This is a genomic window from Streptococcus sp. 1001283B150225_161107_H12 (genome assembly GCF_015552665.1).
In the GTDB taxonomy this organism is placed as follows: domain Bacteria; phylum Bacillota; class Bacilli; order Lactobacillales; family Streptococcaceae; genus Streptococcus.
Map to the genome: position 1 here is coordinate 1 of NZ_JADNFC010000001.1, position 57,671 is coordinate 57,671.

The 57,671-nt window shown below is 43.7% G+C and carries 49 protein-coding genes (1 of these 49 running past the window's edge); 33 read left to right on the forward strand and 16 right to left on the reverse strand.

Annotation, left to right across the window (positions count from 1 at the left end; all coding sequences use genetic code 11):
* Window positions 1-599: 599 nt before the first annotated feature.
* A complete protein-coding gene (locus I2C87_RS00005; RefSeq protein ID WP_129822474.1) occupies window positions 600-803 on the reverse strand; it encodes a CsbD family protein in 204 nt (67 codons plus the stop codon).
* 458 nt (window positions 804-1,261) lie between these two features.
* Between I2C87_RS00005 and I2C87_RS00010 the strand changes: the two genes are divergently transcribed.
* The 12 genes from I2C87_RS00010 to dnaJ all read left to right on the forward strand — a co-directional run bounded on the left by I2C87_RS00010 (window position 1,262) and on the right by dnaJ (window position 13,583).
* Window positions 1,262-1,972: a CPBP family intramembrane glutamic endopeptidase gene (locus tag I2C87_RS00010; RefSeq protein WP_195323592.1), complete on the forward strand. Its 711-nt coding sequence runs from the start codon at window positions 1,262-1,264 to the stop codon at window positions 1,970-1,972.
* 177 nt (window positions 1,973-2,149) lie between these two features.
* The gene (locus I2C87_RS00015; RefSeq protein ID WP_195323593.1) at window positions 2,150-3,271 is read left to right on the forward strand and encodes a VanZ family protein; all 1,122 of its coding nucleotides are present in this window, start codon (window positions 2,150-2,152) and stop codon (window positions 3,269-3,271) included.
* Between the two features lie 284 nt (window positions 3,272-3,555).
* A complete protein-coding gene (locus tag I2C87_RS00020) occupies window positions 3,556-3,822 on the forward strand; it encodes an ACT domain-containing protein (RefSeq protein ID WP_003004214.1) in 267 nt (88 codons plus the stop codon).
* Window positions 3,823-3,840: 18 nt separating this feature from the next.
* A complete protein-coding gene (locus tag I2C87_RS00025) occupies window positions 3,841-5,178 on the forward strand; it encodes a PFL family protein (RefSeq protein ID WP_195323594.1) in 1,338 nt (445 codons plus the stop codon).
* A gap of 133 nt (window positions 5,179-5,311) precedes the next feature.
* A complete protein-coding gene (locus I2C87_RS00030; RefSeq protein ID WP_195323595.1) occupies window positions 5,312-6,043 on the forward strand; it encodes a histidine phosphatase family protein in 732 nt (243 codons plus the stop codon).
* Window positions 6,044-6,070: 27 nt separating this feature from the next.
* Window positions 6,071-6,769, forward strand: a complete 699-nt coding sequence (locus I2C87_RS00035; RefSeq protein WP_154853757.1) for a histidine phosphatase family protein — start codon at window positions 6,071-6,073, stop codon at window positions 6,767-6,769.
* Window positions 6,762-7,535 (forward strand): M15 family metallopeptidase, encoded by a 774-nt coding sequence (locus I2C87_RS00040; RefSeq protein WP_195323596.1) that lies wholly within the window; start codon window positions 6,762-6,764, stop codon window positions 7,533-7,535. Before I2C87_RS00035 ends, I2C87_RS00040 begins: the two co-directional genes overlap by 8 nt.
* A 166-nt stretch (window positions 7,536-7,701) precedes the next feature.
* Complete coding sequence (gene hrcA, locus I2C87_RS00045) at window positions 7,702-8,736, forward strand: heat-inducible transcriptional repressor HrcA (protein WP_195323597.1); 1,035 nt, start codon at window positions 7,702-7,704, stop codon at window positions 8,734-8,736.
* A 24-nt stretch (window positions 8,737-8,760) separates the two neighbouring features.
* Window positions 8,761-9,285 carry a nucleotide exchange factor GrpE gene (gene grpE, locus I2C87_RS00050; RefSeq protein ID WP_324250025.1) on the forward strand — a complete coding sequence of 175 codons (525 nt, stop codon included), beginning with the start codon at window positions 8,761-8,763 and terminating at the stop codon, window positions 9,283-9,285.
* Between the two features lie 239 nt (window positions 9,286-9,524).
* Window positions 9,525-11,348, forward strand: a complete 1,824-nt coding sequence (dnaK, locus tag I2C87_RS00055; protein WP_195323599.1) for a molecular chaperone DnaK — start codon at window positions 9,525-9,527, stop codon at window positions 11,346-11,348.
* 237 nt (window positions 11,349-11,585) lie between these two features.
* Window positions 11,586-12,218, forward strand: a complete 633-nt coding sequence (locus I2C87_RS00060; protein WP_195323600.1) for a DJ-1/PfpI family protein — start codon at window positions 11,586-11,588, stop codon at window positions 12,216-12,218.
* A gap of 222 nt (window positions 12,219-12,440) precedes the next feature.
* Complete coding sequence (dnaJ, locus tag I2C87_RS00065; RefSeq protein WP_195323601.1) at window positions 12,441-13,583, forward strand: molecular chaperone DnaJ; 1,143 nt, start codon at window positions 12,441-12,443, stop codon at window positions 13,581-13,583.
* A gap of 94 nt (window positions 13,584-13,677) precedes the next feature.
* On the opposite strand, the gene gdhA is transcribed toward dnaJ, so the two are convergent.
* On the reverse strand, window positions 13,678-15,024 hold the full coding sequence (gene gdhA, locus I2C87_RS00070) for an NADP-specific glutamate dehydrogenase (RefSeq protein ID WP_195323602.1): 1,347 nt from the start codon (window positions 15,022-15,024) through the stop codon (window positions 13,678-13,680).
* Between the two features lie 377 nt (window positions 15,025-15,401).
* On the opposite strand from gdhA, the gene I2C87_RS00075 reads away from it, so the two are divergent.
* From I2C87_RS00075 to I2C87_RS00100, 6 genes are all read left to right on the forward strand, one after another.
* Window positions 15,402-16,337, forward strand: coding sequence for a dihydroorotate oxidase (locus I2C87_RS00075; protein WP_061564332.1), 936 nt, complete (start codon window positions 15,402-15,404; stop codon window positions 16,335-16,337).
* A 123-nt stretch (window positions 16,338-16,460) separates the two neighbouring features.
* The gene (locus tag I2C87_RS00080; protein ID WP_129822463.1) at window positions 16,461-16,817 is read left to right on the forward strand and encodes a helicase BlpT; all 357 of its coding nucleotides are present in this window, start codon (window positions 16,461-16,463) and stop codon (window positions 16,815-16,817) included.
* Window positions 16,818-17,100: 283 nt separating this feature from the next.
* A complete protein-coding gene (msrB, locus tag I2C87_RS00085) occupies window positions 17,101-18,036 on the forward strand; it encodes a peptide-methionine (R)-S-oxide reductase MsrB (RefSeq protein ID WP_195323603.1) in 936 nt (311 codons plus the stop codon).
* 37 nt (window positions 18,037-18,073) lie between these two features.
* The gene (locus I2C87_RS00090; RefSeq protein ID WP_129822461.1) at window positions 18,074-18,274 is read left to right on the forward strand and encodes a hypothetical protein; all 201 of its coding nucleotides are present in this window, start codon (window positions 18,074-18,076) and stop codon (window positions 18,272-18,274) included.
* Between the two features lie 352 nt (window positions 18,275-18,626).
* A complete protein-coding gene (locus I2C87_RS00095) occupies window positions 18,627-19,904 on the forward strand; it encodes a CapA family protein (RefSeq protein ID WP_229046124.1) in 1,278 nt (425 codons plus the stop codon).
* A 17-nt stretch (window positions 19,905-19,921) separates the two neighbouring features.
* The gene (locus I2C87_RS00100; RefSeq protein WP_195323605.1) at window positions 19,922-21,604 is read left to right on the forward strand and encodes a MutS-related protein; all 1,683 of its coding nucleotides are present in this window, start codon (window positions 19,922-19,924) and stop codon (window positions 21,602-21,604) included.
* A 92-nt stretch (window positions 21,605-21,696) separates the two neighbouring features.
* Here I2C87_RS00100 and I2C87_RS00105 read toward each other — a convergent pair whose 3' ends face one another.
* Window positions 21,697-22,572 carry an AraC family transcriptional regulator gene (locus tag I2C87_RS00105; protein ID WP_048688652.1) on the reverse strand — a complete coding sequence of 292 codons (876 nt, stop codon included), beginning with the start codon at window positions 22,570-22,572 and terminating at the stop codon, window positions 21,697-21,699.
* A 249-nt stretch (window positions 22,573-22,821) separates the two neighbouring features.
* Between I2C87_RS00105 and I2C87_RS00110 the strand changes: the two genes are divergently transcribed.
* The 8 genes from I2C87_RS00110 (at window position 22,822) to I2C87_RS00145 (ending at window position 31,949) form a co-directional block, all read left to right on the forward strand.
* Window positions 22,822-23,655 carry a Cof-type HAD-IIB family hydrolase gene (locus I2C87_RS00110; RefSeq protein WP_048688654.1) on the forward strand — a complete coding sequence of 278 codons (834 nt, stop codon included), beginning with the start codon at window positions 22,822-22,824 and terminating at the stop codon, window positions 23,653-23,655.
* A 52-nt stretch (window positions 23,656-23,707) separates the two neighbouring features.
* Window positions 23,708-24,340, forward strand: coding sequence for an SGNH/GDSL hydrolase family protein (locus I2C87_RS00115; RefSeq protein ID WP_195323606.1), 633 nt, complete (start codon window positions 23,708-23,710; stop codon window positions 24,338-24,340).
* A gap of 148 nt (window positions 24,341-24,488) precedes the next feature.
* Window positions 24,489-24,884: a CopY/TcrY family copper transport repressor gene (locus I2C87_RS00120; RefSeq protein WP_145516855.1), complete on the forward strand. Its 396-nt coding sequence runs from the start codon at window positions 24,489-24,491 to the stop codon at window positions 24,882-24,884.
* Between the two features lie 18 nt (window positions 24,885-24,902).
* Window positions 24,903-25,274, forward strand: coding sequence for a cupredoxin domain-containing protein (locus I2C87_RS00125; RefSeq protein ID WP_195323607.1), 372 nt, complete (start codon window positions 24,903-24,905; stop codon window positions 25,272-25,274).
* A 10-nt stretch (window positions 25,275-25,284) separates the two neighbouring features.
* Window positions 25,285-27,507, forward strand: a complete 2,223-nt coding sequence (locus I2C87_RS00130; RefSeq protein WP_229046070.1) for a heavy metal translocating P-type ATPase — start codon at window positions 25,285-25,287, stop codon at window positions 27,505-27,507.
* 610 nt (window positions 27,508-28,117) lie between these two features.
* Window positions 28,118-29,893, forward strand: a complete 1,776-nt coding sequence (spxB, locus tag I2C87_RS00135) for a pyruvate oxidase (RefSeq protein WP_195323609.1) — start codon at window positions 28,118-28,120, stop codon at window positions 29,891-29,893.
* 59 nt (window positions 29,894-29,952) lie between these two features.
* A complete protein-coding gene (locus tag I2C87_RS00140; protein WP_195323610.1) occupies window positions 29,953-30,300 on the forward strand; it encodes a VOC family protein in 348 nt (115 codons plus the stop codon).
* 209 nt (window positions 30,301-30,509) lie between these two features.
* Window positions 30,510-31,949 (forward strand): 6-phospho-beta-glucosidase, encoded by a 1,440-nt coding sequence (locus I2C87_RS00145; protein ID WP_195323611.1) that lies wholly within the window; start codon window positions 30,510-30,512, stop codon window positions 31,947-31,949.
* 126 nt (window positions 31,950-32,075) lie between these two features.
* On the opposite strand, the gene I2C87_RS00150 is transcribed toward I2C87_RS00145, so the two are convergent.
* On the reverse strand, window positions 32,076-32,609 hold the full coding sequence (locus I2C87_RS00150) for a hypothetical protein (RefSeq protein ID WP_195323612.1): 534 nt from the start codon (window positions 32,607-32,609) through the stop codon (window positions 32,076-32,078).
* Between the two features lie 203 nt (window positions 32,610-32,812).
* Here I2C87_RS00150 and I2C87_RS00155 point away from each other — a divergent pair, with 203 nt between their 5' ends.
* Together I2C87_RS00155 and I2C87_RS00160 are read left to right on the forward strand one after the other, a co-directional pair.
* Window positions 32,813-33,502: a response regulator transcription factor gene (locus I2C87_RS00155; protein WP_195323933.1), complete on the forward strand. Its 690-nt coding sequence runs from the start codon at window positions 32,813-32,815 to the stop codon at window positions 33,500-33,502.
* Window positions 33,502-34,389: a sensor histidine kinase gene (locus I2C87_RS00160; RefSeq protein WP_195323613.1), complete on the forward strand. Its 888-nt coding sequence runs from the start codon at window positions 33,502-33,504 to the stop codon at window positions 34,387-34,389. Before I2C87_RS00155 ends, I2C87_RS00160 begins: the two co-directional genes overlap by 1 nt.
* 20 nt (window positions 34,390-34,409) lie before the next feature.
* On the opposite strand, the gene I2C87_RS00165 is transcribed toward I2C87_RS00160, so the two are convergent.
* The 4 genes from I2C87_RS00165 to pabB form a co-directional block, all read right to left on the reverse strand.
* Window positions 34,410-35,162: an ABC transporter permease gene (locus I2C87_RS00165; protein ID WP_195323614.1), complete on the reverse strand. Its 753-nt coding sequence runs from the start codon at window positions 35,160-35,162 to the stop codon at window positions 34,410-34,412.
* 54 nt (window positions 35,163-35,216) lie between these two features.
* A complete protein-coding gene (locus I2C87_RS00170) occupies window positions 35,217-36,125 on the reverse strand; it encodes an ABC transporter ATP-binding protein (protein ID WP_195323615.1) in 909 nt (302 codons plus the stop codon).
* A 407-nt stretch (window positions 36,126-36,532) separates the two neighbouring features.
* The gene (locus I2C87_RS00175; RefSeq protein WP_195323616.1) at window positions 36,533-37,147 is read right to left on the reverse strand and encodes an alpha/beta fold hydrolase; all 615 of its coding nucleotides are present in this window, start codon (window positions 37,145-37,147) and stop codon (window positions 36,533-36,535) included.
* Window positions 37,144-38,874: an aminodeoxychorismate synthase component I gene (pabB, locus tag I2C87_RS00180; protein WP_195323617.1), complete on the reverse strand. Its 1,731-nt coding sequence runs from the start codon at window positions 38,872-38,874 to the stop codon at window positions 37,144-37,146. Before pabB ends, I2C87_RS00175 begins: the two co-directional genes overlap by 4 nt.
* A gap of 120 nt (window positions 38,875-38,994) precedes the next feature.
* Here pabB and I2C87_RS00185 point away from each other — a divergent pair, with 120 nt between their 5' ends.
* The 5 genes from I2C87_RS00185 (at window position 38,995) to I2C87_RS00205 (ending at window position 48,730) form a co-directional block, all read left to right on the forward strand.
* Entirely contained in the window at window positions 38,995-40,035 is a 1,041-nt protein-coding gene (locus I2C87_RS00185; protein WP_195323618.1) for an acyltransferase family protein, read from the forward strand.
* Window positions 40,036-40,149: 114 nt separating this feature from the next.
* Complete coding sequence (locus tag I2C87_RS00190) at window positions 40,150-41,757, forward strand: glycoside hydrolase family 13 protein (protein WP_195323619.1); 1,608 nt, start codon at window positions 40,150-40,152, stop codon at window positions 41,755-41,757.
* A 707-nt stretch (window positions 41,758-42,464) separates the two neighbouring features.
* The gene (metE, locus tag I2C87_RS00195) at window positions 42,465-44,714 is read left to right on the forward strand and encodes a 5-methyltetrahydropteroyltriglutamate--homocysteine S-methyltransferase (protein ID WP_195323620.1); all 2,250 of its coding nucleotides are present in this window, start codon (window positions 42,465-42,467) and stop codon (window positions 44,712-44,714) included.
* Window positions 44,715-44,785: 71 nt separating this feature from the next.
* A complete protein-coding gene (gene metF / locus I2C87_RS00200) occupies window positions 44,786-45,661 on the forward strand; it encodes a methylenetetrahydrofolate reductase [NAD(P)H] (RefSeq protein ID WP_195323621.1) in 876 nt (291 codons plus the stop codon).
* 132 nt (window positions 45,662-45,793) lie between these two features.
* A complete protein-coding gene (locus tag I2C87_RS00205; protein ID WP_195323622.1) occupies window positions 45,794-48,730 on the forward strand; it encodes an AAA family ATPase in 2,937 nt (978 codons plus the stop codon).
* 102 nt (window positions 48,731-48,832) lie between these two features.
* On the opposite strand, the gene hutG is transcribed toward I2C87_RS00205, so the two are convergent.
* The 8 genes from hutG to I2C87_RS00245 all read right to left on the reverse strand — a co-directional run.
* A complete protein-coding gene (hutG, locus tag I2C87_RS00210) occupies window positions 48,833-49,819 on the reverse strand; it encodes a formimidoylglutamase (RefSeq protein WP_195323623.1) in 987 nt (328 codons plus the stop codon).
* A gap of 87 nt (window positions 49,820-49,906) precedes the next feature.
* Window positions 49,907-51,448: a histidine ammonia-lyase gene (hutH, locus tag I2C87_RS00215; protein ID WP_195323624.1), complete on the reverse strand. Its 1,542-nt coding sequence runs from the start codon at window positions 51,446-51,448 to the stop codon at window positions 49,907-49,909.
* Between the two features lie 228 nt (window positions 51,449-51,676).
* The gene (locus I2C87_RS00220) at window positions 51,677-53,005 is read right to left on the reverse strand and encodes an APC family permease (RefSeq protein ID WP_125374496.1); all 1,329 of its coding nucleotides are present in this window, start codon (window positions 53,003-53,005) and stop codon (window positions 51,677-51,679) included.
* Window positions 53,006-53,025: 20 nt separating this feature from the next.
* On the reverse strand, window positions 53,026-53,604 hold the full coding sequence (locus tag I2C87_RS00225) for a HutD family protein (protein ID WP_195323625.1): 579 nt from the start codon (window positions 53,602-53,604) through the stop codon (window positions 53,026-53,028).
* A gap of 15 nt (window positions 53,605-53,619) precedes the next feature.
* Window positions 53,620-55,293 (reverse strand): formate--tetrahydrofolate ligase, encoded by a 1,674-nt coding sequence (locus tag I2C87_RS00230; RefSeq protein ID WP_195323626.1) that lies wholly within the window; start codon window positions 55,291-55,293, stop codon window positions 53,620-53,622.
* 52 nt (window positions 55,294-55,345) lie between these two features.
* Entirely contained in the window at window positions 55,346-55,975 is a 630-nt protein-coding gene (locus tag I2C87_RS00235; RefSeq protein ID WP_195323627.1) for a cyclodeaminase/cyclohydrolase family protein, read from the reverse strand.
* Window positions 55,976-55,987: 12 nt separating this feature from the next.
* The gene (ftcD, locus tag I2C87_RS00240) at window positions 55,988-56,887 is read right to left on the reverse strand and encodes a glutamate formimidoyltransferase (RefSeq protein WP_023027213.1); all 900 of its coding nucleotides are present in this window, start codon (window positions 56,885-56,887) and stop codon (window positions 55,988-55,990) included.
* Window positions 56,888-56,969: 82 nt separating this feature from the next.
* A protein-coding gene (locus I2C87_RS00245) for a urocanate hydratase (RefSeq protein WP_195323628.1) crosses the window boundary here: on the reverse strand, window positions 56,970-57,671 show its final stretch. It continues 1,329 nt past the right edge of the window; 702 of the gene's 2,031 nt are visible here — the last part of the coding sequence; its start codon lies beyond the right edge, outside the window; the stop codon is at window positions 56,970-56,972.

Below are 57,671 nucleotides of genomic sequence, written 5' to 3' on the forward strand. Positions count from 1 at the left end.
ACTTTAAAAACACTATCTGAAAAAAGAGTGAATAACTAAAAAATGGTGATCAAAGTTAGGTGTATTATTTTAATGCTTACAGACCTAAACTATTCCCCTATTTATAATCTATTGATTCATATTTTATGAAATTAATCAGTAGATATCGTTCTGAAAAGCCTTGATAATACGCTGTTTTTAGTCCAACTGAAACCCATACTTTCCAAACCAGGTCTTAAGAAAGCTCGTAAAGCTAGCCAGTTCTCTAAACGTTAATTCGTTACTGGAATACAGAATACAAACGAAAACACTTTGCATCTTGCAAGGTGTTTTTTGTATCAGAACTGGCGGTGCGCAATTAGGATAGCTCTAGCGACTTTAGTCGCGTAGAGATATGCTATGCACAGTTGCCCCAAGAAAACAAGCGTAGCGATGTTTGATTGGATGGCAACCACTGCACTCTAAACGTTCATTCAAAAGAATTACAATACATACAAAGAGCACCTTTCGGGGTGTTCTTTTTCTTATGCCCAAACTAAATCAAAGATAAACAAAAACCACCCCATCTCCCTCAGTCAAATAGGACTGCAGAAAATAGGGTGGTTTTAGCACGTTAACGATTAGTTTTCGTCTTTGTGAAGGATGTTTTTCACACCGTTGATAGCTCCTTCAACAGCTTCTTTTGCGTCTTCAGCAACTTCTTTTGCTTTTGAAGCAACTTTTTCAGCAACGCCTTCAGCTTCTGTTTTTGTGTCGCCGGTTATTTTACCGAGACCTTCCTTAACAGAACCTTTAACTTGGTTTAATTTATCTTCTAATGACATAGCGCCACCTCCGTTAAGTAAATAGTTTTTTAATCTGAGTTCAAGACAGTTCATTTAAAAAATTAAAACTATTTAGTTCAGATTAATATAAGTATATACCCTCTGAAATGGAAAGTCAAATATTCGCTACGGTATTCTGAAAGTTGGAGTGAGTCCTTACGATATCGTGAAAAAGAGGGATGAATAGGTCGCCGCTTTGTTTTCTATTTGAAGAAACATCGGTCTTCAGCTATTTCAAAACAAAATCCTCCAGATGATTAAGGGATAATACATTGTAGAATCGTCAGGCTAGAAAATCTAAACGGTTGTTTTCTCCTATCAAAGCGGAGTAAATAACAAAAGAAGATGACACTTTCTGTTCAAGAAGGTACAATTAAGGGCTTCCTTGCTTACAAGTTTTTCTATGTGCTATACTTGTACATAATTGAATGGAAGAATGATATTGGAGAAAAGATGATATGAAATATGCCAAATATGGAGTCGCTTTACTGTTCCTGTTATATCTATTTGTTTTTGGGATTGAAGGCCTTGGTATCTACCTAACTGGAGTTTTCAATGGTGATGTAAGTTTTCTTTATTTCATCTATTTGATTCTCTACTCTTTGCTTCTCATCGGCATTCTATTTTGGTTCAAAAGACAGAAGATAGTCGTCCGTTCAAATATACAGAAATGGAAGTGGCACTATCTGGGGTATTTTGCTCTGGTGCTCTTGTGGTTCTTTGTTGAAAGATGGGTGTTGCAAACTTTTCAGGATTTGCTGGTTCCTGTCGTTCATCAAACCAAATTGCCATCCTCCATTTATCTAAATGGCCCGGGTATTTCGGGTACTTTGTTTTTTGTCCTAGCAACTGTTACATCTCCTATGATAGAAGAATTTATTTTTAGAGTCTATCTGATGAATGTCTTCTTTAAAGAAAGTAAGTTTCATTTAGATGTTTTGCTTTCGGGTTTTCTCTTTGCGGCCTTTCATCTGATCCATCAATATCGGGATCCTGTAACCTTTTCTCTTTATTTCTGTTCAGGACTCTTCTTCGCAGCTGTCTATAAGAAAACTAAAGATATCCGGTTGCCCATCTTCTTGCATGCCTTTAGCAATTTTCTCACTTTTTGGAAACCGATCTGGATTTTCATCTTCAATTATATCTACTGGCATTTTCTTGTTAAATAACCTTGTCTCTGTGGCCGGGCGTGAAATGGGAGTTAGAGGAGCCAACTATTGAGCGAGGTTTTCATCATACTTCCTTGACTCTTCCTCTACTAGGCCGTATAATATTCTATATCAATGAAGAAATCACCTTTTGTCATTGTGCAAAAGGTGATTTTATAACGGTAAATGGGAGACACAATGGGATACATTTCTACAATCAAAACAGCTGTTCAGATCTTTCCTTTCCTGGCCTTTTTGCTGACCTTGCCCTACATGATTTTGAATTATCGAAAATATGGTTCGGTCAATAAATTGCGGGTGCTGATTTTCTATTCTTTTATGCTTTACTTGATGACGGTCTATCTCTTGGTGGTCTTGCCTCTGCCAGATCCGAGTAAGATCCATACTAGCTACTTGGAAATGGTCAATCTCCATCCCTTTGCTTTTGTGGTAGATTTTTTCAAGGAGAGTCCTTTTGATCTAGCGCAGACAAGCACTTGGCTTCAGGCCATCAAGCATCCAACTTTTTATGTACCCGCTTTTAATGTCCTAATGTTGATTCCCTTTGGGATGTACTTACGCTATTATTTCAAGTGTGGTTTTAAGAAAACGATTCTCCTAACAGCCCTATTTAGTCTCTTTTTGGAGCTGACCCAGTTGTCAGGTCTCTACTTTCTGTATCCGGGTCCTTACCGCCTAGCAGATGTCGATGATATTATTCAAAATACCACTGGTGGAGGAGTGGGCTATCTGCTCGGTTGGTTCCTGGTTTGGTTATTGCCAACACGAGATGAGATTGACGAGCATTCTTTCCGAGTAGGGACGAAAGTATCTGGTTTCCGGATTGGTCTTGCTTTCTTGATTGACTTTGTGATGCTATCTCTTCTCTACGCGGTAATCGAGCGTTTAGAGATGATTCCTTATGTAGCGGTTTTGGTGCTTTACTTTAGTTTGCTTCCCTTGTGGCGGGGCAAAACCTTGGGAATGGCTTTACTGAAATTCCGCTTGCGTTTTGACAAGAAAAAATGGCTTCGCACCATCTGGCGAGGAATCCTAGTGGTAGGCTATTTCTACTGGATTCCTCAAGGACTGTTCTATTTAATCTCGCTTTTGAATCAGGATTTGACGGACAATTCCCTTTTGACTCTATCTATGATTTTATTGCTCTTCTTTGTACTCTTATTGTACCTGATCCTCACCCTTGCCATCATCTTGCTCAGTCGTCGCTTTCCGTTTGACCGTCTAGCTGGAGCCGAGTATGAGAGTACCGTGCGCGTGAAGGAAGAGCTCTTAAAGGGTGAAACTGAATCGTCAAAATAGAGAGAGTGGGACAGAAATCGGTAATTCGTTAGAATTCGATTTCGTCGTCTCACCTCCGCACAGTTGAGTAGGGCTGTAAAAGCTGATGAAATCAGCGTAGTAGAGCCCACTCAACCACTGCGTCTTGCTCGACAATCCAAAAACAATAAAGAGGCTAGGACTTTTGTCCCAGCCTCTTTATTGTTTTATACACGCGGAAAATATCCGAACGTTCCCAGTTGAGAACGGCGATTTTAAGGGGATTGTGCTACAATGGAAGCAAATAGATAGAATGGAGCAGTGAAATGAAAGCAATTATTACAGTCGTTGGTAAAGACCAAAAAGGAATCGTAGCGGGTGTTGCAACGAAAGTGGCAGAATTAGGACTCAATATCGATGATATCTCTCAAACGGTATTGGATGAGTACTTCACCATGATGGCGGTCGTATCATCCGATGAGAAAAAAGATTTCACCCAGCTTCGTTCAGAGTTAGAAGAATTCGGTCAGTCTCTTCATGTGAAAATCAATATCCAAAGCGCAGCGATTTTTGATGCCATGCACAATTTGTAAGATAGGGGTTGAGAATTTATGGACATTAAACAGGTAACAGAAACCATTGCCATGATTGAGGAGCAGAACTTCGATGTTCGGACTATCACCATGGGGATTTCTCTTCTAGATTGTATTGATCCGGATATCGATAAGGCAGCGGAAAAAGTCTACAAGAAGATTGTGACAAAGGCCAAGGACTTAGTGGCTGTTGGGGATGAGATTGCGGCGGAACTTGGGATCCCTATCGTCAATAAACGGGTTTCGGTAACGCCTATTTCCATTATCGGAGCAGCAACCAATGCAACAGACTATGTACCCTTTGCCAAGGCGCTGGATCGTGCAGCGAAGGAAGTTGGGGTTAACTTTATCGGTGGCTTCTCAGCCCTGGTTCAAAAAGGCTACCAAAAAGGGGATGAAATCCTTATTAATTCCATTCCTCGCGCCCTTGCAGAGACAGATTTTGTCTGCTCTTCAGTCAATATCGGATCGACCAAGACGGGGATTAATATGACCGCTGTCCGAGATATGGGTCGTATCATTAAAGAAGCTTCCCAAGCAGATCCAATGGGACCAGGTAAACTCGTTGTCTTTGCTAATGCGGTAGAAGATAATCCCTTTATGGCGGGAGCCTTCCACGGTGTCGGTGAAGCGGATGTTGTCATCAACGTTGGGGTTTCAGGACCTGGTGTCGTCCAACGGGCCATCGAAAAAGTTCCCGGAGCAAGCTTTGATGTATTGGCGGAAACAGTCAAGAAGACAGCCTTCAAGATTACCCGTGTCGGCCAATTGGTAGGTCAAATGGCTAGTGAACGTCTCGGTGTTGAGTTTGGGATTGTGGACTTGTCTCTCGCACCAACGCCAGCTGTTGGGGATTCGGTTGCCCGTGTCCTTGAAGCCATGGGGCTTGAAGTGGTCGGAACTCATGGAACTACCGCAGCCCTTGCCCTGCTTAATGACCAAGTGAAAAAAGGTGGCATCATGGCTTGTAACCAAGTCGGTGGTTTGTCAGGTGCCTTCATTCCGGTTTCAGAGGATGAGGGGATGATTGCGGCGGTTCAATCAGGTCATATCAATTTGGAAAAATTGGAAGCCATGACAGCTATCTGTTCCGTCGGTTTGGATATGATTGCCATCCCAGCTGATACTCCAGATTCGACCATTGCGGCCATGATTGCCGACGAAGCAGCTATCGGCGTTATCAACCAAAAGACAACAGCGGTTCGGATCATTCCTTATGGAAAAGAAGGTGATATGTTAGAGCTCGGAGGGCTTCTTGGGTCTGCTCCGGTAATGAAGGTCAACAAGGCTTCATCAGCTGACTTTATTGCCCGTGGTGGTCAAATTCCGGCCCCAGTTCATAGTTTTAAAAATTAAAAAATGGCCCTGGAGCAGGATTTTTGCTCAGGGCTTTTAATGTTGGCTGAGGAAGTGAAAGTGAATCGAGAGGTCATCGTTGCCAGTTTCCTTATAAAAAATGATATAATAGAAGGACGTAAAAGGAGATCACATGGCGAAAACAAGATTATTTATTATTCGGCATGGAAAAACCATGTTTAATACGATAGGTCGTGCCCAAGGTTGGTCGGATACGCCTTTAACTGCTCAAGGAGAAGAAGGCATTCGTGAATTGGGGGTTGGTTTAAGAGAATCTGGTTTGGACTTTGTCCGTGCTGTTTCCAGCGATTCAGGTCGTGCCATTCAAACCATGGGAATTGTTTTAGACGAGCTTGGGCTCACAGATCAGATTCCTTATACTTTCAACAAAAAGATCCGGGAATGGTGTTTTGGAAGTTTTGATGGTGCCTACGGAGGGGAACTTTTCCGTGGAGTCGTTCCTCGGGTTCTAGATATTGAAGATTATAAGAAACTTACCCTGGAAGAACTGGCGAATGGAATCTACCAAGTAGATACAGCCGGTTGGGCTGAACCATGGGATGTGTTGAAAAAACGGATTGTAGATGGCTTTGAGGAGATTGCCAAGGAAGTTGAAGCCAAGGGTGGTGGAAATGCCTTGGTTGTTAGTCACAGCATGACCATCGGTTCCTTTGTGTGTATTTTGAATCCAGAGATTGAGTTGGATCCAAGGGTTGAAAATGGTAGTGTCACCTTGGTAGAATACGAAAATGGACACTTCTCAATCCAGACCATCGGAGATGAGTCTTATCGCAAGCTGGGTGCTAACTGGTTAGCAGCCCACTCAGAAGAACTTGATGTAAAAAAAATAAGAAACCTTATATAAGAAGAAAACAATTGCAGGAGGATAAAAATGGCAAAGACAAAATTGTATATTGCCCGTCATGGAAAAACCATGTTTAATACCATTGGTCGCGCCCAAGGTTGGTCTGATAGTCCCTTGACAGAAGCTGGCGAACGAGGGATTCATGAATTGGGGATTGGTCTACGTGAAGCTGGGATTCAGTTCCAACAAGCCGTGTCCAGCGACTCTGGTCGAACCATTCAAACCATGGGGATTGTGTTAGAAGAATTAGGGTTAACGGGTAAGATTCCATACCGTTATGATAAGCGCATCCGCGAATGGTGCTTTGGAAGTTTTGATGGAGCCTATGACGGGGAACTCTTTTTGGGCGTTTTGCCACGTGTCTTTCGGGTTGATGACTTCCATCATTTGAGCTTGATGGAGTTGGCCGAAGGGATTGTAGAAGTGGACACAGCCGGCTGGGCAGAGTCCTGGGAAACCCTTCGTGATCGCATCTTGGATGGCTTTACGACGATTGCCAAGGATGTCGAGTCTCAAGGTGGCGGGAATGCTATCGTGGTCAGTCATGGGATGACCATCAGTACCTTGATTTACCTGATTGATCCAAAAGCCTTTAAAGAATTGGTCTTGGACAATGGTAGTGTGACTATTATTGAGTATGAAGATGGCCAATTTAAACTAGAAGCAGTTGGAGATCTGTCATACCGCCAGGTTGGAGCGAAATGGTTAGAGGGAGATCATGACTAAATATAAACTTGCCAAGAAAAGAGAAAAGAAAGTTAGCTGGATCGTGCTCTGCTGTATAGGCCTCTGTCTAATCGGAGCAGGAGTGGGTATTTTCTATTTGAAACCTCAATGGCTTCATATGGGCTCTGTTGAAGATAAAAAAGTAGAAACAAGCATTCCAAAAAAGGTTGAGAAAAAGGAAGAAAAACCTAAAACAGACCTTCCACAAGTTTCTAGCAAGGATTGGAACCTAGTCCTGGTCAACCGGGACAACAAGTTGGCTGAGCTGAATCCTCAGTTAGTCGACGTTGAAGAAATTAAGGTGGATAGTCGAATCGCAGAACAAACTAAGCAATTTTTAGCGGCGGCAAGAGCCATTGCTCCAGAAGAATCCTTGATTTCCGGTTATCGAAGTGTAGAGGAGCAAACGGAAATTTACAATGAGCGGGTGGCTCAATTAGAAGCTACCGGGCTTTCTCATGAAGAGGCAGAACGTCAAGCACAAACACAAGTACAGGTCCCAGGGGCTAGTGAGCACCAGACAGGCCTTGCGATTGATATGAGTGCCCCAAATGGGCTGTCCGAAGAGGTGGTGCAACAAATTATTGCCTTGGCGCCACAATATGGGTTTGTTCTCCGTTATCCAGAAGGGAAAAATGCGATTACAGGTGTGGACTATGAAAACTGGCATTTCCGCTACGTCAGTGTAGAAAATGCCCAGTATATGGTCAAGCACCAACTGGTCTTAGAAGAATATATTCAAAAGCTGAAAGAAGCAGGTTTATAGTTTTTTTAGCCTAGTATCGGTCTTAAGAATGATTTTTAGCACTCTTGAAAAAAGAGTGCTAATTTTTTGGTTTTTTTTCTTGACTTTCTTTTGAGAGGGTGTATAATAGAATCATAGTTTAGCACTTGAGTGTTTAGAGTGCTAAAAATGAAAGAGAGGTGAGGTCATGGTTACAGAACGTCAAAATGAGATTTTAAATCTTGTCGTCGATATCTTTACCAAGACCCACGAACCGGTCGGTTCAAAAGCACTACAAGATGTCATTCAATCCAGTAGTGCGACCATCCGAAACGACATGGCTGCTCTCGAAAAGCAAGGCTTATTAGAAAAGGCCCATACTTCGAGTGGTCGAATGCCTAGCCGAGCTGGTTTCCAATATTTTGTTCAGAACTCGCTTGATCTAGAGTTGATTGATGAGCAGGATGTTTACCAGGTGGTAAAAGCCTTCGATTTCGAAGCCTTTAAGTTAGATGATATCTTGGATGCTACGGCTAAGTTATTAGCCCAGATGACGGGCTACACCGCAGTGATTCAGGATGTGGAGCCGACACGGCAGCGCTTGACGGGTTTTGAGATTGTCCCATTATCCAACCACGATGCCTTAGCAGTTCTGACCTTGGATGAATCAAAGCCTGTCACCGTACAATTTGCCATTCCAAAGAATTTCTTAACCAGTGACTTGGAAATCTTCCATCAGCTAGTTCAAGAACGTTTCATTGGAAATACGGTCTTGGATATCCACTACCGCCTGCGGACGGAGATTCCACAGATTGTACAGCGCTATTTCAAGACGACAGACAACGTTTTGGATCTATTCGATTACGTCTTCTCGCAACTGTTTCAAGAACTGGTCTTTGTAGAAGGAAAGGTTTCATCTTTGGGTTATGCCGATCTTCAGACCTATCAGTTCTTAGATAATCCCCAACATGTGGCCTTGGAGTTACGAGGGGGAATGCCAGAAGACCAAATGACCCAGATCCTGGTTGCGGAATCCCAAGAGAAGGCCTTGAAAAATGTGACGGTCATTAGTCACAAGTTCCTGGTTCCTTATCGTGGGATGGCCCTCATGAATGTGATCGGTCCTGTAGAGATGGATTACAGGCGTGTGATTAGCCTGGTCAATGTCATCGGCCGAGTACTGGTCATGAAGTTGACGGATTACTACCGTTACCTCAACAGCAACCATTATGAAGTAAATTAAGACCAAATGAAAGGGGTGTATGCCTTGACAGAAGATATCAAAAAAGAAGACGTGAAAGAAGAGGAAGTTGCCCAAACAACTGAAGAAGTTGTGGAGGAAAGCAACCAACCTTCTGAGTTAGAAGAAGCACAAGCGCGTGCCGAGGAATTTGAAAATAAATACCTTCGTGCTCATGCAGAAATGCAAAACATTCAGCGCCGTGCTAATGAAGAACGTCAACAATTACAAAAATACCGTAGCCAAGATTTGGCAAAAGCGATCTTACCATCACTGGACAATCTCGAACGCGCCCTTGCCGTCGAAGGATTGACAGATGATGTGAAGAAGGGCTTGGAAATGGTCCAAGAAAGCTTGGTACATGCTCTGAAAGAAGAAGGAATCGAAGAAATCGCAGCGGACGGCGAATTTGACCATAACTACCACATGGCCATTCAAACAGTCCCAGCGGATGACGAGCATCCGGCTGATACCATCGCACAAGTCTTCCAAAAAGGCTACAAACTCCATGACCGCATCCTGCGCCCAGCTATGGTAGTGGTTTATAACTAGGATATCTTGTCCGAAACGACACTAAACTATGAAAGAAAGATAAGATGCAAGCCGGAGGCTTGCAAGGAAGATATTTCCCGCTGTGGTGAAAGTTTCAGTAGCTCATGCTACTGAAACAGGGGATTTTTGAGACAGTAGGCTCAAAAATAAGTGATGAAATCCCGAAGGGAGTTGCTCACGTCCCCACCACTTAAGGGAAATATCAAAAAAAGAAGAAAAATCAACAAGGAGAAAAACATATGTCTAAAATTATCGGTATTGACTTAGGTACAACAAACTCAGCAGTAGCAGTTCTTGAAGGAACTGAAAGCAAAATCATCGCAAACCCAGAAGGAAACCGTACAACTCCATCTGTAGTGTCATTCAAAAACGGTGAAATCATCGTTGGTGACGCTGCAAAACGTCAAGCAGTTACAAACCCAGATACAGTGATCTCTATCAAATCTAAGATGGGTACTTCTGAAAAAGTTTCTGCAAACGGTAAAGAATACACTCCACAAGAAATCTCAGCGATGATCCTTCAATACTTGAAAGGCTACGCTGAAGAATACCTTGGTGAAAAAGTAACCAAGGCTGTTATCACCGTTCCTGCATACTTCAACGATGCTCAACGTCAAGCAACTAAAGATGCTGGTAAAATCGCTGGTCTTGAAGTAGAACGTATCGTCAACGAACCAACTGCAGCAGCTCTTGCTTACGGTTTGGATAAGACTGACAAAGAAGAAAAAATCTTGGTATTTGACCTTGGTGGTGGTACATTTGACGTATCTATCCTTGAACTCGGTGATGGTGTCTTCGATGTATTGGCAACTGCAGGAGACAACAAACTCGGTGGTGACGACTTTGACCAAAAAATCATCGACCACATGGTTGCAGAATTCAAGAAAGAAAACGGCATTGACTTGTCAACAGACAAGATGGCTCTTCAACGTTTGAAAGACGCGGCTGAAAAAGCTAAGAAAGACCTTTCTGGTGTAACTTCAACACAAATCAGCTTGCCATTCATCACTGCTGGTGAGGCTGGACCTCTTCACTTGGAAATGACTTTGACTCGTGCCAAATTTGACGATTTGACTCGTGACCTTGTAGAACGTACAAAAGTTCCAGTTCGCCAAGCCCTTTCAGATGCAGGTTTGAGCTTGTCAGAAATCGACGAAGTAATCCTTGTCGGTGGTTCAACTCGTATTCCTGCCGTTGTTGAAGCTGTTAAGGCTGAAACTGGTAAAGAACCAAACAAATCAGTGAACCCTGATGAAGTTGTTGCCATGGGTGCGGCCATCCAAGGTGGTGTGATCACTGGTGATGTGAAAGACGTTGTCCTTCTTGACGTAACACCATTGTCACTTGGTATCGAAACAATGGGTGGAGTCTTCACAAAACTCATCGACCGCAACACAACTATTCCAACATCTAAATCACAAGTCTTCTCAACTGCAGCAGACAACCAACCAGCCGTTGATATCCACGTTCTTCAAGGTGAACGCCCAATGGCAGCAGATAACAAGACTCTTGGACGCTTCCAATTGACTGATATCCCAGCTGCACCTCGTGGTATCCCACAAATCGAAGTAACATTCGACATCGATAAGAACGGTATCGTATCTGTTAAAGCGAAAGATCTTGGAACTCAAAAAGAACAAACAATTGTTATCCAATCAAACTCAGGTTTGACAGACGAAGAAATCGACCGCATGATGAAAGATGCAGAAGCTAACGCTGAAGCAGATAAGAAACGTAAAGAAGAAGTTGACCTTCGTAACGAAGTAGACCAAGCTATCTTTGCGACTGAAAAGACAATCAAAGAAACTGAAGGCAAAGGCTTCGATGCAGAACGTGATGCTGCACAAGCTGCCCTTGATGAGCTTAAGAAGGCCCAAGAAGATAACAACTTGGACAAAATGAAAGCAAAACTTGAAGCCTTGAACGAAAAAGCTCAAGGACTTGCTGTGAAACTCTACGAACAAGCCGCAGCAGCACAACAAGCTCAAGCAGGAGCAGAAGGCGCACAAGCAACAGGAAACGCAGGCGATGATGTCGTAGACGGAGAGTTTACGGAGAAATAAAATAGTCCAGTGGACTATTTTATCCCGAGCTTGAAAATTTGGGAGCGAGGCGTTAAGAATGACTAATCACTAAAGTGATTGCCATTCTACGGCAATCGCTATGGCGACTTGCCTAAACGCCTTACTAGTTCAAAAACATAGTATAATCAACTTTGTTTTTAAACGTCGTAATGATAGTAAGAAATCCAGAGGTTGCAACCCAGCCTCTGTTTTTCGGTAAAATAGAGGATGTTGCGTATGAAAAAAGTACTTTGTATCATTTATCCTAATTTTTCTCTTTATGAGATAACCGCTTTAACGAGTACTTTAGCTCTGTCTTTTGATATTACGATTGATTATGCCGCTTCAGATCATTCGATAGTGGTCTCTGAGGATGGCTTGCCCTGTCAACCAACGAAAACACTAGATCAAATCTGTATAGAAGAGTATTCTTGTGTGATTTTGCCAGGAATGGTAAACATAGGACCTGCTCTACAGGATGAGAAATTGATTTCGTTTTTGAGGGACCTTGGTGAGCAAGATATCCTAATTGCATCCATTTCTTCAGCGCCTCTTTTATTAGCGAAAGCAGGTTTGCTGAACGATACGAAATTTACAGGTGGAATTTGGCAAAACTTCTTTGATTATTTTGAATTTCTTCCACGTGAAAATTTCCAACCGAAAGTCCTTGTGCAAGATAAACAAATCATTACGGCTATCGGTTTTGCCCATCAAGAGTTTGCAAGAAAAGTGATTCTAAGCTTAGGATTGGCAGAGAATACGGACAACTATTTTAAAGAAAAGAACGAGTGTGCAGCAGAGGATTTGATATTTACTCTATCAGACCAAGAGTTTGATCAAGTGAAGCAAAGTATAGAAAACATCCTCTAAAGATGTACATGAAAATTATAGAAAGGAACAAAGAGTGTTCGGGGAATTGAACCCGAGCTCTGAAGTTTCTTACTCAATATAAAAAGAAAGGAACAAAGGTGTTCGCAACTGAACACGGGCTACGGACGGTGCCAAAAAGATAGTTTTTTCTAGGACGCAAGCGTCCGTCGTCAAAACTCCTATTTTGGCTGTGTCCGTTTGACGCCCTTTGTATCTTGAATTATGAACAATACTGAATTTTATGACCGTTTGGGCGTTTCAAAGAATGCGTCTCAGGATGAGATCAAGAAAGCCTATCGGAAATTATCTAAAAAATATCACCCAGATATCAACAAGGAGCCTGGTGCTGAGGAAAAGTACAAGGAAGTTCAAGAAGCTTATGAGACTTTGAGCGACGAACAAAAACGGGCGGCTTATGATCAATACGGTGCTGCAGGTGCCAATGGTGGTTTCGGCGGCTTCGGTGGCGGAGCTGGTGGTTTCGGTGGTTTTGATGGCAGTGGCTTTGGTGGCTTTGAAGATATCTTCTCTAGCTTCTTTGGTGGCGGTGCAAGCCGCAATCCTAATGCTCCACGTCAGGGAGATGATCTTCAGTACCGCGTAAACCTCAAGTTTGAAGAAGCCATCTTTGGAACTGAGAAGGAAGTGAAGTACCATCGGGAAGCCAGCTGTCGGACATGTGATGGAACTGGTGCTAAGCCAGGAACAAGTCCAGTAACTTGTGGACGCTGTCATGGTTCTGGGGTTATCAATGTGGATACGCAAACCCCACTTGGGATGATGCGCCGTCAAATCACCTGTGATGTCTGTCATGGACGCGGTAAAGAAATTAAAGATCCTTGTACAACCTGTCATGGGACTGGTCACGAGAAGCAAGCCCACAGTGTCAATGTGAAAATCCCTGCTGGGGTTGAAACAGGTCAACAAATCCGCCTCTCTGGTCAAGGAGAAGCTGGATTTAATGGAGGGCCATACGGAGATCTCTATGTGGTGGTCAACGTTGAGCCGAGCGACAAATTTGAGCGTGATGGATCAACCATCTACTATAAATTGAACTTGAACGTTGTTCAGGCTGCTCTTGGGGATACGGTCCATGTACCAACGGTTCACGGCGATGTTGACTTGGTCATCCCTGAAGGAACCCAGACAGGTAAGAAATTCCGCCTCCGCGGTAAAGGAGCACCAAGCTTGCGTGGAGGCTCTGTAGGAGATCAATATGTATCTGTTAATGTGGTGACACCAACAGGTCTAAATGACAAGCAAAAAGAAGCCCTTCGTGCATTTGCGGAAGCAAGTGATTTGAAGGTCAACCCAAAGAAAAAAGGCTTCTTTGATAAGGTTAAAGATGCCTTGGATGATCTATAAAATAAAAGAAGATTTGGTTTTTCCAATCTTCTTTTTTTATCAAGAAAAACACCTCCGAAACCAAAGGCTTCAGAGGTGTGGCAAAAGAATCAAATTAAACAAGACCTTGGGCAATCATCGCATTTGCGACATTTTCAAAGGCTGCGATGTTGGCACCAGCAAGGTAATCTTTACCAAGACCGTAGGTTTCTGCAGTTGTTTTAGCAGTGTTGAAGATGTTGGTCATGATATCTTTCAAACGACCATCCACTTCTTCTCGTGTCCATGAAAGACGGAGGCTGTTTTGGCTCATTTCAAGAGCAGATACAGCAACCCCACCAGCATTGGCGGCTTTGGCAGGTCCGTAAAGGATGCCATTTTCTTTGTAGACTTTGATGGCTTCAAGGTCGCTTGGCATATTAGCTCCTTCAGAAACAACTTTAACACCTTGAGCAACTAAGCGTTTAGCTGCTTCACCGTTAATCTCATTTTGAGTCGCACATGGAAGAGCGATGTCATAGTTGCCAGCATAAGTCCATACAGAACCTTCGTAGTAGGTAGCAGTTGACTTTTCTGCAGCGTATTCTGTCAAGCGAGCACGGCGTTTTTCTTTGACGTCTGTAAGAAGGTCAAAATCAATACCGTTTTCGTCGATGACATAGCCGTTTGAGTCAGAGACTGAGATGACAGTTGCACCAAGTTCAGTTGCTTTTTGAAGAGCGTATTGGGCTACGTTACCAGAACCTGAGATCACGACTTTCTTACCAGCAAAGCTGTCCCCGTTAGCCTTCAGCATTTCTTCAGTGTAGTAGACCAAACCGTAACCAGTTGCTTCTGGACGGATCAAGCTACCACCGAAACCAAGAGGTTTACCTGTCAAGACACCGGCATCGAATTGGTTAAGGCGTTTGTATTGGCCGTAAAGGTAACCGATCTCACGTCCACCAACCCCGATATCACCAGCTGGGACATCAAGAGATGGTCCGATGTATTTTTGCAATTCTGTCATGAAGCTTTGGCAGAAACGCATCACTTCAGCATCAGTTTTGCCTTTCGGATCGAAGTCAGATCCACCTTTACCTCCACCGATTGGAAGTCCAGTCAAGACGTTTTTAAAGATTTGTTCGAAGCCGAGGAATTTCAAGATACCTTGATTTACAGTTGGGTGGAAACGAAGTCCGCCTTTGTATGGGCCTACAGCTGAGTTAAATTGGACACGGTAACCACGGTTCACTTGAACCTTTCCATCACGGTCAACCCAAGGAACACGGAAAGAAATTACGCGCTCAGGCTCAGTGATACGTGCCAAGATGTTTTCTTCGATGTATTCTGGATGTTTTTCAAATACAGGTTCCAAAGTGCTGAGGAATTCTTCAACAGCTTGAAGGAATTCCGCTTCATGGCCGTTGCGAGCTTTTACGGTTTCGAAAGTGCTTTGGATATATTCTTTTGCAGTTGTCATCATGTTTCTCCTTTTTTCATTGAAACGAATTCCAGCAGGTTGGCGAACTTACTGGTATATGGAGGCACTGCTGAAAGCAATGTCATGTTTTATTACGTCGATAATTATAGCAGACTTTTTTTGACTTGTAAAGAAAAAAGTTGAATTTTCTGAAAATTTTCACAACTGATGGAGGATGGTAAAAAAGATACCTAGCTTGGACTTACTCCGGTTGAAATGATGATACGATTTTTAGCTTTCCTTTGAGCGGAAATCCACTCCTTCTTGAGTAATTTCTTGCTATTTCCGGACGATCCTTGTCCTTTTTTAGTTTTCTAGTCATGAATCCTCCTTTTCGTGCTATAATGGCTGTAAGAATTCATTTCAAGGAGAAGAAGATGGTATCGACAAAGACGCAAATTGCTGGTTTTGAATTTGACAACTGCCTGATGAATGCGGCAGGTGTGGCCTGTATGACCACTGAGGAATTAGAAGAAGTGAAGAATTCGGCTGCTGGGACCTTTGTGACCAAGACAGCTACCTTGGAGTTCCGTTCTGGAAATCCAGAGCCACGCTACCAAGATGTCCCACTGGGCTCAATCAATTCGATGGGGCTACCTAACCAAGGCTTGGACTATTATTTGAATTACTTATTGGAGTTGCAAGAAACAGATCCCGATCGGACTTTCTTCCTATCTCTTGTCGGCATGTCTCCTGAGGAAACCCATACCATCTTGAAAAAGGTGCAAGAAAGTGATTTTAAAGGTTTGACTGAATTGAACCTTTCCTGCCCCAATGTCCCAGGGAAACCTCAGATCGCCTATGATTTTGAGACGACAGATCGGATCTTGTCAGAGGTCTTTGCCTATTTCACCAAACCTCTTGGCATCAAGTTGCCACCTTATTTTGATATCGTTCATTTTGACCAAGCAGCAGCAATCTTTAACAAATATCCGCTCAAGTTTGTCAACTGTGTCAACTCAATCGGTAATGGACTTTACATCGAGGATGAATCCGTGGTGATCCGTCCTAAGAACGGATTTGGTGGGATTGGTGGCGAATACATCAAACCAACGGCTCTGGCCAATGTCCATGCCTTTTACCAACGGTTAAATCCAGAAATTCAGATTGTGGGGACTGGGGGCGTCTTGACTGGTCGCGATGCCTTTGAACATATCCTTTGTGGCGCTAGTATGGTACAAATCGGAACCACGCTTCATAAAGAAGGAGTGGGGGCTTTTGAACGCATTACTGCGGAGCTTAAAGCTATCATGGAAGAAAAAGGCTACCAAAGTCTAGAAGATTTCCGTGGAAAATTGCACTACATTGACTAATTTTTTGAAAAGAACTTCCTCGAGTGGAAACTTGGGGATTTTTTCATGGATTCTTGTCAATGGAGGACATTCTGTTCCTAGTTTTAGAGATTTCCCATTTTTATAGAGAGAAAAAGGTGTACAATGGAGGTGAAAAGGAAGGTGATTTCGATGGGAGAAAGGGATGTGATTCAAGAGGCGAGGACGACGGTCAGCCTTCTTCAAACAGCCTTTTCTAAAGGATGCACCCCCAGTCCAGATGCCCTTCGATTTAAAGAAAATCTAGATCAGATGTTGAAAGTTTTATTGAAGGCTCAAAGGATAGACAATCGCCTGTTGATGGAGTTGGAAAAGTTTTATCAGACCGCTAGTCTATTGATTGGTCTGAGCGGGTTGCGTTTAAATAAAGAAACCTTTCAAGTTTGGCGAGCTTATGATCACTGGCATTACGAGGTTGTGAAGCCTCAGTTACAGGTCTACGGACCGACGGTGGTTCTTTAATCTTGGTAACGATGTTTAGGAACATCAGATGATTGAGAGGAGGTGTGGGACATGTCTCTCATGCATGATTTTTTCCATCAGTTTTTAGTGTCTCTACGGAATATTGGTTACTCGCTCTTTTTCTTATTTGAAAAATAAGTGGGAGTGCCTTTATCCCTTTTACTAGTATAGTAGAAGGGATTTTTGATGCAGAATCCTTGAAAATCTGAGGCTCTTGGATTATGATGGAGCTAATAGATGTCAAGCGTTCCTCTTAGGGAATGCAGGAAGCGAGGAAAAAAAGATGGCAGAGATTTATCTAGCAGGTGGCTGTTTTTGGGGCTTAGAGGAGTATTTCTCTCGGATCCCCGGTGTAGAACAAACGACGGTGGGCTATGCCAATGGCCAGGTAGAGACGACCAATTATCAACTGATCAAAGAAACGGATCATGCAGAGACTGTACAAGTTATCTACGATCCAGACAAGATCACTTTACGCGCAATTTTGCTCTACTATTTCCGGGTGATCGATCCCTTGTCCGTTAACAAGCAGGGAAATGATCGAGGCCGCCAATATCGGACCGGTGTCTATTACCTAGACGAGGCGGATCGTGAGGTGATTGCCCAAGTGTTTGCGGAAGAAGAGAAGCGACTGGGCCGCAAGATCGCGGTGGAGCTAGAGCCCTTGCGTCACTACATCCTGGCTGAGGACTACCACCAAGACTACCTCAAGAAGAATCCTGGGGGTTATTGCCATATCGATGTGACGGATGCTGCCCAACCCTTGATTGATCCGGCAGCCTATCAGAAGCCAGATCAAGAAACCTTAAAAGCGAAACTGACAGCAGAGCAGTACCAAGTCACCCAAGAAAGCGCGACGGAACGCCCTTTCCACAATGTCTATGATCAGACCTTTGAAGAGGGCATCTATGTGGATATTACGACTGGGGAACCTCTTTTCTTTGGAAAGGATAAGTTTGCTTCTGGCTGTGGCTGGCCAAGTTTCTCTCGTCCCATTGCCAAAGATGTCGTCCACTATTACCAGGACCAAAGCCATGGGATGGAGCGGATTGAAGTTCGTTCCCGCTCGGGTAATGCCCATCTCGGCCATGTCTTCACCGATGGACCCAAAGACCAAGGTGGCCTTCGCTATTGCATCAATTCGGCCTCACTGCGCTTTATTCCAAAAGAGGAAATGGAGCAAGAAGGTTATGGTTATTTGTTAAATGCTTTGAAATAAGAGGGCCTTTCTATTAAATCGAAAAACGGAGTTTATGATGAAAAATAGAAATTTGTGGGTAACAATTTTTTCACTTTCGGCTATGGTAACTCTGATTGGATTAGGATTTACTGCCTATAATCATTTTGTGTTCCATCAACCTTTTATGAATCGGACGACAAAAGGGTTGCTTTCGGCCTTTTTCCTAAGTCTTGTCATGGTTGCGATTAGCTTGTCCAAATCAAACGATAAGAAGTGATGAACGATCATTTACATGAATTAATCAACTGTGCAGGAGCAGGACGATGAAGCGTTTCTAAACAATGGCGCTTCTGTCCTGCTCTCTTTTTTCTCTTCTTAAAATTTGTGATACAATGAAGAGAAAGCATTTCAATGAATACTAGGTTTGATGTGAGTTTAGTGGCTCATTGTATAAACCTGAGATGAGAAAGTTGGAATGTTAGAGAAGTGTGAGAATGTAAAAGGTAGCATCAAGATGCTAGGGAGAGGCCTTTGAGAAGTGCAAGAGAATTGAATAGGAAGAGAAGATGATGAAGAATTGGAAGGATCTCTTAAAGAGATGGAGCGAGCTTGGGAAAGATATCCTCAGGATGCTCAACGACTGGCTTGATATTGGCTTGGGAAAGGTGACCGCTTTTCGCCTGACCAACGAACAGTTTGTCTATGGTTTGCTGATTACAGTATTTGCGGCAGCAAATCTGGTCTTGTGGGTTCAAAAATGGAATGGTTTTCCCATTACAGCGCTAGAAATGCCGGAAGTTGTTGAAAAGCAAGAAGAAATTCATCCGGATCAGTTACCGCATACGGCTCGGATTATGGCAAATGGAGATCAACTCTATCATGACTTGATTTATATGAGCGCCGCCAAGGAAGATGGAAGCTATGATTTTTCTGAGAATTATCACTATGCTCAGGAATGGTTAAAGCAAGGGAATTTGGTCTTGGGGGATTTTGAAGGGACCATTAATCCGGATTATGGGCTTTCGGGCTATCCGATTTTCAATGCCCCTGGGGAGGTAGTTGCTTCGATTAAGGAGGCAGGCTATCAGGTGATGGATCTGGGACATAACCATATCCTCGATTCTGGCTTGGAAGGGCTGTTTTCGACTGCCAAGGCATTTGAAGACGTGGGGATCCAAACGGTTGGTGTCTACCCACATGAGACGAGAGATCAAGCCCCTATCCTGATCAAGGAGGTAAATGGAATCAAGATTGCAATTTTGGCCTACTCCTACGGATTTAATGGGATGGAATATAATCTAGAACAAGAGGACTATGATAATCGTCTATCGGACCTCAATGAGGAGCGGATGCGTCAAGAAATCCAAAAAGCTGAGATGGAAGCAGACATGACCATTGTCATGCCTCAGATGGGGAATGAATATGAGTTAGAACCGACAGAGGAACAAAAGGAGCTATACCATAAGATGATTTCTTGGGGAGCGGATATCGTCTTGGGTGGTCATCCTCATGTCGTCCAGCCTGCTGAGATTGTGGATAAGGATGGTCAACAGAAATTGATCATTTATTCTATGGGGAATTTCCTTTCCAATCAGCGGATGGAAACCATGGAAGGGATAGACAATGCGCAATGGACCGAACGGGGTGTCCTGATGGATATCACCATTGAGAAGGTAGGGCGCAAGACACGGATCAAAACGGCCACAGCTCATCCTACTTGGGTCAACCGGACGCCCAAGGACAGTTATTCTCCTGAAGGCTATGAACTCTATCATTTCCATACCTATATCTTGGAGGACTGGATTGAAGGCGGCAAGTACCGGGATCAATTGGATGATGAAACAAAGGCGCGTGTTGATACAGCCTACCAGGAAGTGAAGGAACATGTGAATCTGAATTGGCAATAGGAAGGGAGGATTAAGGAATGGACAAACTGGAGTGGTTACCAATTGGATTTGTTGGACTGATTATCATTATGGTTCTAACAAATCGGATATCAACGATTCGTCTGAGAAAAAATTTAGCCAAGGCTTGGGAGGGGAAACCTTTTTTTATAAAAAATGATAGTGAAGAGAGTTTAGTGGAAACGATGCTTTTAGCATCTACATTCCAGCCAACGGATAGTCAAGTAGATGGTCAAACTTGGCATGATTTAGACATGCATAGAGTCTTTGATCAGCTGAACCATACACAGTCTAGTATTGGGGCAGAGGCCTTGTATCAGAAGATGCGTTTGATAAACTTTCAACCAGATGCATCTTTGCAGGAGTTAGAAGATTTCTTTGAACATCACACGGATCTTCGTCTGAAGGTTCAGGTTGTTATGAACCAGTTAGGAAAAAAGAACCACAATATGGCTAGAAGTATTGTGGCGAATCCAGGGAAGCAAGATTCGAGGATTTATCTTTCTCTCTATATTTTTTTAGCGTGTTTGCCAGTCCTCTCTCTTTTCTTTCTTCCGTTTTTTCAAATTCAAGCCATGTCAGTCTTGATAGCGAGTGTGACGTTTAATATCATTTTTTCGAGCATTCGGAATTGGTCGAATAAACTGCGCTTGGATCAAGTTAGTTACTTGGTTCGTATCTTTGCTTCAGCGGAAAAGCTGAGCCGTCTAGCGCTACCAAAACAAGAAGCCTTCAAACAGGCTGTCCAACCATTTAAGAAGACGAAAGTCATTTCCAGCATCTTACAAAGTCCAACAGGAAGCTCCGAGATGGAAATTATCCTGATTTACCTTAATTTTCTTTTCTTAATTCCGCAGATTGCCCAAATCTATATCTACCAGCAAGTGAGGACTCATCAGAAAGAAGCGCAGGAAACAATCAATCTTTTGGGCGAATTGGAAGTAGCTATCAGCCTTCTACGCCATAAGCGTGATGGTAATTTGGTTTGTCATCCCAATTTTAAGGAAGAAGCTGGGATTAAAGGAAAGGGGATCTACCATCCTTTACTAGCGGATCCGGTTGCTAATGACGTCACTTTTGAAAAAAATATGGTGATCAGTGGAGATAATGCCTCCGGAAAATCCACTTATTTGAAAATGGTAGCCATTAACTGTATTTTAGCGCAGGGCTTGGGCTTCGCTTATGGTGACAGTTTGGAGCTTTCTTATGGACATGTCATGACCTCTATGGATGTCAGCGATGATATCGAGGTTGGAGATAGTTATTTTATTACAGAGAGTAAAACAATTCTCCGAATGATTGAGAGTCTGGAAAAGTCAGGTTTTCATTATTTCTTTATTGATGAACTCTTTAAGGGAACCAATACCATTGAGCGAATTGGGTCTGGCTTAGGGATTGTCCGCTGGCTATCGAGACACGATTGCCTGTATATGATTTCGAGTCATGATATTGAGCTAGTTGCGGCATCTGGTGCAGTCAATGATAATTATCATTTTGACAGTCGCTATGTTGACGGGAAAATTGTCTTTGATTATCAGATAAAGCAGGGGGCTGCAGTGACGAAGAATGCGGTCAATACATTAAAAAGCCTTCATTTTCCTTCAGAAATTACTCAAACTTCCCAAGAATTAATTGGACAATATGAAAAGACAGGGAAATGGTCTTTGAATAGAATGTTGAGTGATAAAGAGGAAGGTTGCTAGGCTTTATCAGACCTTCTGTTGTAAAAAATTAAAAGCACATAAAACGCAAACTTTACTTGTGTTTTATGTGCTTTTATTGTTTGATCTATTGGTTATAGACAAGCTTTTCGGTATTGGCTTGGAGTAACCTGATAGTATTTCTTGAACTGGCGATTAAAGTTTGAGAGGTTGTTGAAGCCGGATTGGCTCGCGATATCAATGATTGCCTGATCGGAATGCTGGAGGAGATGGGCTGCTTTTTTCAGTCGATATTGAATGATATACTCCATGCAAGAGAGCCCTAATTGTTTCTTAAAGAAATTCATGAAGTGGGTCGGGCTAAAATGGCACAGCTCTGCCAAATGCTCGATCATGAGCTCCTCTTGGTAATGGTTTGAAATATGGTCGAGGACCAAACGGATTTTTTCTTCTCTCCGGTAAGCGTCCGTTGAGAACTTCTTCTCGACGATATAGTTATGGGAGAAGAGGAGATAGAGGAGTTCATTGAGCTGGGATTTAAGTCGGAGTTCATAGAAGGGGCCTTGTTCTCTTCCGTTTGCCATACAGGTTAAGAGGCTCTGTTTGATTTCTTCGTAACCGGGTGATTGGGCTTGAATGCGTCGGACGAATTCAAAATCCCCATTGTAGAGGGGTTGTAAATATTTTAGAGTGGCGATATTTTTATGGGTAATCCCAATCAGGTCCAGATTAAAATGCAGGACATCCATAGTATGAGAAGAACTCTGGATGGGGTGGATGGAGTGGAGGGCATTGGGGCGGATCAAAATAATATCACCAGGCTGACTATTAAAATATTCATAGTCGATATGGAACTGAGCAGTCCCTTCATTGACATAAATAATCTCAATATCGGTGTGCCAGTGAAATAAGATATCTGGCTGTCCATTTTGGGTGCTAATCTGTTTGATTGAAAAAGGGAAATCGCTATTGGTAAAGGATGTTTGGCGGTATAAAGTCTTTGTGTTCATGCCTACCTCTTAGATCTTTTTCGGGAGTAGCAGACGTTTTTACCAGGTGTGTGAAAGGGTCTGCTAGTTACTTCATACAGGGAAAATCTACTATCTATATTATAATAAAATTGGACCAAAAATTAAAGAGGATTCGATGGAATTTCTTAAATTTTAAGGAAGGAGGAGAGGGGCGATTTAAGGGAGAGAAGTCTCCAAAATGATGAGGGAATGGTGTATAATAGGGGAAAGATGGAAAGAGGTGGCAGTATGCTACAAATGATTGCGACAGATATGGATGGCACTCTGATGGACGAGCAAGGAGAAGTAGACCATGAGCGCTTGAGCCGTATTTTGGATCAGCTAGACCAAAGAGGGATTCCCTTTGTCATTGCGACAGGGAACGGCTATAGCCGTATGGCTCATGTATTGGGAGACTTGAAAGATCGCGTCACCTTGGTGCTGGCCAATGGGGCACGGATATTAGAGAAGGGAAAGCTCATCCGAGAGTGTAGCTGGCCGGAAGAGCTGGTGCAGGAGGTCTTGCAGTATCTAGAAGGCCGAGAAGAAGAACTCCATCTGGTCGTTAGTAGCTTATCGGGAGGCTATGCTAAGAAAGGAACAGAGTTTCCTCTTTTAGAGCAATTGATGACGCCTGAGTTAGCGGCTGCTTTTTACAAACGGATGCGCTTTGTGGATGATTTGGCCCATGAACATGGAGAGCAAGTTTTGAAACTAAGTGTCGTCACGGAGACTGAAAAAGTCGAAGCCTTTGTACAAGAGTTGAGAGAAAAGTTTGGAGAGCGCCTGCTTCCTGCAGCTAGTGGCTATGGGGCCATTGATATTCTGCAACCGGGTGTCAATAAGGCTACGGCCATTCAATTCTTAGAAGAACGCTGGGGCGTGGATGGTGGACACTTGATGGCATTTGGGGATAGCCAAAACGATGTCGAGATGCTTGAGTTAGCGACCTATTCCTATGCAATGGAAAATGCGGATCCCCATGCGCGACAAGCAGCCCGCTATACGGCACCTTCTCATCAGAATCATGGAGTCTACGAAGTCATCGAAGCTTATTTGGATGGAAGGCTCAGCTTCGACTAGGATCTTATCCTACCTTGCACAGTTTCTACTATACGAATCGAAAGGAGCCTTTATGGCTGTACAATTATTAGAAACCTGGCTGTTGAAAGAACAGGCAAAAATACAGAAGAATTACCGAGAACTGAATCAAAATCCTTTGAAGGAACCCGATATTCTTTTTATAGGAGACTCTATCGTCGAATACTATCCCCTTCAAGAGTTGCTGTTGACGGATCAATATATGGTGAACCGGGGGATTAGAGGCTACAAGACAGACCTCTTAAGAGAGCATCTAGATGCCCATATTTTCGGTCAAGCAGTGGATAAGGTTTTTTTGCTGATTGGAACTAATGACATTGGTAAGGAAATGCCCCTGTCGGAAACCATTGAAAACATGAGCATCATCTTGCAGGAGATGGTGCGACTCTTGCCCTTAGCGCAAATCAAACTCGTTTCGGTTCTTCCTGTGAATGAGGGAGAGCCCTACAAGGGGACAGTCTATATCCGGACCAATCAGAAGATTCAGACCTTGAACCAGGCCTACCACGAATTGGCCCAAGGGATGATAAATGTTGAATTTATCAATGTTTTTGATCATTTGCTTGGAGAAGATGGTCAGCTCAAACCGGCTTATACAACAGATGGACTTCATCTAAGTGTGGCCGGGTATCGCATCCTAGCTCAAGCTTTGCAGGAGATATTATAGAGATAAAAATAGGGAGTGAAAAAAGCCCAACTAGACAAATCTTCAAAGGAAGATTTGTTTTTTTTAAAACTTTTTGTTGACAAATGTAAATCTTAGGTGTAAAATAGCATCATAAGATTTACAAATGTAGATTTAGAAAGGAGAAGCCATGCAAATTTCCAATGCGGAATGGCGCATCATGAAGATTATCTGGATGGAAGGCAAGCAAACCAGCACGGATTTGATCGCCGTCTTGTCCGAGCGCTTTGACTGGTCGAAGTCGACGATTAAGACTCTCTTGACCCGCTTGGTGGAGAAAGGATGTTTGACTAGAGAAAAATCAGGCAAAGCCTTTGTTTACTCGGCTTTGTTGAAGCAGGACCAGGGTTTAGACTTGGTGGTTGAGGATGTGAAAGACAAGGTTTGCTCAAAAAGAATTGTCCAGGTGCTTGAAAACTTGATTCAGGAGAGTGACTTTACGCTTGTAGATCTTAATCAGCTGCAGCAGGTCCTCGAAGAAAAGAAAGCAGAGGCTGTCGAAACAGTCCCTTGCAATTGTATGTAATAGAAAGAAGGAAATTCCATGTTTGGATTGTTGATTAGTATTGTTTGTTTACTTTTGGTTGCTTTTATTGCTTGGTGGTTCTTTGCAGAGCATGAAAAGGTAAGCGGCCACGCTCGTCAGAAATCAGGTTATCAAGAAATTGAAGTCGAAGTCATGGGGGGGTATTCGCCTGAAACCATTGTCCTGAAAAAGAATGTTCCAGCCCGGATCATCTTTCATCGCAAGGATCCATCTTCATGTCTGGCTCAAGTGATCTTTCCAGATTTTGGCGTTCATGAAGATTTGCCTTTAGGTGAAAAACATGTCATTGAAATTACGCCAGAAAAAGCGGGCGAATATGGGTATTCATGTGGAATGAACATGATGCATGGTCAAATGATTGTGGAATAAAGGAGTAGGTATGGTAGAAAAACAAAAAGCAGTTGTGGAAAACGGAGTGCAAAAGATCCGTATTACAGCAGAAAAGGGCTATAGTCCCAAAGAATTTCAACTTCAAAAAGGGATTCCTGCTGAAATCACCTTCCATCGGGTCAATCCTTCCGGCTGTTATAAGGAAATTTTGTTTGAAGATCAGGGGATTTTAGATCCTTTGGAAGTCGGTGTGGATAAGGTGATATCCTTTACCCCGACAGAAACAGGGGACTTCGAGTTTTCATGTGGAATGAAGATGCAAAAGGGTTCCTACACGGTTGTGGAAAAACGCCGTCGTGTCTTAAGTTTACGGGATCGCTTTTGGATTACTAGTATCTTTACCCTTCCTTTATTGATCTTGATGATCGGGATGTGGGCAGGACTTGTATCCCATCCAGTCAATCGCTGGGGGACTTTTCTAGCGACAACGCCGATCATGTTGGTAGCAGGAGTACCTTTTATCAAGAGTGCCTGGGCCTCATTTAAGAAGCACCATTCCAATATGGATACCTTGGTAGCTCTTGGAACCCTGGTAGCCTATGTCTATAGTGTATTTGCCCTTTTTACTGGTCAGCCAGTATACTTTGAGGCTGCGGGTTTTATCATCTTCTTTATCCTCTTAGGGCAAATCTTTGAAGAACGGATGCGTAACAATGCCTCCGAGGCTGTGGAAAAGTTGTTGGATTTGCAGGCAAAAACGGCTCAAGTTCTCCGTGATGGGAACTATGTCGAGGTGGCGGCAGAAGATATCCAAATTGATGACTTGATTCGGGTCCGTCCTGGGGAAAAGATTGCGGTTGATGGGACGATTGTAGAAGGAAGTACGACCATTGATGAGTCGATGGTGACAGGTGAAAGCTTGCCTGTGGAAAAATCAGTTGGTGATGCAGTTATCGGCTCCACTATCAACAGCAATGGGACCATTCTCTTTAAGGCTGAAAAAGTCGGTAGTGAGACCCTCTTATCTCAAATTGTGGACTTTGTCAAAATGGCCCAATCCAGTCGTGCTCCCATTCAAGATTTGACGGATAAGATTTCAGGTATCTTTGTTCCAGTGGTGACAATTTTGGCCATTGCGACTTTCTGGGTTTGGTCCGTGCTTCTGGGCGCGTCGCTTCAAGAGGCCATGCTCTATGCAGTCTCTGTCCTCATTATTGCCTGTCCTTGTGCCCTTGGTTTAGCAACCCCAACAGCCCTGATGGTCGGAACCGGCCGTAGTGCCAAGATGGGGGTTCTGATTAAAAATGGAACAGTTCTTCAAGAAGTGCAAAAGATTCAAACCGTTGTGTTTGATAAGACAGGGACTATTACCATTGGCCAACCACTTGTAACCGATGTTGTAGGAGATGAAGCGCGGGTCTTGACACTGGCTGCTAGTCTTGAAACTTTTTCAGAACATCCACTAGCCCAAGCAGTGTTATCACAAGCAGAAGAAAAAGGTTTGGTGTTATCCCCTGTGGAAAACTTCCAAGCGATTGAAGGAAAAGGGGTCCAAGGTCAGATCGACCAGCAGTTGGTGACCTTGGGAAATGGCAAACTTCATGACGGGACAGCGATGGATCCGGAGCTTGAAAAACGGATGGTAGAGTTGCAAGAGCAGGCCAAAACAGTGATCAATTTGGCTGTGGATGGGCAAGTGATTGGCTTGATTGCCATTCAAGATGCTCCGAAGGCCAGCTCAAAAGAAGCGATCAAAAAGCTCAAAGAACGGGGCTTGAAAACGGTCATGTTAACGGGGGATAATGAACGGGTGGCCCAAGCTATTGCTAAGCAAGTGGGAATTGACACCGTCATTGCTGATGTCCTTCCTCAAGAAAAAGCAAGCGCCATCCAAAAACTGCAAGAAGCTAGCAAGGTCGCGTTTGTTGGAGATGGGATCAATGATGCTCCAGCTCTCTCGATCGCGGATGTAGGGATCGCTATGGGATCTGGAACGGATATTGCGATCGAGTCCGGTGGCATCGTGCTCACGCAAAATGATTTGCTTGGCGTTGTGCGCGCCTTTGACATGAGTCAAAAGACCTTCCGCAGGATTTTACTCAATCTCTTCTGGGCCTCTATCTACAATCTCCTTGGGCTTCCAATTGCTGCTGGAGTCTTTGTAGGACTGGGATTGACCCTCAATCCAGAACTAGCAGGTCTTGCCATGGCCCTTAGTTCTTTGTCTGTTTTGGCTAGCTCTCTGCTTCTCAATGTTGAGAAAATTGATTAATGGGAATAAAAAGTGATACACATATCACGTAGAGTGAAGATAAAATCTTTCCTGAGATTTTCCTTAGGTGAGTACGGACGTCAGCGAACTTCTACGAGGTTCCAAAACTCCCGAGCGCTAGAAACACAGTTGTTTCTAGCGCTTTTCTCACGGCGGAAATTCTCAGGATATATTTAAATAATGAAAACAATAGGGAAGTACTTTTATTTTTACAGAGTTTTTCTTATTTTATATTATTTTATATAAAAAATCATTTTTATACGTTCGGAGTGCTACAGTATGCTGTAGCACTTTTTTATCTTTCCTTACAGCTCTAAGGGAAAAGAGGGTATTAAATTATAGTAAAATACCCTATTGTAGGATAGTTTGTGAAAATTTCTCAAAAAGAGCATCTGTTATGGAATAGGGATTGAGCATCTCTGAGCAGATTCTTATACATGTGAATCTCTTTGTGATAAATTAATACTGTAATCGTTTTGTAAATCGTTTTCATGAGAAATGTCAGAAAAAACTCATTTTCAAATTCAAAACGAAACCTGATCGCAAAGATGAAGTAGAAGCGCTATGCTGCATTTTTAAAGGATCAAAATAGATTTAAAGGAGAGTTAGAATGACTCAAGGGAAAATTACTGCATCTGCAGCAATGCTCAACGTATTGAAAACATGGGGCGTAGATACTATCTACGGTATCCCATCAGGAACACTCAGCTCATTGATGGACGCTTTGGCTGAAGACAAAGATATCCGTTTCTTGCAAGTTCGCCATGAAGAAACAGGTGCTCTTGCAGCGGTTATGCAAGCTAAATTTGGCGGATCTATCGGTGTTGCAGTTGGTTCAGGTGGACCTGGTGCAACTCACTTGATCAACGGTGTTTACGATGCAGCTATGGATAACACTCCATTCCTTGCTATCCTTGGATCACGTCCAGTTAACGAATTGAACATGGATGCCTTCCAAGAATTGAACCAAAACCCAATGTACAACGGTATCGCTGTTTACAACAAACGTGTAGCTTACGCAGAGCAATTGCCAAAAGTGATTGACGAAGCTTGCCGTGCTGCCGTTTCTAAAAAAGGTCCAGCTGTCGTTGAAATTCCAGTAAACTTTGGTTTCCAAGAAATCGACGAAAACTCATACTACGGTTCAGGTTCTTACGAGCGTTCATTCATCGCTCCTGCTTTGAACGAAGTTGAAATCGACAAAGCGGTTGAAATTTTGAACAACGCTGAACGTCCAGTAATCTATGCTGGTTACGGTGGTGTTAAAGCTGGTGAAGTAATCACTGAATTGTCACGTAAAATCAAAGCACCAATCATCACAACTGGTAAAAACTTCGAAGCTTTCGAATGGAACTACGAAGGTTTGACAGGTTCTGCTTACCGTGTTGGTTGGAAGCCAGCCAACGAAGTGGTCTTTGAAGCAGACACAGTTCTTTTCCTTGGTTCAAACTTCCCATTTGCTGAAGTATACGAAGCATTCAAAAACACTGAAAAATTCATCCAAGTGGATATCGACCCATACAAACTTGGTAAACGTCACGCTCTTGACGCTTCTATCCTTGGTGATGCAGGTCAAGCAGCTAAAGCTATCCTTGATAAAGTAAACCCAGTTGAGTCTACTCCATGGTGGCGTGCAAACGTGAAGAACAACCAAAACTGGCGTGATTACATGAACAAACTCGAAGGTAAAACTGAGGGTGAATTGCAATTGTACCAAGTCTACAATGCAATCAACAAACATGCTGATCAAGACGCTATCTACTCAATCGACGTAGGTGACACTACTCAAACATCTACTCGTCACCTTCACATGACACCTAAGAACATGTGGCGTACATCTCCACTCTTTGCGACAATGGGTATTGCCCTTCCTGGTGGTATCGCTGCTAAGAAAGACAATCCAGATCGCCAAGTATGGAACATCATGGGTGACGGTGCATTCAACATGTGCTACCCAGACGTTATCACAAACGTTCAATACGACCTTCCAGTTATCAACGTTGTCTTCTCAAATGGTAAATATGCCTTCATCAAGGACAAATACGAAGACACAAACAAACACTTGTTTGGTTGTGACTTCCCTAATGCTGACTATGCGAAAATCTCTGAAGCGCAAGGTGCTGTAGGATTTACAGTTGACCGTATCGAAGACATCGATGCAGTTGTTGCAGAAGCTGTTAAATTGAACAAAGAAGGTAAAACTGTTGTTATCGATGCTCACATCACTCCACATCGTCCACTTCCAGTAGAAGTACTTGAGTTGGATCCAAAACAACACTCAGAAGAAGCTATTAAAGCCTTCAAGGAAAAATACGAAGCAGAAGAGCTTGTACCATTCCGCCTCTTCTTAGAAGAAGAAGGATTGCAATCACGCGCAATTAAATAATTCCTAACGTGGGACTTAAAAAGATCGGAGTAATCCGGTCTTTTTGTGGAGGACAGTAAATGAATTTAAATCAATTAGATATTATCGTGTCAGATGTTCCCCAAGTTTGTGCTGAATTAGAGAGTATCTTGGATAAAAAGGCGGACTATGTAGATAACAGTTTTGCTCAGTTCACGATTGGCAGTCACTGTCTCATGTTATCCCAAAATCATTTGATTCCTTTGGAAAATTTTCAGTCAGGAATCATTCTACACATTGAGGTTGAGGATGTCGACCAGAACCAAAAGCGGTTAAAAGAGATTGGTGTCGAGATTTTACACGGTCCTTGTGAAACGGATTGGGGAACAGAGTCCTTATTAGTTAAAGGCCCTGCTGGTCTAGTAATTGATTTTTATAGAATGAAATAAGGGTGCTTAGTCATTTGAAGTTAACCTTAATGATTCTTAAAACAGAATGTGAGAATATGAACTATTGAAAGATCGGAGCAATCCGGTCTTTTTGTGTTGCGAGTGAACAGCAGTATTCATAGAATAGTATCAGTTTTCCCTAGGATGTTGTAAGACTTTCGGGTTAAAGAAGGATATAATAGACCTATCAAATCAAGTGAGGTAGAGAAATGACCGACAAACTTCAATTTCCAGATGGTTTCCTTTGGGGTGGGGCGACGGCTGCTAACCAGTGTGAGGGAGCTTATAATGAAGATGGCCGTGGCTTGGCCAATGTGGATGTGGTACCGATTGGGCCTGATCGTCATGCGATTATTACGGGTCAGAAAAAGATGTTCGACTTTGAAGAGGGCTATTTTTACCCGGCTAAAGATGGCATTGATATGTACCATCGCTACAAGGAAGATATTGCTCTATTTGGGGAAATGGGCTTTAAAACCTATCGCTTGTCCATTGCCTGGTCTCGGATCTTCCCGAAAGGGGATGAACTGGAGCCGAATGAAGCGGGTCTACAGTTCTATGAAGACCTCTTTAAGGAGTGCCACAAGTATGGCATTGAGCCCTTGGTGACCATTACCCACTTTGACTGCCCCATGCATTTGATTACAGAGTATGGAGGGTGGCGTAGTCGCAAGATGTTGGAATACTACGAACGCCTCTGCCGAACGCTCTTCACTCGTTACAAAGGCTTGGTCAACTACTGGCTGACCTTTAATGAGATCAATATGATCCTTCACGCCCCCTTTATGGGAGCGGGGCTCTGCTTTGAAGAAGGGGAGAATGAGGAGCAAGTCAAATACCAGGCGGCTCACCATGAATTGGTCGCTTCAGCCATTGCCACTAAGATAGCCCATGAGATTGATCCGAACAACAAGGTGGGCTGTATGTTGGCAGCAGGACCAAACTATCCGCATACCTCTGCTCCGCGAGATGTCTGGGCTGGTCTAGAAGAAGACCGCAAGAACTATTTCTTCATCGATGTGCAGGCGCGTGGGGAATACCCAAACTATGCTAAGAAAGAGTGGGAGCGTCAGGGAATCACGGTTGAGATGACCGAGCAGGACCTTCAATTATTGAAAGAGCATACGGTGGACTTTATTTCCTTCTCCTACTATGCTAGTCGCGTCGCTTCAGGGGATCCAGCTGAAAGGGAGAAAACAGCGGGCAATATCTTTGCCTCTCTGAAGAACCCCTACCTAGAAAGCTCGGAATGGGGTTGGCAAATTGATCCTCTTGGTCTCCGCATTACCCTCAATACCATCTGGGATCGTTATCAAAAGCCGATGTTTATCGTGGAAAATGGTCTTGGTGCAGTAGATACTCCAGATGAAAATGGCTATGTAGCTGATGATTACCGGATTGACTACCTGGCTGCCCATGTCAAGGCCATGCGAGATGCCATTAACGAAGATGGTGTTGTCCTCTGGGGATATACGACTTGGGGCTGTATTGACCTGGTCTCTGCCGGGACTGGAGAAATGAAGAAGCGCTATGGCTTTATCTATGTCGATCGGGACAACGAAGGGAAAGGAACCCTAGCCCGTTCGCGCAAGAAATCCTCCTATTGGTATAAAGAAGTCATTGCGACCAATGGAGCTTCTGTTAAATAAAAGTCTCCTCTAGATCTAAACCATCTTCTGGATGACTCTCTGGCAGCAAACTAAAAAGCTTAGAATTCCAACCACAAGTTGGGGTCCTAAGCTTTTTGTATGTCGTTTAGCCGAGTCCTTACTGATTTACTGGTCGTAGTCTAAGACATTGTTCTCGATGACAAACTTAGATTCAGCGGAAATGTTGGCTTCTCCTAGTTGTAACTGCGAACTTCCGTCTGGCTTCATGATATGCCACTGACCGTCCTTATGGGCAAAAATGGCCTGAAATGTGACGTTATCACTCTTGTTTCGAATGGGTAGAACAAATGCTTGATCAGTATTCTCTAAGAGAATCTCTTCTTTTTTTTCAAAGTTATAGATATAAAATTGCCCAGTTCTTTGTCCCAAACCATGAAGTTCGTCGACCTTTTGCCAATTTTCAAAATTTTTCTGAACTAGGGATTCATTAAAAACCTTGTTGAAGGTTTCGTTGCGTTTCTTCGTTTCTTCCTCGTCTAGTGTTTTCTGAAACTCTGCAACCTTTTTAGTCGTTTGGATGGTTTGCTTTTGTTGCTCTCTAATTTGGTGTCGGTGGATGACTCGCATCATTTTTCCAGCAACGCCCAGGATAATGAGGATGGATACAAGGCTGATTTTAGTTTTGGCATTTTTTTTCATAGATGATTCTCCCTATTCTGTCATTGGTCCTATTATACCCTTTGAAAGAAAGGATAGTCAAGTTCATCCTGTGATGACCTAACATGCAGATCTACCTGGGTACTATAGAATTTTCTCATATTTTCATTGACGAAGGAGCTTTTATTTGATAGGCTAGGGGAATAGAAATGATTTGGAGTTCAAAGGAAAAAGGAGCGAGGCAAGTGGCACGGATTTTATTAATCGAGGATAATAATGATATCCAAGAAATTTTATGCAGTCTCTTAAGTGAAGACTATGAGGTCCTTCAGGCTTTTTCAGGTACAGAAGGGCTGCGGCTCTTCCAGCAAGAAGCTATTGATTTGGTCCTTCTGGATATCATGCTTCCTGGGAAAAATGGCGATCAGGTCCTGGAGGAGATCCGTTTGCAGAGTCAAGCGCCGGTCATCATGATGACCGCTCTTGGGGATAAACACCTCATTAGCCAGTACCTCCTTGCCGGTGCCAATGATTATATTGTCAAGCCCTTTAATCTGGACGAAGTGGCGGCTCGGGTGACGGTGCAGCTGCGAAATCAACCGACGGTAGCACAGGAAGCTCAAGCGTCGCAAAAGCTCTCCTTTAAAAATCTGATCCTGAATCCAGAAACCTTTGAACTGGAGTCTGGCGAACAGACGCTTCGCTTGGGCAAAAAAGAATTTCAAATTTTTGAGACCTTGCTAGCACATCCAAAGAAGATTTTCACCAAGGAAGAATTGTATGAGGCGGTCTGGGAAGAAGTTTATCTGCCTGGAGACAATACCCTCAATGCCCAATTGAGCAATCTCCGAAAGAAAATTGCCCAACTCGATCCGAATGAGGAATACATTGAAACCGTCTGGGGCTTGGGTGTTCGCTTGAAAGGAGACAAGTAATGTGGGGATTGGTTCTAATTCTAGTCGTCCTTGTCCTTCTCTTGGGACTTGGCTACCTTCGCCTACTCTCTGCTCTCAAAGATTTGCAGGAGCAGATTCAACAGAAGCTCCAAAATGGGAGTGGAGTGCGGTTAACGTCACGTGTTTCAAAAAAAGAAATGGTCGCCTTGACCAAGCAGGTCAGTGATCTCTTTGATCAGATCGAGCGGACCAATCGGATTGCCTTTCAAGAGAAAAAGACCTTGGATATGGCCATCAGTAATATTGCTCACGATATTCGGACACCTTTGACCATTGCGTCGGGCTATACCCAACAAATCATTAAGGGTGGGACGCAGGAAGAGGAGAAGCTGAAGAAAATTGCTTCCAATCTTCAAGTCGTCTCAAAACGCTTGGAATCTCTCTTGGAATACAGACGCTTGATGGAGGGAGCTATTCAGCCTCGGATTTCAAACGTTAATCTCAGTCAAGTCTTAACCCAGCAGTTGTTCCAGTATTATGATAGCTTGTCTGAGGCGGGGATTGCCTTAGAAGTGGAGATAGAGGAGCATCTTCATTATGCTACGGATCCTGAGCTTTGGGAGCGCCTCTTGCAAAATATGCTCAGCAATGTCCTCAAGCATGGAAAGGATCAGGCTCGCTTGACCTTGGTGTCAGATGCGGACACGATTCGGGTTGAGCTGCGCAATATTGTGCAACAACCGATCCAGCATTTAGACCAATTGGCTAGTCGCTTCTACTCTGAAAATCTGTCGGATACAGAAGAGTCTTCTGGCTTGGGTCTCTACATTATTCAAAATTTTGTAGAGATCTTGGGGGGCGACTTGCAACTGGCAACGGAGGCAGATTGGTTTGTTTTGACTATTACACTAAGAAAAAAGGCTTGAGCACCGCTCAAGCTTTTTTGTTATAAATCTTTGTGTTTGAAAGTTGCGAGTCCTAGGAAGCCGAAAACAAGGATGAAGCCAAGGGCAATCGAGAGGGTGTTGTTCGTTGCTGTGGTGCTTTGGACCATGGAATATTGGAATTCCAAGTTTAGATAGTGGAGAATGTCAATCTCTTTAAAGAAGAGCGCAGGCAGGCTTAAGAGGATATTTCCAATGAAGTAGCCAACGAAAGCCAAGGTGATGGATTGGCTAGCGTAAAGGAGGAAGGAAATGATGCTGACCCAAGCCAGGGTGGAAAGGAACTGAATCAGCACGGTCAGTCCAAAATGAGCAAGGAAGTGCTCAGGCATGGTGCCAAGTCCATTGTAGAGGGTCGCGATCAAGAAGACAAGACCATAAGAAACGAGAAATTGGAAGAGAGCGATGGTCAGGACAACGGCGCTTTTGGCAAAGTAGTAACTGGTGCGCGAAACGCCGTAGGTCAGGCTATTTTTGTATAAGTTTTGTGTTAAGTCTGTTCCCAGGACCAAGGTGATGACAATAATGGTAAAGAGGATGGTCACACTGATGCTGGAAGAGTAGTTGGTCAAGGCTTTAAAGCCTGTCCAAACTTCGGTCGCTTGGGGTAATTTGGATTCCGTATTGACGCCGACGTGGCCAGTGGCTCCAAAGATGACTCCAGACAGGATGTTGAGAACGAGAATGGCTTCTGTAATCCAAAAACCTTTAGAGCGAAAAAGTCTATAAAAATCTGCTTGAATGGTATGCAACATGATAAATCTCCTAAATGAAATATGTGGGATAAGTAAAACAAGACGATGGGTTGACTAGTCTACCAAGTCCGTAAAGAATTTTTCCAGATCTTGACGGGCATAGTAGATTTCGTCCACGTCAATATCCGCTTGAACGAGGACTTTGACAATGACTTTAATATCGTGAGTCTGTCCGAAGATATGGATTTCTCCATCCTTATCGATGACCTTGATACGGTGATGGAGTTGATCCTGGATCAGTTGACTGGCAAGAGCTAGTTGGCTAGTTTTGAGGATGATGTAATCTTCTCCCTGTTCTTCGAATTCAGCCTTGCTAATTTCTTTGATCAGGCGTCCTTGGTCGACAATACCAAAACGATTGGCCACCAGATAAAGTTCGGACAGGATATGACTGGAAATGAGGATGGTCATGCCGAGTTCATCGTTGAGGCGCTTGATCATCTGACGGAATTCCTTGATTCCGACTGGATCGAGACCATTGATGGGTTCATCCAAAATGAGGAAGTCGGGCTTGGCAATGAGCGCAATCGCAATTCCCAACCGTTGTTTCATCCCGAGTGAAAAATCACGGAATTTCTTCTTACCCGTATTATTCAGGCCAACATAGTTCAAGGTTTCTTTGATGACCTGGTCGGGATTGGGGATATGGCGAGCCTTGCAATAATAGACCAGATTTTGATAAGCGGTCATATGCTTGTGGGCCACGGGACTCTCGATGACGGATCCAACCCGTTTCAAGGCTTGTGTCCACTGAGAGCGATTCGTGGAAGCGAAGAGGGAGACGCTTCCATCAGTTTCCTGAATTAGTTGGGTGATGACCTTGATGAGGGTGGTTTTCCCTGCGCCATTTTTACCGATCAGGCCGTAGACGTCGCCTTTGCGAATGGTGAGATTCACATCATTTAAGGCGTATTGATGACCAAATTTTTTACTCAAATGGGAAATTTCTAATACTTTTTCCATGGTTTTCTCCTTCGTCCAAATGACTAGTTGTTTTCTTTACACTCTTAGTTTACAGCTTGCTTTTCAAATAACTATCAAGCAATTCTAAAATATTTCTAAAAAAAAGACTAACCTTTTAAAAGTTAGCCGTGACTTTAAGAATAAATTTTCTTAGAGGCTTTCCTTAGGTGAGTATGGACGTCAGCGAACTTCGAAGAAGTTCCATGACTTAGTTTTGGACCTAAGGTTCCAAAACTCCCGAGTGCCTGAAACAATTGTGTTTCAGGCACTTTTCTCACGGCGGAAAGCCTCTAGATATTCATGCATAACTTAAAAATATAAACATTTCTTGATTTTTAAGTTATGTAACATGAAAAAATACGTTATCTACATTAAGAGGAACTGTTTTTTAAGCTAGCCTCCTCATTTTAAAACCTAGCGACAAACTCTTTGATAGCTTCTGCCAGTTCATGGGGTTTCTGAGTATTGAGTAGATGACCTCCGTCTGCGATTTCTAGATAGCGACCTTTTGGCAGAAGATTTGCCAACTTTTTAGAAGAAGCCTGATTGGCCCCATCTTTGCTGCCACAGATCACTAAGCTAGGAAGGGGGCAGGTTTTAGCAGTATCGGTTAGATTGAGACTTTTTAATTCGGTAAAGATTTGTAGCATGTGCTGTTTATTGGCACCCTGCTTTTCAAAGACACGCTTGGGAATCATACGAAATAGGAGAATTTGGAGCCTATAGAGGAGATTGGTGCTGAGTTTGTATTGCGTCCCTGAAAGCACCAAGCCCTTGAGTTGTGGCAAGTCTTGGCTGGAGAGTTCGAGAGCGAGAACGCCTCCCAGTGAGAGTCCGACCAGAATAAAGGGTTCGCTTTCTTGTTGGAGGTACTCCGTCAATCTTTCTTTAGCCTCCTGGTAGCTTTCGCTTGTATGTGAGAAAATAGCGAAAGATTCAGATTGCAAGGGGGAAAGTGCATCTTGGACCCCTTTCCAAGAGTGGGCATCCTGGCCTAGGCCATGTAAAAAAATAAGTTTCATTCTGACTCCTCTCTAGTGAAATCGAGTGGATAGAGGCCACGCAGGGCATTACAGGCATAGACTTGGTCAGCGACTCCTAAATCCTTCAGCGTTAACAGTTTTTCTTCTACTTGTCCAGTTTCTAAGAGATGGCGGCGGTAAATCCCGTCGAGGATAGGGAGGTGAGCTGGTGGGGTATAGAGATTACCTTTGATTTCAAGGATGAGATTGCCAATTGTCGTTTCTAACAAGCTGCCATCAGGAAGATAGAAGATCTGCTCGTGATCTTTAGCTACTAGATGGGCTCGCTGGCTAGTCTTAAAATAAGTAAATGGCTTTGCTAAATCAAGCTTTTGCTCGGTCAGTTGAGCCTGCAGATAGCTAGCTGGCAAGTCCTTCAGTTCGGTGATAGCCAGCTGGAAGGACCCGTTTTTTTGCAAGGCAATCCGACAACGATAGTCAAGGTTGGAATCACAACGAGCAAGCTCTTCTTGAAGTTCTTTCAGGAGTTTTGGCTCATCATAAGGGTAGGCAAAGTAGCGGCTGGCCTCTCTCAAACGGGTCAGGTGTTGCTCCAGGAAGGTCAGTTTTCCTTGGTGGATGCGGCCGGTCGTCAGGAGCTCAAAGCGAGGCTCTTGTCGGTAGAGGACTGCTGATTTTTGCTTGGTCTCTCGGTATTCACTTTCCCATTTGCTGTCCCAAGTGATGCCTCCACCTACGCCATAGATGGCTTGATGCCCTTGCATTTGGAGGGTTCGGATGGCCACATTAAAAATTCGTTTACCTTTTGGAAGAAGGATACCGATCGTTCCACAGTAGACGCCACGAGGAGCAACCTCTGTCTGTTGAATAATTTCCATAGTAGAAATCTTCGGTGCCCCTGTGATAGAACCACAAGGAAAGAGGGCCTGGAAGGTTTGGACTAGGTCGACTTCGGGGCGCAAGCGACTTTCAATGGTCGAGGTCATCTGCCAAACAGTAGAGTATTGCTCAACCTGGCAGAGACGGGTCACCTGCTCACTTCCAATTTCCGAAATCCGGTTCATGTCATTGCGGAGGAGATCGACAATCATCATGTTTTCTGCTCGATTTTTGGGATCAGCTTCTAGCCAAGCAGCCTCTTGAAGATCTGTTTGGTTGGTAAGCCCACGACGAGTCGTCCCCTTCATAGGGCGCGTGGTCAGTAGCCTGTCATCTTGTTTAAAAAAGAGCTCAGGACTAATAGAGAGGATGGACACATCATCGTGCTGAATGAAGGCATTGTAATGGGCCCTCTGTTCTACCACCAAGCGATTGTAGATGGCCAAAGGGTCAGCTTTTAGCTCTTGAGAAAGCTGGACGGTGTAGTTGACCTGGTAGGTATCCCCTTGGCGGATATGGTGCTGGATGGTCTCGATAGCTTTTCGATAAGCAGGCGCCTCTACCTCTTCCTGCCAATTGGCTGGAAGATCCACTGCCTCGTAGTCCTCTGGGAAAGGAAGGGTCTCGACCTCCTCATGAATGGTGAAATAGAGGAGATACTCTCCCATGAGTGGTGCTGGGTGGACGGCTAATTTTTTCTCAAAAGCAGGAGCGGCTTCATAACTGACATAGCCTACGGCATAATAACCAGCCTCCTGATAGGCTTCCGCCTCTCTCAGAAGAGTCTCTACTTGGTCGAGGTCTCTTGTTTTTAATTCCTTTAGCGGCTTGGTGAAAATGTGTCGCAATCCAAGCTCTTTAAAATCAATAATCGTTTGTTTGTGCATGCTTTGAGTATATCAAAAATAGAGGAAAAAAGGTAGATAAGGAGGCAAGGATTCCTTGCTTGGTCCTCTCTTTCATGCTAAAATAACCATAGAATCTGCATTTGGCGAAGGAGTAGGACCATGAAAAAGAATTCCCTCTATAACACTTCCAGTATTAGTCTTTTTCAATACCTCTTTGCGATTGCAGTGATTTTGGTGCATAGTGGTCGCTTAACTTCCTATGAGCCAGTGCATTTTGGCCTTAAGAGTATCCTTGGACGGCTAGCGGTGCCATTTTTTATCGTCTGTGCCAGCTTTTTCCTAAAGCCATCACTAAGAGATGCAAGGAAAATGAAGGCCTACCTGGTCAAAATCGTAAAAACCTATTTATTTTGGAGTTGTGTCTATCTTCCCTATGCCTGGGTCTTTTTTTCTAGTCTCCATCTCCCTGTCTATCTCTTTCCAGCAGGCGTTCTGATTGCTCTGCTCTATCTGGGAATGTGTTACCAACTCTGGTATATCCCTGCCTTTTTGCTGGGCCTGTTTTTGGTCAATCAATTGGTCAAACGCTTAGGTATGGTTTGGACGGGGGTGATCACCTTTCTTCTTTACTGCTGGGGCTTGATCGAGACCTATTCAGCTTATCTGGACACCACGAGTCTTCTCGAGGGTTACCAGCTCTACAGCAATTTATTTTTTACAGCTCGAAATGGTCTCTTTTACACGCCCATTTTTATCTTTATGGGTTACTATCTCTATGATCATTTTCATGCACAAACCTTTAGGGTTCACCGTTGGGAAAAGCTATCTCTCGCCTTTGGCTTGTTCTGTATGGAAGGCATCATCATTTTTCAACATGAAGGAATCGATAAGAACTTTTACTTGCTCCTTCCCTTTGTGACGGTCTATTTGGTCAATGCCTGCCTGCGATCGTCCTTTTTGAAAAGCTATGATTTGCAGTACTTAAAGCAGATGAGCATGGCGCTTTACTTTTCGCATCCGATTTTTATCGAATGGGCTCGCTATGGCTTTAGCAATGTCCCGCTTTCTTATCCAGACAGGGGCAAGTTGATTTTTGTGACGGCCTTGTTGGGAAGTCATCTCTTTGGATTGGCCATGCTCTCTTATCACTCTTGGCAAAAAGAAAAGAAAAACAGAAGTCTTGAAAAGGAAGTTCTCTAGAGAGACTTCTTTTTTTATTTTAAGGGAGACAGATAGGTCAGCTGAGGGTTGCAATTCTTTTCCAGTTTGGTTATGATGTAAGGGATTACAAGTAAAACCAAAAAGGAGAAGCGCATGAAGAAAAAATGGTGGCATGATGCCGTGATTTATCAAATCTATCCCAAGAGTTTTTTAGATAGCAATGGAGATGGAATCGGTGACCTCAAGGGGATCATCAGTAAGCTGGATTATTTGGAGAAGTTAGGTATTACGGCCATTTGGCTGTCTCCTGTCTACCAAAGCCCTATGGATGATAATGGCTACGATATATCTGATTACGAGGATATTGCTTCCATCTTTGGCACCATGGAAGATATGGAAACATTGATTGAGGAGGGGCAAAAGCGCGGTATTAAGATGATCATGGATTTGGTGGTCAACCATACCTCTGATGAGCATGCCTGGTTTATCGAAGCGAAAGAAAATCCAAACAGTCCGGAGCGGGACTACTATATTTGGCGGGACCAACCCAATGATCTTGTCTCTACCTTTAGTGGTTCAGCTTGGGAATTTGATCCGGCTTCCCAGCAGTATTATTTGCACTTCTTTAGTAAGAAGCAACCAGACCTGAATTGGGAAAATGAGACCCTTCGGCAGAAGATTTATGACATGATGAACTTTTGGATCGACAAGGGGATCGGTGGTTTTCGGATGGATGTCATCGACATGATTGGGAAAATTCCTGATCAGAAGATCGTAGCCAATGGTCCCATGCTCCACCCTTATCTGAAAGAAATGAATCGAGCGACTTTCGGGGATAAGGATTTGTTAACGGTCGGGGAGACCTGGGGAGCGACACCTGAGATTGCTAAGCAATACTCTGGTCCTGACAATGAAGAATTATCGATGGTCTTTCAATTTGAACACATTGGGCTTCTCTTCCAAGAGGGTCAGCCCAAATGGCACTATGCGAAGAAGCTCAATGTTCCTAAGTTGAAAGAAATCTTTAACAAGTGGCAGACGGAGCTGGGCATGGACGAAGGCTGGAACTCTCTCTTTTGGAACAACCATGACCTCCCTCGGATTGTTTCTGCCTGGGGAGATGACCAAGCCTATCGGGTGAAGTCCGCTAAGGCCCTAGCCATTCTTCTTCATTTGATGAGAGGAACGCCTTATATCTACCAGGGGGAAGAGATTGGCATGACCAACTATCCTTTTAAGAGCCTAGACGAAATCGAAGATATTGAATCTATTAACTACGCCGAGGAAAGCCTCGAAAAGGGAGTGGATCTCGACACCATTATGGACCAGATCCGACATATTGGCCGGGACAATGCTCGGACTCCGATGCAGTGGTCCAAGCAACCACAGGCTGGTTTTACGACTGGCTACCCTTGGCTAGCTGTCAATCCAAACTATCAGGAAATCAATGTAGAAGCGGCTTTGGCTGATCCTTCATCCATTTTTTATACCTACCAACAATTGGTTGCCCTCCGTAAGGAGCAAGACTGGTTGATCTCGGCAGACTTTGAGTTAGTGGATACAACTGATCAGGTCTTTGCCTACCAACGAGTAGATGGGAATCAACGCTATTTGATTGTGGTCAATTTGTCTAGTCAAGTCCAGAGCTTTAAACTGGAGGAAGACTATCAGGAGGTCCTCATTAGCAATACCAATGTAGAGCAGGTCAAACAGACAAAAGTATTGGAACCTTGGGATGCTTTTTGTGTGCAACTAACTTGAGCATAAGTTTCTACAAAAAAAGAAGCGGATAGCTTTTCAGATTGCATATAAAGTCTTCTTTAAAACTTTCCTTAGGTGAGTACGGACGTCAGCGAACTTCGTAGAAGTTCCATGACTAAATCAAGATACAAAGGGCGTCTGCGGATAAAGTCAAAATAGGAAGTTTGACGCAGAATCTTTCGATTCTAGGAGAACTTATCTTTTTGACACAATCCGCAGCCTGTGTTCAATTTGTTTTGAACCCCTTCGCTTATTAATTTCAAAGCTCAGGCTAAAACAGTTTCCCAAACTGTTTTACTCCCAAAACTCCCGAGTGCCTAAAACGTAATTGTTTTAGGCACTTTTCTCACAGCGGAAAGTTTTAAATCTGCTTGAATGACTAAAAAAGAAACCAATTTTTTTGAAAAATAAATTAGCTATTTTATGTAAAGAAATGTTTATCTACATTCTAAAAGAAGCGGATAGCTTCTTTTTTTGTTTTAGAGGGGACGAGGTCTGTCCAATGGGAGGGGGGCTCAGTCTGTCTGGTAGAAGCCTTATAGTTATTTTTTATAAGGACTATTAGTTCTGGTCAATGGCAAGAGGCGGAAACCCTTGATCTATAAGGTTATAGCTTCTGGCTATATCGTAAACCATTGAAAAGCAATTATACAGAAGGGGCTTCTTCTGATAAGATAGACTCAACTTGAATTTTTGGAGGACAAAACATGTCAACTACAATCATCGGATTCCCTCGTTTGGGTGAATTCCGCGAACTAAAATTTACAACTGAGAAATATTTTAGAAACGAAATTACAGCTGAAGATTTGTTGGATGCTGCAAAAGAATTGCGTGCCAAACACTGGAACATTGTCAAAGAAAAAGGCATTACTGAAATCCCATCAAATGACTTTTCTCACTATGACAACTTCCTCGATGCTGCTTTCCTCTTCAACGTGGTTCCTGCATCGGTTCAAAACTTGGACTTGTCTGACCTTGAACGCTACTTCGCTTTGGCGCGTGGTTACCAAGGAGAAAAAGGGGATGTGCGTGCCCTTCCAATGAAGAAATGGTTCAACACCAACTACCACTACATTGTTCCAAAATTTGAAAAAACAACAGAAGTCAAATTGGCTGTTCACAAGATTTTTGATGAGTACCAAGAAGCGAAAGACTTGGGTCTTGACACTCGTCCGGTTGTGGTTGGACCATTCACTTTCCTTCAATTATCAGACTTTGAAGAAGGCGTGAAAGCAGAAGACTTCGTGGATAGCTTAGTAGCTGCTTACCAAGATGTTTTTGCTAAATTGGCTGAACTTGGGGCAACTCGTATTCAACTGGATGAAGCAGCTCTTGTCAAAGATTTATCAGCTGAAGAAAAAGCGCTCTTCTTGAACCTCTACAACAAACTCTTGGCTGACAAGAAAGGTCTTGAGGTTCTGATCCAAACTTACTTTGGTGATGTTCGTGATGTCTACAATGACCTTGTGAACTTGCCAGTAGATGCGATCGGTTTGGACTTTGTGGAAGGGAAGAAAACTCTTGAACTCGTGAAAGGTGGATTCCCAGCTGACAAGACTCTTTATGCAGGGATTGTCAATGGTAAGAACATCTGGCGCAACAACTACGAAGCAAGCTTGGAAATCTTGAAACAAGTACCAGCTGAAAACATTGTTTTGACAACTTCTTGCTCACTGCTTCATGTGCCATTTACAACTGCCAATGAAGACTTTGAACCAGCTATCTTGAACCACTTTGCTTTTGCAGTTGAAAAATTGGAAGAACTTCGTGACTTGGATGCTATCCGCAATGGTCAAGGTGAAGAAGCTCTTGCAGCAAACAAAGAACTCTTTGCGACTGAACGTGTCGGAGCAAATGCGGAACTTCGTGCACGTATTGCTGGATTGACAGAAGCAGACTACACTCGTTTGCCAGCCTTTGCAGAACGTGAAGCTATCCAAGAAGAAGCATTCAAACTTCCAGCCCTTCCAACAACAACCATCGGATCCTTCCCTCAAACGAAAGAAGTTCGTGCGAAACGTTTGGCCTTCCGTAAGGGTGAATTGTCACAAGAAGAATACGATGCCTTCCTTGCTGAGACTATCGACGAATGGATCAAATGGCAAGAAGAAGTTGGATTTGACGTGCTTGTACACGGTGAATTCGAGCGTAACGACATGGTTGAGTACTTCGGTCAAAACTTGTCAGGTTACCTCTTCTCTAAGAATGGTTGGGTACAATCATATGGTATGCGTGGGGTTAAACCACCAATCATCTGGGGTGATGTGACTCGTCTCAACCCTATCACTGTGAAATGGTCTAGCTACGCACAAAGTCGTACGGACAAACCTGTTAAAGGTATGTTGACTGGACCTGTTACAATTCTTAACTGGTCATTCCCACGTGAAGACATCTCTATCAAGGATTCTACTCTTCAAATCGCTCTTGCGATCAAGGATGAAGTTCTTGACCTTGAAGCTGCAGGCGTGAAGATTATCCAAATCGACGAGGCTGCTCTTCGTGAGAAATTGCCACTCCGTCGTAGTGACTGGTACGAAGACTACCTTGACTGGGCTATTCCAGCCTTCCGCTTGGTACACTCAACCGTAGCACCAGACACACAAATCCACACGCACATGTGTTACTCAGAATTTACAGATATCATCCCAGCCATCGACAACATGGATGCAGACGTTATCTCATTTGAGGCAAGCCGTTCAAACCTTGAAATCTTGGACGAACTCAAAGCGAAAAACTTCCAAACAGAAGTTGGACCTGGGGTTTACGATATCCACTCACCTCGTGTGCCTAACGAAGGCGAAATCGATCACACTATCGAAGCTATCCTTGCCAAAGTACCAAGCAGAAAAGTTTGGATTAACCCTGACTGTGGTTTGAAAACACGTGGTATTAAAGAAACAAAAGAAAGCTTGATCCGTCTTGTAGAAGCGGCAAAAGCTGCTCGTAAAGCGCTATAAAGCAAGTAGAAATTCCTAAGCTTGCTCGATAGCAAAAAAAGAATTGCTCAATCAAGAAAGGAATACATTTGATGACTAAGCAAACACCGTCGCTCTCCTTTGAGGTTTTCCCTCCAAATCCTGAAGTAGGCAATGCCAAGCTCTTACGTGCCTTGGAAAATATGCAGGAATTAGCTCCACACTTTATCAGTGTGACAGCTAGCAATAATAAATACAATATCAAAGAGACGACGGTTGCTTTAGCCAATCATATTCAGAATGAATTGTCTATTCCGACCATTGCCCACTTACCTGCCATCTATCTAAGCAAGGAAAAAGTAGCAGATACCCTTCATGAATTAGATCAAGTAGGGGTTCATCGGATCTTGGCCCTTCGTGGTGATATTATTCCTGGTATTGAGCCTTTAAAAGACTTTCGTTATGCAACGGACTTGATTGAATTTATTAAAACAGAAGCTCCTCACTTTGATGTGATCGGTGCTTGTTACCCAGAAGGTCACCCCGATTCGCCAAACCAAATTTCAGATATTCAAAATCTGAAAAAGAAAGTGGATGCTGGATGTTCGAGCCTAGTGACTCAGCTTTTCTTTGACAATGAGCGTTTCTACGATTTTCAAGATAAGTGTATTTTGGCGGGAATTGATGTGCCCATTCATGCAGGAGTGATGCCAATTCTTAACAGAAACCAGGCCCTTCGCTTGTTGAAGACTTGTGAAAATGTTCATATCCCACGGAAATTCAAAGCCATTCTGGATAAGTATGAACATGATCCAAAATCCCTTCGTGCAGCTGGTTTAGCCTATGCGGTGGATCAAATCGTTGATTTGGTCACACAAGATGTTGCCGGTGTCCATCTCTACACCATGAACAATGAAGATGTAGCCTATCATGTCCACCATGCAACAAAAGCCTTATTTGAACACCAACCAAATTTGGAAGTGATTTAATCAACAGTCTAAGCAGGAATTGTAGAGATTGAGAAAAATTTTTCTCAGTCTCTTTTTTACTTGGGCCAATCGCTTGCTAAAAGACAACTTTTTTTTTATAGTATTAATATGAAGATTTTGGAGGCGCTTGCAATGAAGAGAGAACTCACGTTGAAGTTATTTGGACCCCCTAAGGTTGTTTTTCAACAGAAAGACATCCGTTTTTCCTTCTCGAAGATGGAGGCTTTATTTTATTACTTAGCCGTATCGGGTGAGGTCAACCGTGATGAAATTGCGGGTATTCTCTGGGGGGATAAGGAAAACCAAGTCGCTCGGAAAAATCTACGGAATACTGTTTACCAAGCCAATAAAATCTTTGAAGGAGATGTCATTGTTTCTCCAAGTAGGAGTAGCCTGGCCCTTAATCCTGAGTTGAATCTTTCTTTGGATGTCCAGCTTTTTGAAAGGGATCCAATAAGCAATTTACATCTTTATCAGGGAGATTTTCTAGAAGGCTTCTACGTCAAGGATGATGAGGACTTTGACCAGTGGGCTTCCCGTAAACGGAGCGCTTATAAGCAACTCTATATTGAAAGCTGTTATCAAAAGATTGACAAAGAGGGGCTGGGAGACCCTGGTATAGAGTCCTTACTCCACCATTTAGTAGAGCTGGATGAATTTGAAGAAAAGAACTACCAGCTCTTGATGGAGTATTATAGAGTTCATCACCAGCTGGGGAAATTTTTTGAGACCTATTACAAGCTGGTGGATTTATTGGATCGTGAGCTGAATGTTCGTCCCAGTCGAGTGATAGAAGAACTGTATCATTCTGTTTTGGAAGCTAAACGCACCCGTAAACAGAGCAATCGTGTGAATGTCCGAGAACTCCCTTTCTTTGGTCGCAAACAAGAACTGTCCCAACTGGAAGAATACCTCTCCTTAGTAGAGAAGGGGGAAGCGGTTGGCCCTCTCTTGGTCATGGGGCAATCTGGAACAGGCAAAAAACGTTTATTGCGTCAATTGGTCTTGCTGTCCAATCGTAGTTTTAGCTTTGTCAAGCTGGAAGGCAAAGTCGGCAGTCGCCAAGAAGAAGGAGGGATCTGGGACGACCTCAAAGCTTCCCTAGAGAAAGTGAGTGGGGGCTTGGAAGCTCCTCCTCTAGGAAAAGCGGACAATCTCCCTGCTGTCCGGAAGCACCTTCAAAGACTCAGCCAAGAAAAACCTCTCCTGATTCTGCTTGAAAATGCTCAGTGGATGGATGCGGCCTCATTCAATAAAGTAAAGCAATTGGAGGAGAAAAGTAGCGGGGAAAGATGGCAACTGATTGTTACAGCTGAGGGGCCTTTGCCGGAATTCTTGCTCACCTTCTTTGGGAGCTTAAAAGTAGAGAGACGGTTGTCCCAGCTCGAGTTGACCAATTTTGATCCGAGTGAAAGTCGATTACTCTTGCAAGGGCAACTGGGGCAGATAGAACCAGCCCTGATCGAGCAAATGATGGAGTGGAGTGAAGGTAGTCCCTTCTTGTTGTCCAGCTATATAGAAGAGTGGAAAGAGAAGGAAAGTTTAGAGCCCTTACCTGATATCATTCAAGCTTATCTGTCTCAAGAGTTGGGTGACTTGAGCAGTGAAGAGGAGTCCCTTCTTCATTATTTGTCTTGTTTTCATAAGCCGATATCCATGTCTATCTTGGCCGATTTGACAGCTACAGATCTTTCTGTTTTAACTGCATTATTAGATCCTTTAACTCAAAGAGGAATCATCTCAATAGTGGAGGAAGGGGAGGATCTCTTGGTCCAATTTTGCAAGCAATTGGTAGCCATGTACTTCTACCAACTCCTGTCACCAGCCAGACGGCGTCTCTTCCACCAACAAATCGCGCAAAAACTGGAAGAAACCTTAGAAGATTCGACAGATTTGCTCTTCTATAAGGAAATTGCTTACCAATACAAGCAGTCCCAAAATCTCTTGCGTTCTCTATCCTTTGAGCTGACCTACTTGGAAGAAATCCTCCAGCTAGAACATGAACTATTCCCAATATACTCCAAGGGAGAAGAAGGGGGAGTATCCGATGGGAAAAATAGCCATTTGGACATTTTTGGGGAACTCTCTCGTCTTCGTCGAGAACTGGATCAGCTTTTTTCAAGGCACCAAAAAGATAGAGATTACAAGTATTTGCAACTGCGTTACTTGTATCTAGAGGGGCGCTACTTTATTCGAAGCGGAGAGTACCAAAAGGGGATTCATGATATACAAAAGGTCATCTCCTATGCGCGGGAACTCAAACAGCTCGACTTCCTTTTAGAAGGGTACCGGCAAATCATTTATTATTGCATTCAAACAGAAAATATTTCTGAAATGGCCTATTACACAGATTTGGCTTTAGAAGATGCGATTCAGGCCAACAACCATGAAGCGATTGCGATTCAGTTGCGCTTGAAGGGTTTGTACCATTTGATGGTGGGGGATGAGGAGCAGGCGACCCGCCACCTCTATCGCTCCATTGATTGCTTTAGTCTGACCAATAGCATGCAGGCCAAGTATGCCATTCAAATTGCGGCTTCTTTAGCCTACCTGGCTGAGATAGAGCAAGTCAGGGGACATTTTCAAGTAGCTGTTACCCACTTGGAAGAGGTCCTTCGCCTGGTGGGAGATCAATCTGTTGATTCGGTCCGAGTGGTGTTTGAAATTGATCTTGGGATTGCCTACTATTGGAAGGGAGACTTGGTCCAAGCCCGTCTCTATTTTGACAGGGCTCAAAAGGTTTTGTCCAGCGTTCGCTTCCCTTGGAAGGAAGAATTGCTCGAATTTTATCAAGCCTTAATTGCTTGTCATTTTGGGGAACAAGAGAAGGTAGCACATTACCTGGCTCGTAAAGAAGGAACCATAAAGCAAGCGACTCATTCACGGGATAAGGGGATGGTGTATTATCTCTTGGCTTTCCTATCGGCCCAGAAGGAGCAAGGAGAGCATCTGAATCCTCCTTTGAGCATCTTCTTGAGAGAAGATAAAAACTACTACAAGAAACTGGCAGAGCAACACTTGACTCCATATAGAGATCGTCCCTTCCTCAAGAGATTAAAAGTCCTCTAGTATATCTTATCAAGTGTTATGAAGGAAGAATAAAAAAGGCTTTGCAACGCCCTAGGGGTGGATGTTGCGAAGCCTTTTGTATTGTTAGAGAGGTTTTGAATCTTATTTTTGTTGGGACAAGATTTGGGTCAAGTAAAAGATAAAGGTTGCAGCCAGGTTGGAGGTGTGGTTGTCAATATCATGAGGAGGGGAAACTTCCACAATATCAAAGCCAATCAGTTTGCCACTAGCTGCAATGTGTTGGAGCAACATCAAGGCTAGTTTTGGATCCACACCAAGTGACTGGATGGCACTGACACCAGGGGCAGAACCAACGGCAAAGCAGTCCATATCGATGGAGAGGTAAATCGCTGTCTGTTTTTCTAAGAATTGATCAATCCGATCAAGAATAGCCTGGTGGCTCATCCGGAAGAGATCTTGTCCTGTTAAGAAATCAATGCTTGGTGTTTTAGCTACATAGTTGAATAGGAACAGGTTATTGCTGTGTTCCTGAATGCCCAAGATTAAGTAAGGGAAATCCTGGCTCTCTTCTTTTGCGTGGTCTGCCATCTGGCGAAATCCTGTTCCAGAGTTGGGACCAGTTTGGTCGTAAGGACGCAGGTCAAAGTGAGCATCTAGGTTGATGACGGCCAATTGTTCATCTGGTTGCAAGGAGGATTTGAGGCCCAGGTAGTGACCATAAGCCGTTTCATGCCCTCCACCAAGGACGATTGGTTGAATATTTAACTCCAACATCCGTTTGACAGTTAGAGAGAGGCTCTCTTGCAAATCTTCAAGAGAACGATTGGGGCCATCGATATTTCCAACATCAAAAACTGTGACGTTGGTGCCCCAGTGCCAAGGAAGTTTAGCGAGCTGGGTGCGAATAGCATTAGGACTTTCGACGGCACCGACACGACCATTATTGATATAGACTCCTTTATCGCTTTTAAAGCCAAGGATTCCAAAGGTGATTTCTTCAAAAGGAGTCAAGGTTTCATCATTCAAATCCAAAAACTTCGTTAGCATTCCCCATTTGGCTGTATAAGGATTGTCTTCAATACTGCCTTGGTAATAACTGTAAGTCGTTGGGTAATAATCTCTAAGCACGTTACATGCCTCCGTTTGTTTGTATTTGGCTAGAATTGGAAAGGCTGAGAAATTTTCTCAGCCTTTTTCTGCTGTATACTTACTGTATCAGTATTGAATGCTTAAGTCAACTGCTTTTTCGATGGTTGCTAAGAATTCTTCACTTTCAACAACGGCAGATGCTTTATTGAGTTCTTCGAAGATTTCGATGTCTTTGTCAAATTCAATGAAGGCCACCTTGTTGCGAATCATGTCATAGGCTGGTTTTGTACCTTTACCAAGTTCATGATTTTCTGGTTTGAGATCTAAGGCTTGGCAAGCGGCCATGATTTCAGTGGCAACGATGCGACGTGAATTCTTAAGGATTTCTGCTGCTTTACGAGCTGCTGTAGTTCCCATGCTGACGAAGTCTTCTTGGTTTTCACAAGATGGGATTGAGTCAACGCTGGCTGGGTGAGACAAGATTTTGTTTTCAGATGCAAGAGAAGCACAAGCATACTGCGTAATCATGAAGCCTGAGTTGAGGCCAGGATGTTTGACCAAGAAGGATGGCAATTTGCTAAGTTGGCTGTTGACCAAGCGTTCCACCCGACGTTCAGATACGTTTCCGATTTCAGAAAGGGCAATACCCAAGAAGTCAAATGGTTGTGCCATTGGTTCACCGTGGAAGTTACCTCCGGAGATGACGTGTCCTTCCTTGGTGATGATTGGGTTATCTGTCACAGAGTTGATTTCGATTTCAACTTTTGTTTTTACATAAGCAATAGAGTCTTTGCTGGCTCCATGGATTTGAGGGATACAACGGAGTGTATAAGGATCTTGGACCCGTTGTTGGGTTGCAACGGTTGTGTTTTTGCTTCCTTCAAGGAGGTTACGGATATTACGAGCGGTTGCCAATTGTCCACTTTGAGGACGGATGGTATGAAGGTCTTCTTCAAATGGGCTGGTAATACCATTGTGGACTTCCATTGAAAGAGCACCGGCAATGTCAGACAGTTTGAGCAATTGGATACCATCATAAGTCGCAAGAGCGCCGATACCGGTTAGGACAGTCGTACCATTGATCAAAGCAAGCCCTTCTTTGGCAGCCAATTGGATCTTTTCAATACCAGCTTGGTCGAGAGCTTCTTGACCGCTCAAGAGTTGACCTTTGTAGTAGGCATGTCCAAGTCCCAACATTGGGAGCACCATATGAGAAAGGGGGGCAAGGTCTCCGGAAGCTCCGAGTGATCCTTTTTCTGGAATATAAGGAGTCACTCCTTTGTTAAGCAATTCTAATAGTTTTTCAACAGTTGACAGACGAATGCCAGAATAGCCTTTTAAGAGCGAGTTGATCCGGATGAGCATGATGGCACGAACGGCATCTTCTGGAAGTGGATCACCAAAACCAGATGCGTGGGTACGAATCAAGTTTTCTTGCAGTTGGACAGTATCTTCTGGAGAAATGCTGACATTACAGAGGGAGCCAAATCCAGTGGTCACACCATAGACAACACGTTTTTCACGGACGATATCATCAACAATTTTACGAGATGCGATAACAGCTTCTTTGGCTGTTTCGTCTAACTCACATTGGGCACCGTGCCGAGCGACTGCGATGACTTCTTCCAGTGTTAAGCTGTTACCATCTAAATGAATCAATTGAGTCATATAAAACCTCCGATTATGAATTGTTCTGTAGAAGTAGATGTGTTTACTTCGGTTTGAATACCAAACGTGAGCCCATTGTCTATTGCTCTTAGGAAGATTGAAAGAAGTCTTAGAGAAAAGAGCTCAGGTTTGATATTCGTAGCTTCTTAGATGGGCTAGGGAGCAAAGAAATTCTTTGCTCCTCCTAAGTTCCCATCTAGTGTGTAAATAGAATTGGTGAGGACTGTTTTATTTCTTAGGTAGTTTATCACCGTGGAAAACGAAATAGAGTCCACTAGCGATCACTAGACCGATAGCTCCCCATGCAAAGTTCATTAGATTGTCCCCTGCAATCATCAAGATACTGATGACAACAGCTAAAATTGGGATAACAGGACCAAATGGCACTCGGAAGGTAACCTTTTTGTCTGGGTACATTTTTCTAAGTTTGATAGCAGCCAAAGCAGTTGGAATATATTGGAAGAAACGGAAGACAACACTGAAAGTTGCTAATGATTCGAAAGAGCCAGATAACAAGAGTAAGAACGCAAAGGCACCGGAAATGATAATGGCAATGACTGGAGCATTCTTAGAGTTTGTTTTTCCAAGATCTGCGGGCAAGAGTTTTTCATCTGCTAGGGCAGCACCGAAACGAGGAACCATGATAGATTCACCGATGTTGAGACCGGCAATTGAAATGAGGGCACCATAAGAAACAAGAGGAGCTCCGATAGGGCCAATCATTTCAACAAATGCGTCTTGAACAGGTGCACCGGTTTCCATGATACGTCCACCCAGCATAGCGATTGTTCCTGCGATGATCAACATGTAGAGGACAGATACGATACTGATGGATCCCAAGATAGCGCGGGGAACGTTCTTTTCAGGGTTGCGCATTTCCCCTGCAACGATGGACATGGTTTCGAATCCGATAAATCCGTAGAAGATGTAAACGGCGGTACTCGAAATAGCACTAAAGAGATTTGATCCACTTTCCAATTGAAGGAAAGGTGTGAAGTTGCCCTTGCTTACGCCACCTGAAATGAAGAAGATAGCGAAGAGAGAGAAGAGGACAATCGGAATTAATTTTGCAACAGTAGCTGTCAGAGTGAACATCTTAGATGTTTTCAGACCGGCAATGTTCATAATACTCAAGAGAACCAACATAACGATACTAATCGGTAGGTTATAGCCTTCGAATGCTGGGAAAGTAATGATGAAAATTTTGGCAAAACCGGCCAACATGGCAGCCCAAGCAATAACGGTAACGGCCCATCCTAGAATCCCGACGTTAAAGCCGACGAAGTCTCCGAAAGCTGCTTTTGAGTATTGCATGGCTCCACCGTTTTTGTCGAAGTAGCCAGCCGTTTCAGCCAGACAGGCTGATAATAGCATGACGAGAACGGCTACCCCGAACATGACAGCTAGAGAAGCTGGTCCTAAACCGGCATAAATTTTTTGAGGTAAGAGGAAGATACCAGACCCGATCACGGCATTGATACCGTATAGAGTGGCACCGCTAAAGCTGAATTTCGCTTTTTCTTGTTCCTCAATCGACTGTTTATGTGCTCCGTTCATAATGTCTCTCCTTTTAAACATTATTTTAGCGCAGTCCAGATAGCAATCGGTTGCTTCCCAGACTGAAGGGGTGAAAACGTGATTGTCATCTCTTGAAGAGGAGATGCTTGTTCAATAAACAGGAGCTCGTGAGTTTGGAGGGTTTGAGATTGCCCTATTTCCCATTGGAGTGTGAGAGGACAGAGAGCATAGATCCATTGATAGCGACTCTGGCTCGTGACACTTTCATTTGGGGATATAGCACTCATATGCCCCTGATAGGAAGGTTTATAGATGAGATTAAAATCTTGACAGGTCCCTTGGCTAGATACAGGGTCTCCCCCGTCAAAGAAGTAGCTTTGAAATGGCTTCAAAACCACTTTTTTATGTTGATGGGTGAGTGTAATCGATGAAGTCAGAGGCATCAAGATTCGATGGTAGCCTGTGAGATCGGTAAAGTCACTTGTTTCAACCTCTACCGTTGCAGTAGAGAGTCGGAAATCAAAGGTTCGATCCTGATAACTTCCCTCTTTTGGAGAGAGGAAGAGTTGGGTAGTTTGGCCACCGGACCAAGTAGAAATCTGATAATCTGCGGGGGTAAGATGAAGGATAGTCACCATAGGACGTCCTCTTTCTTAAAAGAGACCAGTGATATTGCCTTGGGCATCGATATCAATCTTTTCACTGGCAGGAACTTTAGGTAGGCCAGGCATGGTCATAATGGTACCAGTGAGAGCGACGATAAAGCCAGCTCCAGCAGCCACCTTGAGGTTACTGATTTTGACAGTGAAGTCTTTTGGTGCTCCCATTTTCTTGGCATCATCCGAGAAGGAATATTGCGTTTTGGCCATACAGATTGGGTAGTTGGAGAAACCAAGTGCTTCCAATTCTTTTAGTTCGCGTTTGGCCGCCGGTGTTAAGCTAATGCCTTTACCACCATATACTTTTGTGACAATCTTGGTCAATTTTGTTTCAATACTGTCTTCTTCGTCATAGACATAAGAGAAGTGGTTTTCTTCTTGAGCTAGTTGAATGACTTTTTCAGCTAGGTCACGACCACCAGCTCCACCATTTGCCCAGACATCTGAAATAACAACATCTACATTGCGTTTTTTACAAGATTCATAGACAGCTTGTAGCTCAGCCTCTGTATCCAGCGGGAATTTGTTGATGGCAACGACCACAGGTAGACCGTAGACTTCTTGGATGTTGGCCAAGTGTTTGTCCAGGTTTGGCAGACCATCAATCACGGCTTGGACATTTTCAGTAGCCAGGTCCGCTTTGGCAACTCCACCATGCATCTTGAGAGCACGAATGGTTGCGACGAGGACAACGGCAGCAGGTTTGAGTCCTGCTATACGGCACTTGATGTCGATGAATTTTTCAGCGCCTAAGTCTGCTCCGAAGCCAGCTTCTGTCACGACATAGTCTGCATATTTGAGAGCTAGTTTAGTAGCTAGCACACTGTTACAGCCATGAGCAATATTGGCAAATGGTCCGCCGTGGATGATAGCCGGAGTATGCTCCAAGGTTTGTACCAAGTTTGGATGGATGGCATCTTTGAGAACAGCTGCCATGGCACCTCCAGCCTTGAGGTCTTTGGCTGTCACTGGTTGTCCTTGGTAGTTGTACCCAATAATGATGCGATCGAGGCGTTCTTTGAGGTCAAGGATATTTTCTGAGAGACAGAGAATAGCCATGATTTCAGACGCCACTGTGATGTCGAAGCCATCTTCACGAGGAACCCCGTTCGTTTTTCCTTGAAGGCCATCGACAATATGGCGGAGTTGACGGTCGTTCATGTCGACCACCCGTTTCCAGGTGATGCGACGAGAATCGATACCCAACTCATTGCCATGATGGATGTGGTTGTCAATCAAGGCTGCAAGCAAGTTGTTGGCAATCCCAATGGCATGGAAGTCTCCGGTAAAGTGAAGGTTGATATCTTCCATTGGAACCACTTGAGCGTACCCACCACCGGCAGCTCCACCCTTGATCCCAAAGACAGGGCCAAGTGAAGGTTCGCGGAGGGCAATGACCGCTTTCTCACCAATAGCTGAGAGGGCATCCACTAGTCCAACAGAGGTGGTAGTCTTTCCTTCTCCAGCAGGTGTCGGAGAGATAGCTGTCACGAGGATCAGCTTTCCATCTTCCTTGTCCTTTAGTTGTTCCAGTTGATTGCTATCAATTTTTGCCTTGTATTTTCCGTAGAGCGAAATGTCGTCTTCAGTCAATCCAAGTTCAGCAGCGATTTCCGTGATGGGCTTCATTTGGACAGAATTGGCAATTTCAATATCCGATAAAACCATAGAATCCCTTCTTTCTTTGTAAGTATTGAAGTTATAAAGTTGATTGATAGGCTTATGAAAGGCTTTCTAAAATGCTTTGGTAAATGTTATCTGCAAGCTCAGAGCCTGTTTGGAGGAGTTCGAGTCCCTTGCTATGGTATTCTTGGACGAAGTCTTGGTCCTTGATTCCTGAAATGTTGATCAGGACATTGAGCCAAGCCCCCTGAAGTCCAGCCTTGAGATTGAGAGCAGCCACTCCTAAGTCACTCGCCGCATTGGTGTTGGACTTACCAACAGCTTCTTTTGTTGTTTCAAGCGCTTCAACGATGAGCTCCATCATAGAGAAAGGAGATACTGTCGCATGTTTCAAAGCTTTTTGCATGGCTTCACGACGAGCGGCTTTCTCTTCTTCCGTTTCTTTTGGAAGATCAAAGACTGCTGATACCACGTTGAAAGCTTCTGTATCTTTGTCGATGGCTTCTAGTAATTGGTCTTGGAGGTGGGCACTTTTTTCGTGAACCCCTTTGATGTGGTCTTCAAATTCAGTGTATTTTTTCTTACCAATGGTCAGTTCACAGACCATTTTTGTAAGGGAAATCCCGTTTGCAGCAGATAGGGCAGCAGCAGAACCGCCACCTGGAGCTGGGGCATCTGAACCAAGAACCTTGGCAAACTCTGTAATACTTAAGTCAACTAGTTTCATAGAACTCCCTTTCTAACCCAACAAGTGATTTTCCAAGACTTGTTTGCTATAGTCAAAGTCTTCTAATTGTAAGTAGTATTCAGCAGAGTCAATCAAAGCCTTAGCAGGAGCCAGTCCAATGAGTTCTGTTCCAGTGATGCGAACCCCGTAGCGTTGTGCTTCGAAACGAACGGTTTCAACGACGCGATACAATGGGAATTTTTCCAAGTTGACCATGTTGATAGAGACTTGGGCGATGTTGCGATCTTCTAGCATGACACCGATTGCTTTACAGTATTTGTATCCACCGCTGGATCCACGAATGATTTTAGAAATGTTGTTGGCAATTTCTAAATCATCTGTGTCAAGGTTGATATTGAAGGCAACGAGTGGCATACGGACACCAACAGCTGTGACCCCTGCAGTTGGGTGAATCTTGCGTTCACCGTAGTCTGGCTTCCAGTCTTCTTCCAACAATTTTTCTGGCATTCCTTCAAATTGTCCTTTACGCACTTTAGCCAAGTTTTTCCGTTCTGGGCGAGTTGCAGCATCTTCATAAAGGAAGATTGGAATACCTAATTCACGATTGATGCGTTCGGCTACTTTATTGGCGATTTCGACACATTCATCTGTTGTGATATCTTTGACTGGAACGAATGGGCAAACGTCTGTTGCCCCCATCCGAGGGTGTTCGCCTTCGTGCTTGGTCATATCGATGTTTTCAGATGCGTATTTTACCAATTGGAAAGCAACTTCTTGAATGCTTTCTTCATCCCCAACGAGTGTAAAGACGCTACGGTTGTGACTGGCGTCAGACGAGTAGTCCAGCAATGTAACACCTGGAATACTTTTTGCTGTGGCTGCTAATCCGTCGATCACAGCTTGATTGCGTCCTTCAGAGAAGTTTGGAATACACTCAACAATTTTTGCCATATGATTACCTCTTTTTATAGGAGAAGTTGGGGAGGAGGAGTCTTTGTATTTCCTCCCCTTTCTCAATTTTTATTTTTTGATGTTAAAACAATTTTTGAACCGCATCTTTGACCAAATCTTCATCTGCCAGATACGGAATGGTGATGTGGTCTGTTCCTGCATGGAGACGGTTGTATTCGATGGCTGTTTCGATGGCATGGTTATTTCTTGCCCAGTTCCGACGAGCAACCCCACCCATGGTATCCCATGCAATCGCAGATTTGATGATTTCGTCGATCCGGTGGCTACCGTCTAGAACGAGACCAAATCCTCCGTTGATGGCCTTACCGATACCAGTACCACCACCATTGTGGAGAGCCACGAGACTCATACCGCGAGCGGCGTTACCGGCGTAACATTGAACGGCCATATCACAAGTAACATTTGATCCATCTTTGATATTGGATGTTTCACGGAATGGAGCATCTGTACCAGACACGTCATGGTGGTCACGTCCAATCATGACAGGTCCAATCTTACCTTGGCGAATGAGTTCATTGAATTTCAATGCAATGTTGACACGACCCATACAATCTTGATAGAGGATACGAGCCTGTGTACCAACGACTAATTGGTTCTTTTCAGCATCGCGAATCCAGTTGTAGTTGTCGCGGTCTTGGTAGCGACGAGTTGGATCGATCGCTTCCATAGCTGCATGGTCAGTTGCAATCAAGTCTTCGTGTTTACCGCTGAGGCAGACCCAACGGAATGGACCATAACCATAGTCAAAGAGCATAGGTCCCAT

What these genes read in the sequence shown, in the direction of transcription:
- I2C87_RS00005 (WP_129822474.1), bottom strand. Translation starts at nt 803, where the DNA reads ATGTCATTAGAAGATAAATTAAACCAAGTTAAAGGTTCTGTTAAGGAA.
- I2C87_RS00010 (WP_195323592.1), top strand. Translation starts at nt 1,262, where the DNA reads ATGAAATATGCCAAATATGGAGTCGCTTTACTGTTCCTGTTATATCTA.
- I2C87_RS00015 (WP_195323593.1), top strand. Translation starts at nt 2,150, where the DNA reads ATGGGATACATTTCTACAATCAAAACAGCTGTTCAGATCTTTCCTTTC.
- I2C87_RS00020 (WP_003004214.1), top strand. Translation starts at nt 3,556, where the DNA reads ATGAAAGCAATTATTACAGTCGTTGGTAAAGACCAAAAAGGAATCGTA.
- I2C87_RS00025 (WP_195323594.1), top strand. Translation starts at nt 3,841, where the DNA reads ATGGACATTAAACAGGTAACAGAAACCATTGCCATGATTGAGGAGCAG.
- I2C87_RS00030 (WP_195323595.1), top strand. Translation starts at nt 5,312, where the DNA reads ATGGCGAAAACAAGATTATTTATTATTCGGCATGGAAAAACCATGTTT.
- I2C87_RS00035 (WP_154853757.1), top strand. Translation starts at nt 6,071, where the DNA reads ATGGCAAAGACAAAATTGTATATTGCCCGTCATGGAAAAACCATGTTT.
- I2C87_RS00040 (WP_195323596.1), top strand. Translation starts at nt 6,762, where the DNA reads ATGACTAAATATAAACTTGCCAAGAAAAGAGAAAAGAAAGTTAGCTGG.
- hrcA (WP_195323597.1), top strand. Translation starts at nt 7,702, where the DNA reads ATGGTTACAGAACGTCAAAATGAGATTTTAAATCTTGTCGTCGATATC.
- dnaK (WP_195323599.1), top strand. Translation starts at nt 9,525, where the DNA reads ATGTCTAAAATTATCGGTATTGACTTAGGTACAACAAACTCAGCAGTA.
- I2C87_RS00060 (WP_195323600.1), top strand. Translation starts at nt 11,586, where the DNA reads ATGAAAAAAGTACTTTGTATCATTTATCCTAATTTTTCTCTTTATGAG.
- dnaJ (WP_195323601.1), top strand. Translation starts at nt 12,441, where the DNA reads ATGAACAATACTGAATTTTATGACCGTTTGGGCGTTTCAAAGAATGCG.
- gdhA (WP_195323602.1), bottom strand. Translation starts at nt 15,024, where the DNA reads ATGACAACTGCAAAAGAATATATCCAAAGCACTTTCGAAACCGTAAAA.
- I2C87_RS00075 (WP_061564332.1), top strand. Translation starts at nt 15,402, where the DNA reads ATGGTATCGACAAAGACGCAAATTGCTGGTTTTGAATTTGACAACTGC.
- I2C87_RS00080 (WP_129822463.1), top strand. Translation starts at nt 16,461, where the DNA reads ATGGAGGTGAAAAGGAAGGTGATTTCGATGGGAGAAAGGGATGTGATT.
- msrB (WP_195323603.1), top strand. Translation starts at nt 17,101, where the DNA reads ATGGCAGAGATTTATCTAGCAGGTGGCTGTTTTTGGGGCTTAGAGGAG.
- I2C87_RS00090 (WP_129822461.1), top strand. Translation starts at nt 18,074, where the DNA reads ATGAAAAATAGAAATTTGTGGGTAACAATTTTTTCACTTTCGGCTATG.
- I2C87_RS00095 (WP_229046124.1), top strand. Translation starts at nt 18,627, where the DNA reads ATGCTCAACGACTGGCTTGATATTGGCTTGGGAAAGGTGACCGCTTTT.
- I2C87_RS00100 (WP_195323605.1), top strand. Translation starts at nt 19,922, where the DNA reads ATGGACAAACTGGAGTGGTTACCAATTGGATTTGTTGGACTGATTATC.
- I2C87_RS00105 (WP_048688652.1), bottom strand. Translation starts at nt 22,572, where the DNA reads ATGAACACAAAGACTTTATACCGCCAAACATCCTTTACCAATAGCGAT.
- I2C87_RS00110 (WP_048688654.1), top strand. Translation starts at nt 22,822, where the DNA reads ATGCTACAAATGATTGCGACAGATATGGATGGCACTCTGATGGACGAG.
- I2C87_RS00115 (WP_195323606.1), top strand. Translation starts at nt 23,708, where the DNA reads ATGGCTGTACAATTATTAGAAACCTGGCTGTTGAAAGAACAGGCAAAA.
- I2C87_RS00120 (WP_145516855.1), top strand. Translation starts at nt 24,489, where the DNA reads ATGCAAATTTCCAATGCGGAATGGCGCATCATGAAGATTATCTGGATG.
- I2C87_RS00125 (WP_195323607.1), top strand. Translation starts at nt 24,903, where the DNA reads ATGTTTGGATTGTTGATTAGTATTGTTTGTTTACTTTTGGTTGCTTTT.
- I2C87_RS00130 (WP_229046070.1), top strand. Translation starts at nt 25,285, where the DNA reads ATGGTAGAAAAACAAAAAGCAGTTGTGGAAAACGGAGTGCAAAAGATC.
- spxB (WP_195323609.1), top strand. Translation starts at nt 28,118, where the DNA reads ATGACTCAAGGGAAAATTACTGCATCTGCAGCAATGCTCAACGTATTG.
- I2C87_RS00140 (WP_195323610.1), top strand. Translation starts at nt 29,953, where the DNA reads ATGAATTTAAATCAATTAGATATTATCGTGTCAGATGTTCCCCAAGTT.
- I2C87_RS00145 (WP_195323611.1), top strand. Translation starts at nt 30,510, where the DNA reads ATGACCGACAAACTTCAATTTCCAGATGGTTTCCTTTGGGGTGGGGCG.
- I2C87_RS00150 (WP_195323612.1), bottom strand. Translation starts at nt 32,609, where the DNA reads ATGAAAAAAAATGCCAAAACTAAAATCAGCCTTGTATCCATCCTCATT.
- I2C87_RS00160 (WP_195323613.1), top strand. Translation starts at nt 33,502, where the DNA reads ATGTGGGGATTGGTTCTAATTCTAGTCGTCCTTGTCCTTCTCTTGGGA.
- I2C87_RS00165 (WP_195323614.1), bottom strand. Translation starts at nt 35,162, where the DNA reads ATGTTGCATACCATTCAAGCAGATTTTTATAGACTTTTTCGCTCTAAA.
- I2C87_RS00170 (WP_195323615.1), bottom strand. Translation starts at nt 36,125, where the DNA reads ATGGAAAAAGTATTAGAAATTTCCCATTTGAGTAAAAAATTTGGTCAT.
- I2C87_RS00175 (WP_195323616.1), bottom strand. Translation starts at nt 37,147, where the DNA reads ATGAAACTTATTTTTTTACATGGCCTAGGCCAGGATGCCCACTCTTGG.
- pabB (WP_195323617.1), bottom strand. Translation starts at nt 38,874, where the DNA reads ATGCACAAACAAACGATTATTGATTTTAAAGAGCTTGGATTGCGACAC.
- I2C87_RS00185 (WP_195323618.1), top strand. Translation starts at nt 38,995, where the DNA reads ATGAAAAAGAATTCCCTCTATAACACTTCCAGTATTAGTCTTTTTCAA.
- I2C87_RS00190 (WP_195323619.1), top strand. Translation starts at nt 40,150, where the DNA reads ATGAAGAAAAAATGGTGGCATGATGCCGTGATTTATCAAATCTATCCC.
- metE (WP_195323620.1), top strand. Translation starts at nt 42,465, where the DNA reads ATGTCAACTACAATCATCGGATTCCCTCGTTTGGGTGAATTCCGCGAA.
- metF (WP_195323621.1), top strand. Translation starts at nt 44,786, where the DNA reads ATGACTAAGCAAACACCGTCGCTCTCCTTTGAGGTTTTCCCTCCAAAT.
- I2C87_RS00205 (WP_195323622.1), top strand. Translation starts at nt 45,794, where the DNA reads ATGAAGAGAGAACTCACGTTGAAGTTATTTGGACCCCCTAAGGTTGTT.
- hutH (WP_195323624.1), bottom strand. Translation starts at nt 51,448, where the DNA reads ATGACTCAATTGATTCATTTAGATGGTAACAGCTTAACACTGGAAGAA.
- I2C87_RS00220 (WP_125374496.1), bottom strand. Translation starts at nt 53,005, where the DNA reads ATGAACGGAGCACATAAACAGTCGATTGAGGAACAAGAAAAAGCGAAA.
- I2C87_RS00225 (WP_195323625.1), bottom strand. Translation starts at nt 53,604, where the DNA reads ATGGTGACTATCCTTCATCTTACCCCCGCAGATTATCAGATTTCTACT.
- I2C87_RS00230 (WP_195323626.1), bottom strand. Translation starts at nt 55,293, where the DNA reads ATGGTTTTATCGGATATTGAAATTGCCAATTCTGTCCAAATGAAGCCC.
- I2C87_RS00235 (WP_195323627.1), bottom strand. Translation starts at nt 55,975, where the DNA reads ATGAAACTAGTTGACTTAAGTATTACAGAGTTTGCCAAGGTTCTTGGT.
- ftcD (WP_023027213.1), bottom strand. Translation starts at nt 56,887, where the DNA reads ATGGCAAAAATTGTTGAGTGTATTCCAAACTTCTCTGAAGGACGCAAT.